Source organism: Peteryoungia wuzhouensis (assembly GCF_003205195.1).
Taxonomy (GTDB): Bacteria; Pseudomonadota; Alphaproteobacteria; order Rhizobiales; family Rhizobiaceae; genus Allorhizobium; species Allorhizobium wuzhouense.
This window is the reverse complement of record NZ_QJRY01000001.1, coordinates 438,377-494,115: the sequence shown is the minus strand read 5'-3', so window position 1 is coordinate 494,115 and position 55,739 is coordinate 438,377. Positions and strand designations below refer to the sequence as shown.

54 protein-coding genes and 1 riboswitch (2 of these 55 running past the window's edge) are annotated in these 55,739 nt (G+C 62.2%); of the genes, 33 read left to right on the top strand and 21 right to left on the bottom strand.

Annotated elements, in window-relative coordinates:
* The 3 genes from DMY87_RS02610 to purD all read right to left on the bottom strand — a co-directional run.
* Positions 1-1,456 carry the 5' portion of a methyl-accepting chemotaxis protein gene (locus tag DMY87_RS02610; protein ID WP_110789712.1) on the bottom strand. It extends 365 nt beyond the left edge of the window, so only the first 1,456 of its 1,821 coding nucleotides appear in the window; its start codon is at positions 1,454-1,456; its stop codon lies beyond the left edge, outside the window.
* Between the two features lie 270 nt (positions 1,457-1,726).
* Positions 1,727-2,179: a plant virulence effector HPE1-like domain-containing protein gene (locus DMY87_RS02605; protein ID WP_110789711.1), complete on the bottom strand. Its 453-nt coding sequence runs from the start codon at positions 2,177-2,179 to the stop codon at positions 1,727-1,729.
* Between the two features lie 115 nt (positions 2,180-2,294).
* The gene (gene purD, locus DMY87_RS02600; protein ID WP_110789710.1) at positions 2,295-3,566 is read right to left on the bottom strand and encodes a phosphoribosylamine--glycine ligase; all 1,272 of its coding nucleotides are present in this window, start codon (positions 3,564-3,566) and stop codon (positions 2,295-2,297) included.
* A gap of 144 nt (positions 3,567-3,710) precedes the next feature.
* Here purD and DMY87_RS02595 point away from each other — a divergent pair, with 144 nt between their 5' ends.
* Together DMY87_RS02595 and DMY87_RS02590 are read left to right on the top strand one after the other, a co-directional pair.
* On the top strand, positions 3,711-4,121 hold the full coding sequence (locus tag DMY87_RS02595) for a hypothetical protein (RefSeq protein WP_110789709.1): 411 nt from the start codon (positions 3,711-3,713) through the stop codon (positions 4,119-4,121).
* Between the two features lie 89 nt (positions 4,122-4,210).
* The gene (locus DMY87_RS02590) at positions 4,211-6,529 is read left to right on the top strand and encodes a Tex family protein (protein WP_110789708.1); all 2,319 of its coding nucleotides are present in this window, start codon (positions 4,211-4,213) and stop codon (positions 6,527-6,529) included.
* Positions 6,530-6,618: 89 nt separating this feature from the next.
* Here DMY87_RS02590 and DMY87_RS02585 read toward each other — a convergent pair whose 3' ends face one another.
* Positions 6,619-6,939, bottom strand: a complete 321-nt coding sequence (locus DMY87_RS02585) for a TraR/DksA family transcriptional regulator (RefSeq protein ID WP_110789707.1) — start codon at positions 6,937-6,939, stop codon at positions 6,619-6,621.
* 32 nt (positions 6,940-6,971) lie between these two features.
* Entirely contained in the window at positions 6,972-7,382 is a 411-nt protein-coding gene (locus DMY87_RS02580) for a universal stress protein (RefSeq protein ID WP_110789706.1), read from the bottom strand.
* Between the two features lie 220 nt (positions 7,383-7,602).
* On the opposite strand from DMY87_RS02580, the gene DMY87_RS02575 reads away from it, so the two are divergent.
* The 6 genes from DMY87_RS02575 (at position 7,603) to DMY87_RS02545 (ending at position 12,729) form a co-directional block, all read left to right on the top strand.
* Positions 7,603-8,487 (top strand): VOC family protein, encoded by an 885-nt coding sequence (locus DMY87_RS02575; protein WP_110789705.1) that lies wholly within the window; start codon positions 7,603-7,605, stop codon positions 8,485-8,487.
* A gap of 248 nt (positions 8,488-8,735) precedes the next feature.
* Positions 8,736-9,812, top strand: a complete 1,077-nt coding sequence (locus DMY87_RS02565) for an AI-2E family transporter (RefSeq protein WP_110789703.1) — start codon at positions 8,736-8,738, stop codon at positions 9,810-9,812.
* 100 nt (positions 9,813-9,912) lie between these two features.
* Entirely contained in the window at positions 9,913-10,758 is an 846-nt protein-coding gene (locus DMY87_RS02560; RefSeq protein WP_110790347.1) for a metallophosphoesterase, read from the top strand.
* 220 nt (positions 10,759-10,978) lie between these two features.
* Entirely contained in the window at positions 10,979-11,425 is a 447-nt protein-coding gene (locus DMY87_RS02555) for a c-type cytochrome (protein WP_110789702.1), read from the top strand.
* Between the two features lie 83 nt (positions 11,426-11,508).
* Positions 11,509-12,426, top strand: coding sequence for a cytochrome c (locus DMY87_RS02550; protein ID WP_110789701.1), 918 nt, complete (start codon positions 11,509-11,511; stop codon positions 12,424-12,426).
* A 78-nt stretch (positions 12,427-12,504) separates the two neighbouring features.
* The gene (locus tag DMY87_RS02545; protein WP_062275898.1) at positions 12,505-12,729 is read left to right on the top strand and encodes a hypothetical protein; all 225 of its coding nucleotides are present in this window, start codon (positions 12,505-12,507) and stop codon (positions 12,727-12,729) included.
* A 30-nt stretch (positions 12,730-12,759) separates the two neighbouring features.
* Here the strand turns inward: DMY87_RS02545 and DMY87_RS02540 are convergent, their stop codons facing one another.
* Both DMY87_RS02540 and DMY87_RS02535 read right to left on the bottom strand, forming a co-directional pair.
* Entirely contained in the window at positions 12,760-13,329 is a 570-nt protein-coding gene (locus tag DMY87_RS02540; protein WP_110789700.1) for a DJ-1/PfpI family protein, read from the bottom strand.
* 32 nt (positions 13,330-13,361) lie between these two features.
* Entirely contained in the window at positions 13,362-13,850 is a 489-nt protein-coding gene (locus DMY87_RS02535; RefSeq protein ID WP_110789699.1) for a GNAT family N-acetyltransferase, read from the bottom strand.
* Positions 13,851-14,108: 258 nt separating this feature from the next.
* Here DMY87_RS02535 and DMY87_RS02530 point away from each other — a divergent pair, with 258 nt between their 5' ends.
* Together DMY87_RS02530 and DMY87_RS02525 are read left to right on the top strand one after the other, a co-directional pair.
* Entirely contained in the window at positions 14,109-14,447 is a 339-nt protein-coding gene (locus DMY87_RS02530) for a toxin-antitoxin system TumE family protein (RefSeq protein ID WP_110789698.1), read from the top strand.
* Positions 14,389-14,751: an HVO_A0114 family putative DNA-binding protein gene (locus DMY87_RS02525; RefSeq protein ID WP_110789697.1), complete on the top strand. Its 363-nt coding sequence runs from the start codon at positions 14,389-14,391 to the stop codon at positions 14,749-14,751. The genes DMY87_RS02530 and DMY87_RS02525 overlap by 59 nt, the downstream gene beginning before the upstream one ends.
* Positions 14,752-14,759: 8 nt before the next feature.
* Here the strand turns inward: DMY87_RS02525 and DMY87_RS02520 are convergent, their stop codons facing one another.
* Together DMY87_RS02520 and DMY87_RS02515 are read right to left on the bottom strand one after the other, a co-directional pair.
* Positions 14,760-15,218 carry a cupin domain-containing protein gene (locus DMY87_RS02520; protein WP_110789696.1) on the bottom strand — a complete coding sequence of 153 codons (459 nt, stop codon included), beginning with the start codon at positions 15,216-15,218 and terminating at the stop codon, positions 14,760-14,762.
* A gap of 14 nt (positions 15,219-15,232) precedes the next feature.
* Positions 15,233-15,646, bottom strand: a complete 414-nt coding sequence (locus tag DMY87_RS02515) for a MerR family transcriptional regulator (RefSeq protein WP_110789695.1) — start codon at positions 15,644-15,646, stop codon at positions 15,233-15,235.
* Between the two features lie 84 nt (positions 15,647-15,730).
* On the opposite strand from DMY87_RS02515, the gene DMY87_RS02510 reads away from it, so the two are divergent.
* On the top strand, positions 15,731-16,465 hold the full coding sequence (locus DMY87_RS02510) for a cation efflux transmembrane domain-containing protein (RefSeq protein ID WP_110789694.1): 735 nt from the start codon (positions 15,731-15,733) through the stop codon (positions 16,463-16,465).
* Between the two features lie 72 nt (positions 16,466-16,537).
* Here DMY87_RS02510 and DMY87_RS02505 read toward each other — a convergent pair whose 3' ends face one another.
* Complete coding sequence (locus DMY87_RS02505; protein ID WP_110789693.1) at positions 16,538-16,858, bottom strand: hypothetical protein; 321 nt, start codon at positions 16,856-16,858, stop codon at positions 16,538-16,540.
* 206 nt (positions 16,859-17,064) lie between these two features.
* Complete coding sequence (locus DMY87_RS02500) at positions 17,065-19,173, bottom strand: S9 family peptidase (protein WP_110789692.1); 2,109 nt, start codon at positions 19,171-19,173, stop codon at positions 17,065-17,067.
* A gap of 136 nt (positions 19,174-19,309) precedes the next feature.
* Between DMY87_RS02500 and DMY87_RS02495 the strand changes: the two genes are divergently transcribed.
* Entirely contained in the window at positions 19,310-20,086 is a 777-nt protein-coding gene (locus tag DMY87_RS02495) for a polysaccharide deacetylase family protein (protein ID WP_110789691.1), read from the top strand.
* A 5-nt stretch (positions 20,087-20,091) separates the two neighbouring features.
* Here DMY87_RS02495 and DMY87_RS02490 read toward each other — a convergent pair whose 3' ends face one another.
* Positions 20,092-20,979 carry a branched-chain amino acid aminotransferase gene (locus DMY87_RS02490; RefSeq protein WP_110789690.1) on the bottom strand — a complete coding sequence of 296 codons (888 nt, stop codon included), beginning with the start codon at positions 20,977-20,979 and terminating at the stop codon, positions 20,092-20,094.
* 289 nt (positions 20,980-21,268) lie between these two features.
* Here DMY87_RS02490 and DMY87_RS02480 point away from each other — a divergent pair, with 289 nt between their 5' ends.
* Complete coding sequence (locus tag DMY87_RS02480; protein ID WP_483428578.1) at positions 21,269-22,069, top strand: MipA/OmpV family protein; 801 nt, start codon at positions 21,269-21,271, stop codon at positions 22,067-22,069.
* Between the two features lie 80 nt (positions 22,070-22,149).
* Positions 22,150-23,103, top strand: a complete 954-nt coding sequence (gene ubiA / locus DMY87_RS02475; RefSeq protein ID WP_110789687.1) for a 4-hydroxybenzoate octaprenyltransferase — start codon at positions 22,150-22,152, stop codon at positions 23,101-23,103.
* 132 nt (positions 23,104-23,235) lie between these two features.
* Here ubiA and DMY87_RS02470 read toward each other — a convergent pair whose 3' ends face one another.
* Positions 23,236-23,802 carry a DUF6101 family protein gene (locus tag DMY87_RS02470; RefSeq protein ID WP_110790346.1) on the bottom strand — a complete coding sequence of 189 codons (567 nt, stop codon included), beginning with the start codon at positions 23,800-23,802 and terminating at the stop codon, positions 23,236-23,238.
* Positions 23,803-24,167: 365 nt separating this feature from the next.
* Between DMY87_RS02470 and DMY87_RS02465 the strand changes: the two genes are divergently transcribed.
* The 4 genes from DMY87_RS02465 (at position 24,168) to modC (ending at position 29,064) form a co-directional block, all read left to right on the top strand.
* Entirely contained in the window at positions 24,168-26,351 is a 2,184-nt protein-coding gene (locus DMY87_RS02465) for a DUF1217 domain-containing protein (protein ID WP_110789686.1), read from the top strand.
* A gap of 90 nt (positions 26,352-26,441) precedes the next feature.
* Positions 26,442-27,239, top strand: a complete 798-nt coding sequence (gene modA, locus DMY87_RS02460) for a molybdate ABC transporter substrate-binding protein (RefSeq protein WP_110789685.1) — start codon at positions 26,442-26,444, stop codon at positions 27,237-27,239.
* A gap of 38 nt (positions 27,240-27,277) precedes the next feature.
* Positions 27,278-27,979 (top strand): molybdate ABC transporter permease subunit, encoded by a 702-nt coding sequence (gene modB / locus DMY87_RS02455; RefSeq protein WP_110789684.1) that lies wholly within the window; start codon positions 27,278-27,280, stop codon positions 27,977-27,979.
* The gene (gene modC, locus DMY87_RS02450) at positions 27,979-29,064 is read left to right on the top strand and encodes a molybdenum ABC transporter ATP-binding protein (protein ID WP_110789683.1); all 1,086 of its coding nucleotides are present in this window, start codon (positions 27,979-27,981) and stop codon (positions 29,062-29,064) included. The genes modB and modC overlap by 1 nt, the downstream gene beginning before the upstream one ends.
* 16 nt (positions 29,065-29,080) lie before the next feature.
* On the opposite strand, the gene DMY87_RS02445 is transcribed toward modC, so the two are convergent.
* From DMY87_RS02445 to DMY87_RS02435, 3 genes are read right to left on the bottom strand one after another with little or no spacing between them, the layout of a single operon-like run.
* A complete protein-coding gene (locus DMY87_RS02445) occupies positions 29,081-29,467 on the bottom strand; it encodes a winged helix-turn-helix domain-containing protein (protein ID WP_110789682.1) in 387 nt (128 codons plus the stop codon).
* Positions 29,468-29,471: 4 nt separating this feature from the next.
* Positions 29,472-30,899, bottom strand: a complete 1,428-nt coding sequence (locus tag DMY87_RS02440) for an FAD-binding oxidoreductase (RefSeq protein WP_110789681.1) — start codon at positions 30,897-30,899, stop codon at positions 29,472-29,474.
* Between the two features lie 5 nt (positions 30,900-30,904).
* Positions 30,905-31,897: an L-threonylcarbamoyladenylate synthase gene (locus DMY87_RS02435; RefSeq protein WP_110789680.1), complete on the bottom strand. Its 993-nt coding sequence runs from the start codon at positions 31,895-31,897 to the stop codon at positions 30,905-30,907.
* Between the two features lie 227 nt (positions 31,898-32,124).
* On the opposite strand from DMY87_RS02435, the gene DMY87_RS02430 reads away from it, so the two are divergent.
* A complete protein-coding gene (locus tag DMY87_RS02430) occupies positions 32,125-33,195 on the top strand; it encodes a GGDEF domain-containing protein (protein ID WP_245408807.1) in 1,071 nt (356 codons plus the stop codon).
* 6 nt (positions 33,196-33,201) lie between these two features.
* Here DMY87_RS02430 and DMY87_RS02425 read toward each other — a convergent pair whose 3' ends face one another.
* Positions 33,202-33,804 carry a DUF6656 family protein gene (locus DMY87_RS02425; RefSeq protein WP_110789678.1) on the bottom strand — a complete coding sequence of 201 codons (603 nt, stop codon included), beginning with the start codon at positions 33,802-33,804 and terminating at the stop codon, positions 33,202-33,204.
* A 303-nt stretch (positions 33,805-34,107) separates the two neighbouring features.
* Positions 34,108-34,310, top strand: a riboswitch (cobalamin riboswitch).
* Positions 34,311-34,411: 101 nt separating this feature from the next.
* On the opposite strand from DMY87_RS02425, the gene DMY87_RS02420 reads away from it, so the two are divergent.
* From DMY87_RS02420 to minE, 7 genes are all read left to right on the top strand, one after another.
* Positions 34,412-35,656, top strand: a complete 1,245-nt coding sequence (locus DMY87_RS02420; protein ID WP_110789677.1) for an aromatic ring-hydroxylating oxygenase subunit alpha — start codon at positions 34,412-34,414, stop codon at positions 35,654-35,656.
* A 2-nt stretch (positions 35,657-35,658) separates the two neighbouring features.
* Positions 35,659-36,744 (top strand): FAD-binding oxidoreductase, encoded by a 1,086-nt coding sequence (locus tag DMY87_RS02415; RefSeq protein WP_110789676.1) that lies wholly within the window; start codon positions 35,659-35,661, stop codon positions 36,742-36,744.
* A gap of 225 nt (positions 36,745-36,969) precedes the next feature.
* On the top strand, positions 36,970-37,389 hold the full coding sequence (locus DMY87_RS02410) for a BA14K family protein (RefSeq protein WP_110789675.1): 420 nt from the start codon (positions 36,970-36,972) through the stop codon (positions 37,387-37,389).
* A gap of 207 nt (positions 37,390-37,596) precedes the next feature.
* Positions 37,597-38,100: a BA14K family protein gene (locus tag DMY87_RS02405; RefSeq protein WP_110789674.1), complete on the top strand. Its 504-nt coding sequence runs from the start codon at positions 37,597-37,599 to the stop codon at positions 38,098-38,100.
* Between the two features lie 177 nt (positions 38,101-38,277).
* The gene (gene minC / locus DMY87_RS02400) at positions 38,278-39,048 is read left to right on the top strand and encodes a septum site-determining protein MinC (RefSeq protein ID WP_110789673.1); all 771 of its coding nucleotides are present in this window, start codon (positions 38,278-38,280) and stop codon (positions 39,046-39,048) included.
* 29 nt (positions 39,049-39,077) lie between these two features.
* Positions 39,078-39,893, top strand: coding sequence for a septum site-determining protein MinD (gene minD, locus DMY87_RS02395; RefSeq protein WP_110789672.1), 816 nt, complete (start codon positions 39,078-39,080; stop codon positions 39,891-39,893).
* Positions 39,890-40,150 carry a cell division topological specificity factor MinE gene (minE, locus tag DMY87_RS02390; RefSeq protein WP_062275848.1) on the top strand — a complete coding sequence of 87 codons (261 nt, stop codon included), beginning with the start codon at positions 39,890-39,892 and terminating at the stop codon, positions 40,148-40,150. Before minD ends, minE begins: the two co-directional genes overlap by 4 nt.
* A 129-nt stretch (positions 40,151-40,279) precedes the next feature.
* Here minE and DMY87_RS02385 read toward each other — a convergent pair whose 3' ends face one another.
* Positions 40,280-42,193, bottom strand: a complete 1,914-nt coding sequence (locus tag DMY87_RS02385) for a PhoX family protein (protein WP_110789671.1) — start codon at positions 42,191-42,193, stop codon at positions 40,280-40,282.
* 401 nt (positions 42,194-42,594) lie between these two features.
* Here DMY87_RS02385 and DMY87_RS02380 point away from each other — a divergent pair, with 401 nt between their 5' ends.
* The 3 genes from DMY87_RS02380 (at position 42,595) to DMY87_RS02370 (ending at position 45,743) form a co-directional block, all read left to right on the top strand.
* Positions 42,595-44,373 (top strand): acyl-CoA dehydrogenase family protein, encoded by a 1,779-nt coding sequence (locus DMY87_RS02380; protein ID WP_110789670.1) that lies wholly within the window; start codon positions 42,595-42,597, stop codon positions 44,371-44,373.
* Positions 44,374-44,528: 155 nt separating this feature from the next.
* Positions 44,529-45,287: a crotonase/enoyl-CoA hydratase family protein gene (locus tag DMY87_RS02375; protein ID WP_110789669.1), complete on the top strand. Its 759-nt coding sequence runs from the start codon at positions 44,529-44,531 to the stop codon at positions 45,285-45,287.
* Positions 45,288-45,419: 132 nt separating this feature from the next.
* The gene (locus DMY87_RS02370; RefSeq protein ID WP_110789668.1) at positions 45,420-45,743 is read left to right on the top strand and encodes a hypothetical protein; all 324 of its coding nucleotides are present in this window, start codon (positions 45,420-45,422) and stop codon (positions 45,741-45,743) included.
* Positions 45,744-45,747: 4 nt separating this feature from the next.
* Here the strand turns inward: DMY87_RS02370 and DMY87_RS02365 are convergent, their stop codons facing one another.
* The 3 genes from DMY87_RS02365 to DMY87_RS24005 all read right to left on the bottom strand — a co-directional run bounded on the left by DMY87_RS02365 (position 45,748) and on the right by DMY87_RS24005 (position 48,350).
* Positions 45,748-46,998 (bottom strand): class I SAM-dependent RNA methyltransferase, encoded by a 1,251-nt coding sequence (locus DMY87_RS02365; RefSeq protein WP_110789667.1) that lies wholly within the window; start codon positions 46,996-46,998, stop codon positions 45,748-45,750.
* Positions 46,995-47,822, bottom strand: coding sequence for a TlyA family RNA methyltransferase (locus tag DMY87_RS02360; protein WP_110789666.1), 828 nt, complete (start codon positions 47,820-47,822; stop codon positions 46,995-46,997). The genes DMY87_RS02365 and DMY87_RS02360 overlap by 4 nt, the downstream gene beginning before the upstream one ends.
* 324 nt (positions 47,823-48,146) lie before the next feature.
* A complete protein-coding gene (locus DMY87_RS24005; RefSeq protein WP_133252993.1) occupies positions 48,147-48,350 on the bottom strand; it encodes a hypothetical protein in 204 nt (67 codons plus the stop codon).
* Positions 48,351-48,448: 98 nt separating this feature from the next.
* On the opposite strand from DMY87_RS24005, the gene DMY87_RS02355 reads away from it, so the two are divergent.
* From DMY87_RS02355 to DMY87_RS02340, 4 genes are all read left to right on the top strand, one after another.
* Entirely contained in the window at positions 48,449-50,350 is a 1,902-nt protein-coding gene (locus DMY87_RS02355; RefSeq protein ID WP_110789665.1) for a methyl-accepting chemotaxis protein, read from the top strand.
* Positions 50,351-50,571: 221 nt separating this feature from the next.
* Positions 50,572-51,597 (top strand): DUF4424 domain-containing protein, encoded by a 1,026-nt coding sequence (locus DMY87_RS02350; RefSeq protein ID WP_110789664.1) that lies wholly within the window; start codon positions 50,572-50,574, stop codon positions 51,595-51,597.
* A 208-nt stretch (positions 51,598-51,805) separates the two neighbouring features.
* On the top strand, positions 51,806-53,842 hold the full coding sequence (locus DMY87_RS02345) for a methyl-accepting chemotaxis protein (RefSeq protein ID WP_110789663.1): 2,037 nt from the start codon (positions 51,806-51,808) through the stop codon (positions 53,840-53,842).
* Between the two features lie 185 nt (positions 53,843-54,027).
* Positions 54,028-55,739, top strand: the 5' portion of a protein-coding gene (locus tag DMY87_RS02340) for a methyl-accepting chemotaxis protein (RefSeq protein ID WP_110789662.1). The gene runs 133 nt beyond the window's last position; the window shows 1,712 of its 1,845 coding nt (coding positions 1-1,712); its start codon is at positions 54,028-54,030; its stop codon lies beyond the right edge, outside the window.

Below are 55,739 nucleotides of genomic sequence, written 5' to 3'. Positions count from 1 at the left end.
CAGACCGCTGGGCGAGTTCGCGCACTTCCTGGGCGACGACGGCAAAGCCCTTGCCGCTTTCGCCGGCACGCGCCGCTTCGACGCCCGCGTTCAGCGCCAGAAGGTTCGTCTGGAAGGCGATTTCGTCGATCACGCCGATGATCTTGGTGATCTCTGCCGACGACTGCTCGATACCGCTCATCGCATTGATGGCGCGGGTGACGATCTCGTCGCTCTGGCGGGCTTCGGCGCTGACCGAACCCACGCGGTTTGCCGCCTCACGTGCACCGTCGGCCGTCTGGCGAACGGCAACCGTGAGCTCGTCGAGCGCGGCGGATGTCTCTTCGAGATTGGCAGCCTGGCGTTCCGTGCGGGTGGCAAGTTCGCCGGAGGCGCGGCGGATCTCTTCCTTGGAAACGGCGATGTCGTTGCCCTTGAGGTTGACGCGGGCCATGGCTTCTTCGAGACGGGCCAGCGCATCGTTGAAATTGTCACGCAGGGCTGCATATTTCGGTCCGAGATCGGCGCAGCGGACGGTCAGGTCGCCATCGGCCAGCTTTTCCAGCGACTGACCGATGGTGGAAACCACATGCGCCTGCTGGCGTGCTTCGGCGACCTGTGCTTCGGCATTCTGGCTGCGTTCGTTGTCCAATTCGCGCTTCTGCTCTTCCTGGCGGGCGGCCAGTGCATGGCGTTCGCGGATCTTCTCCTGCAGGCTCTGCGTCGCCTTGGCCATCATGCCCACTTCGTTGCCCATGTCGGTATGCGGAATGGCAATGGTGACATTCTCGTCGGCAACCGCTTCCAGCGCGTCATGGATGGCATTGAGCGGGCGGGTGATGCCGCGCACCACCAGATAGGCGGCCAGAAGCGCCAGGAGGAAGATGCCGGCCGAAAGGCTGACGGTCTTGATGATGCCGGCGCGGACTTCCGCCTTCAGGTCGTCGGTGTAGAGACCGGTGATGATCACGATCTTCCAGGGTTCGAAGGCCTTGCCGTAGGAAGCCTTGGGGTAGCTGCGGTCTTCCGGATCCTTGCCCGGCTTCGGGCCGATGAACTCGACGAAACCGCCGCCGGTCTGGCCGAGGCGCACCAGCTCGTCGCGATAGGCAAAGCCGTTTGCATCCGGCTTGCCCTTGTTGCTCTTGCCCACATCCTTCGAGGTCGGGTGGAAGACCATGACCACGTCATAGTCGTAGCCGAAGAAATAGCCGTCCGGCTCGAACTTCATCTTGTTGAGCAGCGCATAGGCCCGCGTCTTCGCTTCATCGACCGAAAATTCGCCTGCGACGGCACGATCGTTGAAATCCTTGAGGATTGACAGGGCCGATTCCACCTGGGTCCGCAGCAGTTCGTAGCGCTGTTGATAGATGGTTGCCGTCGCCGAGCGCACTTCGAAATAGGTGGCGGTGGCGAAGGCCGCCATCAGGCCGCCAATCAGCACGAAGAGTTGGAGGGAGATGCGGAAATTTTTCATGGCCGGACAAGCTTTCGTCGAACCGAACTGGTCGGGTGATGGCGGGAATGGAGAGCGCATCAGCCATCATGGCCGTCGGAATATCTCCGCCCTAACCTCTGTTCCAAAAGTTGATATCGCTTTAAGTAGCTGCGAATATTCGGCCTTGATAAGTTACCCGTGAAAAATGAGGGTAAACGACATAACGCCCGGGACTGGGCCGGGCGCTACATCCGTGTGTCACCACGATGTGCCGCAGAGCCCGGATCGTAAGGCGCTGCGGGAAGGGGATCACTTCAACCGCAGCTCGAAGCTGGCCTGGTTGATCGGCACGGGGCCAGACGGAACGGACACCTGGGCAACGGCGGCCGTCGTGGCGTCCAGATCGACCCCGTCGGATACAGGTGCACTGGCGACGATGGTCGAACCCTTGGTGGCCCAGCCCTCGGCCGAGGTCATGAACACGACGGGCGAGCCGCCCAGCCAGCTTTCGACGCGCTTCAGCTTCTTCTGGCCGTCCACGTCCACGATCTCGGCGGACTGGGCCCCTGGCGCGACGTTTGGAACGACATACTGTCTTTTGGATATCTGCGGAGCCAGAGGCGGGCAGTGCGCGCAGGTCATCTGCACCACGCTCGATCCGTCAGCCGTAAATTTGCTGGCGAAGTCGATGGAGGAAGCAAAGGCCGGCGATTGCGCGGCGGATGCAGCAAGGATCATGGATGTCAGAACGAAGCGGCGCATGATGTCTTATCCCCGATTGTTGGGAAGACGGTAGCGCAGCTTTCTTTCGATCCGGTCAGGAGCTTTGGTAAAATTTGAACGAAAAGGCGGGTTTTCGCCCGAGATGCCCTGATTTTTAGCGCTTTTCGCGCGCAATCGCCCGCCAGCCGATGTCACGTCGGCAAAAGCCATTCTCCCAATGCACCGCATCGACGAGGCGATAGGCTTCGGCCTGCGCTTCCGCGACGGTCGCTCCGCGCGCCGTGGCGTTCAGCACACGCCCGCCGGTCGCGACCAGTTGGCCGTCCTTCAGCGCCGTGCCCGCATGAAACACCTTTGCGCCATCGCCTGCATTCGGCAGGGCGGCGATCGGCGTGGCCTTGTCGTAAGAGCCGGGATAGCCCTTGGAGGCCAGCACCACAGTCAGCGCCGGGTCCTCGCTCCACTCGGCCGTCACCTGATCGAGCGTGCCGGTGGCAGAGGCGTAGAGGATCGGCAACAGATCGCTCTTCAGCCGCATCATCAGCACCTGGCATTCCGGATCGCCGAAGCGGACATTGTATTCGATCAGTTCCGGACCCTTGGCCGTGATCATCAGCCCGGCGAAGAACACGCCCTGGAAGGAATGGCCCATCTCGGCCATGCCGCGCATGGTCGGCTCGATGATCTCCTTCATCGTCCGCTCGACCATATCGGGGGTCATGACAGGTGCCGGCGAATAGGCGCCCATGCCGCCGGTGTTCGGCCCTGTATCGCCGTCGCCGACGCGCTTGTGATCCTGGGCGGTCGCAAGCGGCAGCAGCGATTTGCCGTCGGAAAGGCAGAAGAAGCTCGCTTCTTCGCCATCAAGGAAAGCCTCGACCACGACTTCCGCACCGGCCGCACCAAACGCACCCTCGAAGCAGTCATCGATCGCAGCCAGCGCCTCGTCCATTGTCATCGCGACCGTGACGCCCTTGCCGGCGGCAAGCCCATCGGCCTTGATGACAATCGGCGCGCCCTGTTCACGCACATAGGCCTTGGCCTTCGGCGCATTGTTGAAGCGCTGATAGGCGCCGGTCGGAATGTTGAACCGGGCGCAGACATCCTTGGTAAAGCCCTTGGAGCCCTCAAGCTGGGCGGCCGCCGCCGAAGGCCCGAAGACGGCAATGCCGGCCTCGCGCAGCTTGTCGGCGATCCCGGCCACCAGCGGCGCCTCCGGCCCGACCACGACGAAGTCGATGTCCTTCTCCTTGCAGAAGGCAATGACAGCCGGATGATCGTCCGTATCGAGCGAAACCAGCTCCGCCTCTTCGGCAATGCCTGGATTGCCGGGGGCTGCATAGAGCTTGGTCAGAAGCGGCGACTGGGCGATCTTCCAGGCCAGCGCATGTTCGCGTCCACCCGACCCGATCAACAATACCTTCATCACCAGCCTCCAGCGCCATAGGGGAATGCCCGGCGGTTAAGGGGGAAGGGGGCAAAGGTCAAGGTGCAGAGGCCTCTTACGCTGCGGTTTATATGGTTGTATGATGCCATCATGCGCCCATCGCGTGTTCTCTTGGAGGGCAAGATGAAGAAATGGACTTTGACGGAGGCGTTTGCGGAATTTGGCGTCGTCAGGAAGAATCCGCGATGGAGTTGGTCTGCGGTAAGTGCCGACGGAAAGACCGTTGTACTCACGATATGGGAAGATCGCCTTGATCGTTCATCGGATCCACCGATTTATGACACTCTCGACTGGCCGCCGGAGACTTGGCAGTCCTCTCACAGCAATAAGGAGCGGCTTGCACATCTGAAGATCGCGCGAGACAACTGTGATGGTCTCTTCCGTGTTGTCATTACCGTAGCCAAGGATGTGAGCAGCCGCCCCCGGAAAATTGTCGGATGCTACCCGCAGAAAAACCTGATCATGCGGCTCGTCGCACTGCAAGAAAGCACTGGGCGTTTTCGGGCTGTCGGCATTGCTCCGAATGCGAGCTAGGCTGCTTTCCTGTGAGTCGCTCTCGGTAAACGTTGCCTTGCCGCAATCGCCCGCTATGGTCCGCGTCCAAACGACAAGACGGATGACCCATGGCCGACGACATCAAGAGCATTGCCGCCCTTATCGCCACCGAGATCAATGCAAGGCCCGACCAGGTCATATCGGCCGTCGGTCTCCTTGATGAAGGCGCAACCGTGCCCTTCATCGCCCGCTACCGCAAGGAAGTGACCGGCGGTCTCGACGATACGCAGCTGCGCAATCTCGCCGAACGGCTGATCTATCTGCGCGAGCTTGCCGCCCGCCGCAAATCGATCTTCGAAAGCATCGACGGCCAGGGCAAGATGACCGACGATCTCGCCCGCAAGATCGCCCAGGTCACGACGAAGGCCGAGCTCGAAGACCTATATCTGCCCTACAAGCCGAAGCGCCGCACCCGCGCCGAGATTGCCCGCGAAAAGGGGCTCCAGCCGTTGGCCGACGCCATCCTCGCCGACCGCGCGAGCGATCCGCAGAAGCTCGCCGCAGCCTATATCACCGAAGAAGTCCTCGACGTGAAGGCAGCACTCGAAGGCGCCCGCGACATCATCGCCGAGCAGATCTCGGAAAACGCCGATCTCATTGGTCGCCTGCGCAACGACATGAAGGATCGGGCGATCCTCTATTCGAAGCTCGTCGACGGCAAGGCCGAGGCGGGCGCCAAGTTCTCCGACTATTTCGACCATTTCGAACGCTGGGCAACCGTGCCCGGCCATCGCGCGCTCGCCATGCTGCGCGGCTGGAACGAGGAATTCCTGTCGCTCTCCATCGAAGTCGACCGCGACGACACCTCCCCGGTCAAGACCAGCCAGCGCATGATTGCTAGTGCCTATCAGGTCGCCGGCAAGGGCCCCGCCGACCAATGGCTCCTCGAGGTCGCCGGCTGGACCTGGCGCGTCAAGCTCTCCGTGTCGCTGTCGCTGGACCTGATGCGCGAACTGCGCGAGCGGGCCGAGGAAGAAGCCATCCATGTCTTCGCCCGCAACCTCAAGGACCTGCTGCTCGCAGCCCCCGCCGGTTCCCGTCCGACGATGGGCCTCGACCCGGGCATCCGCACCGGCGTCAAGGTTGCGGTGGTCGATGGCACCGGCAAGGTGGTCGAGACGACGACCGTCTATCCCTTCCCGCCGAAGAACGACATCCGCGGCACCCAGGCCGAGCTCGCAAGCCTCATCCGCAAGCACAATGTCGAGCTGATCTCGATCGGCAACGGCACCGGCAGCCGCGAGACGGAAAAGCTGGTGGCCGACATGCTCGCCCAGTTCCCGGCGACGGCGCCGAAGCCGACCAAGGTCATCGTCTCGGAAGCTGGCGCCTCGGTCTATTCGGCCTCGGAAACGGCCGCGAAGGAATTCCCCAATCTCGACGTCTCCTTGCGCGGTGCCGTCTCGATTGCGCGGCGCCTGCAGGATCCGCTCGCCGAACTCGTCAAGATCGAACCGAAGTCGATCGGCGTTGGCCAGTATCAGCATGACGTCGACCAGGGCCGTCTCGGACGCTCGCTGGATGCCGTCGTCGAGGACGCGGTGAATGCCGTCGGCGTCGATGTCAACACCGCGTCCGCCCCGTTGCTGGCCCGCGTCTCCGGCCTCGGCAAGACGACAGCGGAAGCCATCGTTGCCCATCGCGACGAGACCGGCCCCTTCGGCAGCCGCAAGGATCTCTTGAAAGTCCCGCGCCTCGGCGCCCGCACCTTTGAGCAATGCGCCGGCTTCCTGCGCATCCCCAACGGCAAGGAGCCGCTCGACGCCTCCTCGGTCCACCCGGAAGCTTACGGCGTGGCGAAGAAGATCGTCGCCGCCTGTGGCCGCGACCTGCGTTCGCTGATGGGCGACAGTGCGACGCTGAAAAGCCTAGACCCGATGCGCTTCATCGACGAGCAGTTCGGCCTGCCGACGGTCAAGGACATTCTGTCAGAACTCGAAAAGCCCGGCCGCGACCCGCGCCCGTCCTTCAAAACGGCGACCTTTGCCGAAGGCGTTGACGAGATCACCGATCTCAAGATCGGCATGACGCTGGAAGGGACCGTGACCAATGTCGCCGCCTTCGGCGCCTTCGTCGATATCGGCGTGCACCAGGATGGCCTCGTCCACGTCTCCCAGCTTGCCGATCGTTTCGTCAAGGATCCGCATGAGGTGGTGAAAGCCGGTGATGTCGTGAAGGTTCGCGTCGTCGAGGTCGACGTCAAGCGCAAGCGCATCGCGCTCACCATGCGCAAGGATGGCGGTGAGGCGCAGCAGCCCTCCATGCGCGGCGATGCACGTGGAAATGCGAGCGCGATGAAACATTCGAACGCCCGTCCGCCAAAGCCGGAACAGCCCGCCATGGGCGGCCTCGGCGCGGCATTGGCCGAAGCCATGCGCAAGAAGTGAGCGCAGCTCGGTCGCTTACGGCCTCACGAAAAAAGACGGGCCGGCGCCTGCGCTCCGACCCGTCCCATTGCCCCTCGTAGGCAAAGGCTTCAATGCGCCGCCGCGCAGGCCTGGCAGAAGGGTGTGTGCGGCACCGCGTTCAGCCGCTCGATGGCAATCGGCTCGCCGCATTTGACGCAGGTTCCGAAGGTTCCGGCATGGATCCGGTCGAGCGCGGCGTCGATGCCGCGCAGCTCGCCTTCGCCCACCTGACCGAATTCCTCCAGCACCTCGTCGTTTTCGCGTTCGACGGCCCGTTCCGCGCTGTCAGCGCTTTTGAGACGACCAAGATCCGTATCGATCTTTGCCAGGCGATTTTCGATTTCGGCCTTGCGGGCCGTCAGGATGCGTTCGAAATGGGCCGTGTCCATCGCCTGTACTGGTTGTTCCATGACATCCTCCCTCAACGATCGACCAGAACCGAAATCTTCGAGTGACGCACCACGCGATCCGCAGTGGCGCCGATGAAATAGTTGGAAAGGTCGGGCACGTGCGAACCGACGATGACGAGATCGGCGCCATGCTCCTCGGCCGAGGCGAGGATTTCGCGGGCAGGCGCACCGGAGCGGATTTCCACCCGTGCCGTGACCGCCGCCTTTTCCTTCAGCCCGACCAACTTGCCCTTGGCGTCCTGGATTGCACCCTCAATGATGTCCACCGGCACGTCGATGGCGAGATAGCCGGGAAGGTCCTCGACGACGCTGAGCAGAATGATTTCGCCGCCAGCATCCAGCAGCGAACTGGCCTTGGCCAGGATCTTCTCCCCTTTGTCGAGCGCGGCGGGATCGACGGGTACGACGATCTTCTTGTACATCTGGCTCTCCATGTTTTTGCCCCCCGGAGGGGTGTTTCCTCGTTATGGGGAGATCATGCGGCCGCCATGCATCGGGTGCATTGATCAGGATCAAAGGTGGATACGCTGGCTCGTCGTCAACAATTGTCGAACGAGCTTTCGACGAAACGGCATCTACTGTGAACGAAATTCCTGATCCATATTGCTGGAAAGGCAGACCACTGCCGTCAGGAGATTTGCCATGAACGCCGCCATCGAATCCAATGCCGAAAGCTTCGCCCTCAGCCGCCCCGTGCATGTCGGCCAGGCCCATCTCGTTGCCGCCGATCTCGATCTGCTCACCCGCTATTATCAGCAGGTCCTGGGTCTTGAGCGGCTGGAAGACAGCGCCAGTGGTGTCGTGCTTGGCGCCGGCGGCAAGCCGCTCCTGACGCTCACCACAAGCGGTGATGCCGCCCGCGCACCGCGCAATGCCGCCGGTCTCTTTCACAATGCCTTCCTGATGCCGAACCGCGAGGAACTGGCCCATTGGCTGGCCCATGCCGCCCATCTCGGTGTGCAGTTTGATGGTGCCAGCGACCATCTGGTCAGCGAAGCGATTTATCTCACCGACCCCGAAGGCAATGGCATCGAAGTCTATCGGGACCGCAGCCCGGACGAATGGCGCTACCATGCGGATGGGACGGTGGAAATGGCGACGAACCGGCTCGACCTGCAGGCACTTTATGAGACGGCGCCGAAAACCGCTTGGGCCGGCCTAGCACCCAATGCCGCGATAGGCCACATCCATCTCCAGGTCGGCAATGTGCCGGAGGCGGAACGCTTCTACGAAGGCATTCTCGGCCTGAAGAAGATGGCGAGTTATCCGGGCGCCAGCTTCTTCGCCTCCGGTGCCTATCACCACCACGTCGCCGCCAATGTCTGGAACAGCCGCAATGCGACCGCCCGCACCGGCGCCATGACCGGGCTGAACGACTACGCCCTCGTTTTCAACGACCAGCAGATGCTGGCGGGCATTCTCGCCACGCTGGATGCCCAGGAGATCAGGGTCGACCGTTTGGGCGAAGGCCACCGCCTGCTCGATCCCTGGGGCATCGGCATCACCCTCGTGCCCGGCAACGCCTGATCCATCTGGTCTGGCGCCACCCGCGCCGGGCGGCCAAGCGCTTTCGGAACGGAAACTGTTCCATCGGCGTTGTGCGAGAGCAATTCCAGCAAAGTGCGCAGCGGTTTTGCGTCCGGAATTGCGTGAAAACAAAGACATAGAGCATTGAAGGCGACTCCGTTTTCGCCGGAAATGCTCTATGCCACGACGGGGTCCATCGCCATGCCAGAAACAGAACAGTCAGTCGCTCCAGCCACAAGGAGCGGCCCGTGAATCTCCAGGTGCAACCGAAGCGGCCGGCCCAGCGGCGTGTGCGTTTTCAAAAGACGGGTCTCGATTATACCGTCTCCTGGTCGGTGATAGGGCTCTTCGCCATTTTCGCCCTGATCTCGCTGCATCTCGCCTCCTTCGTGTTGATCCCGCTCACGATGGCGATCGTCGTTGGCCTGATCCTCGGCCTTGCGGCAGATCGCATGGGCAAGCTGGGCATTCCGCCGATGTTGACGGCGGTCATTCTATCGACGCTCTTTCTCGGGGTCTTGGGCCTGCTCGTCTTCACCATTGCCGGTCCGATCAACATGCTGATCGAAAACGGGCCGAAGATGGTGGAACGGGCCATCGATTACCTCGAAGGCGTGTCCTGGCTGCGTCGCCCGATCGAGGCCCTGTCCAGCAGCCCTGTTTCCCCTGAGGCCATGCTGCAGAATTCCGGGACCATTCTGTCGACGCTTGCAACCGGCGTGACGCCGGCCCTGTTGCAGATCTTCATCTTCGTGGTGGCCCTGCTGCTCTTCCTCGCCTCGCGGCTGACGATGCGCCGGGCGCTGATCCGGGCCTTTTCCCACCGGGACCGGCGGCTGAAAGCCATCCACCTGTTGAACGAGGTGGAGGCTGCCCTCGGCCATTATTTTGCGACCGCCGTGGTGGTGTATGCCCTCTTCGGCGCGGTTGCCGGCATCATTGCCTGGGTCGGTGGCCTCGGCAGTCCGCTGCTCTGGGCCGTTGGCGCATTCCTGCTGAGCTTTATCCCGTTTCTCGGCATCGCCTCCGTCACCATCGCGATGATGGTCGGCGGCGTTCTGGCGCATGAGTCCCTTCTGATCGGGCTTCTCCCGGCGATCGTCTTTTTCGCCGTCGACGGTCTGCTGGAAAACCTCCTCCTTCCCGCGGCCATGGGCCGCCGCCTGGAGATGAATACCTTCATGCTCTTCGTGGCGATTGTTTTCTGGACGTGGCTCTGGGGTGCTGTCGGTGCCATGCTTGCCGTGCCGCTCACCTTGATCGGCATGACGCTCTTCGGCGGGATCTTGCCGCAGGCAAGGCCGCAGCCCAATCTGCCCGACTAGGGGCCTGTTGATCGGCTTCCGTCATCTGATCGTCATGGCCGGGATCTAGACGGCCTCAGAGATGCGCCGGAACGTCTCCGGTGCGATCAGGGGCAACGTCATGCGGCACGAAGAACCACGCCTGCGACTCGGCATCATCGCCGATCCGCAATATGCCGACCGCGATCCGGATACCGACCTCAACCGGTATTTTCGAGAGGTCCCGGCGAGGCTTGAACAGGCCATCACGCATTTCGAGCCTCTGCCGCTCGACGCCATCATCGTGCTCGGTGATCTCATTGACCGGGACTTCGAGAATTTCTCCACCGTCCTCGGCATTCTGGAGCGCAGCCGCCATCCGCGCATTCTGTTGCCGGGCAATCACGACTTCCTCGTCTCGGCGGACAGGCTGCATGACATCCATGCGACGCTTGGAATGCCGGCCCCCTATTACCAGCACAGGCTAAACGGCGTTCGCCTGCTGGTGACGGAGGGCAATGAGATCTCGCTTTTCTCCAGCCCGAAGGGTGATCCGCGTCATGTCGAGGCGGAAGCGCGCCTTGCCGCGCTGAAGGCTGAAGGTGTCGCCAATGCACAGACCTGGAATGCGGGCATCAGTCAGACGCAGGAGGATTGGATCCGCGCGCGCCTGACCGAAGCCGAGGCCGCCTGCGAGCCTGTCCTGCTGCTCGGCCACTACCCCATCCATCCGCCATCCGACCACAATCTGTGGGATGGCGAACGGCTGGCCGATCTGGTCGCCACCTCGCCCGCCTCCGTCGCCTATCTCTGCGGTCACCAGCACGCCGGCAACTACGCCAGGCTGGGCAACACCCACTTCGTCAATTTCTGCGGCATGGTCGATACGCCGGAGACGAGTGCATTCGCCGTATTGTCTTTGTTTGACGATCGGATCGAGATTGAGGGATTTGGCCGGGAACCGAGCCGGATCCTGTCTCTGACGTGAACCTTGAAGCGCTCGACAACCTGCGGTGAAATCGGCGATTCAGTCATCGCTCTGACATCGTTCTGTCAGCGATTTGTCAGGTTTACCAGAATGTTGCGCCGGAATGCCCGGCTCACTCCATTGTGATTTTTGTCTCTGCCTCCCACGCGGCAAACATCATCCGTTACGTCAATCCAATGATCGCCCGGTATGCCGGCCGACCTCCAGGGAGAGCAGCCTCATGAAGATGAACACCGTCCTGTCCGCCATTGTGGCGATCTGTCTTGGCACCACCGCTGCGATTGCGGCGGGGGAACCCCAGACGGTGCGCCAGGAATTGATGAAGAAGGCCGGCGGTTCGGCCGGTACGCTGGCCGGCATCGCGAAGGGTGAGAAGCCCTATGACGCCGAAGCCGTGAAAGCTGCGCTGACGACGCTCGTCGAAGTCGGCAAGACCTTCCCCGATCATTTCCCTGCAGGCAGCGAAACCGGCCTCGATACGGAAGCGAGCCCGAAGATCTGGGAGAACATGGACGACTTCAAGGCGAAGGCAGCCAAGCTGGCGACCGTGGCCGAAGCACAGCTGGCCGCGATGCCGGCAGATCAGGCCGCAGTCGGGGCAGCACTTGAAGCCGTCGGTGCCACCTGCGGTGACTGTCACCAGAGCTACCGCCTGAAGAAGAACTGACCCCTCCTGGTCGGGCGCTCTTTCGGGCGCCCGCCTCTCATCAGGGCTTCATCGAAAGCCCATCCATTCGCAAGGAGGGCCTGATGGCATCGACATGGCTCAAAGGTCTGGGCGGGCTCGCCATCCTGGGTGTTGCCGGCTTCGGCGCATTTCTCTGGATCACCGCGCCTCAAAGGCAGGATCCGTCCATCTGGGCCGATCTCGGAGATCCCGATATCGCCCATGGCCGCGACCTCTTCTTTGCCGGTGGCTGCACGAGCTGTCACGCGCCGGCCGGTGCAACAGGCGATGACCGTCTGGTTCTGTCAGGGGGCGCCCCGATCAAAAGCGATTTCGGTACCTTCCATGCACCGAACATTTCCAGCGATCCCAATGTCGGCATCGGTGGCTGGACGCTGGCTGAGTTCGGCGATGCCATGACCCGCGGTGTCGGCCGGGACGGCGAACATCTCTATCCATCCTTTCCTTACGGCTCCTACGCGCGGATGACGCCGAAGGACGTCAACGACCTCTACGGTTTCTTGAAGACTTTGCCGGCAAGCGACAAGGTGGCGCCGGCGCATGAACTCGGCTTCCCGTTCAACCAGCGCATTGCCCTTGGCGGCTGGAAATTCCTCTATTTCACCGCAGCCCCCCGTGTCGAACTGGCCGATGCCTCCGACATGGTGAAGCGCGGCCAGTATCTGGTCGAAGGTCCCGGCCATTGCGGCGAATGCCACACCCCGCGCGATGCGCTGGGTGGCTTTAAGTCTGGCCAATGGTTGGCAGGCGGACCGAACCCGGAAGGCGAGGGGACGATCCCGAACATCACGCCCGGCTCAAAGAGCATCGGCTCCTGGAGCGAGAGCGACATCGCGACCTATCTCGAATCCGGCTTCACCCCGGACTTCGACAGCGTCGGCGGCACCATGGTCGAGGTGCAGAAGAACATGGCCCAGCTTCCGGCCTCCGACCGCGAGGCGATCGCCGCCTATCTGAAGGCCGTGCCGGCGGTGCAATAAGCACCGCCTTCTCTTTCGCCAGCATCGCGCAAGGCTCATCCTGCATCCTGCCCACCTCGAAATGCCTTCGGAGGGGCCATGAGCATTGAACGCCGGCGGATGGAGAGTGCGCTACGCTCGCTGCTCGACAATTATCCCGATCCCGCCTTGCACCAATGGGTGGACCAGACGGTCCGCGCCTTCGAAAAGCGGTTGTCGGCCATCGTCGATCCACGCGAGCGCGACCATGCCCAGCAGGCAGCGCTCATCCTGATCAAGACGACCTTGCAGAAATGGTCGGAAAATCCGCCGGTTCGCCACTGACATGTCATGCGACGGTTGGCGGGATCGCGGTCAGCCGCGATGCTCGGCCGCAAAGGTGGAAAGCTCGGCTTCGGCCTCGGGTCCGTAGAGGTCGAGCGCCTTCAGCACTTCGATGGCAAACGTATCCGGCGACGATCCTGCAGCCGTGACAATGCCGCCGTCACGAACGGCAGGCGCCTGGTCGACGTAATGAGCCGCACCCTGATAGGTCGGGTATCGCTGGTGCGAGGCCAGCGCATTGCCGGTATGGGCGACAGTATTGAGCACGCCGGTTGCGGCGAGCGCACTCGCCGCCGCACAGATCCCGCCCAGCACCTTGCCCTGGTCGCGAAACGCGGTCGCGAGCGCGGTGAAATCATAAGCCACGCCCTTCTCCCAGGCATAGCCGCCGGGAATGACGAGCGCGTCGAAGGCATCTGCACTGATTGCGTCATAGCCGATATCCGGCGTGACCTTCAGTCCGCCCATCGAGACGACGGGTGCGCCGTCCGGCGAGGCGGTCACGACATCGCAATCAAGATAATAGCGGGCCGCAGCCATCAGAAGCGCGGGCTCCCAGTCTGCGAAGTCGTTCTGCAGGGCAATGGCAATGCGTGTCATGTCCAGTCTCCGTCCCGAATGCGAAAGAGCGATTAGTTCAACGCGTGCAGGTAGCGCATGCCGGTCACCGGGCGCGGCACGAAATCCATGTTTTCATAGAAGCGGTGCGCAGCGACATTGCCGGTGGCGGCCGAGACCGACAGGAAGTCGCATCCAGCCTGGCGAGCAATCTCACGGACCCGGTCGACCAGATGCTGGCCGATGCCATTGCCGCGCTGGCCGTCGCGCACGAAGAGATGGTGCAGATCCATGCCGCGCTTGCCTTCCTGCGCCCTGTAGAGCGGCACCAGAATGGCATAGCCGATCAGGCCCTGACCGTCATCGGCGACCAGAGCCTGTATCCAGGGCATGGGGCCGAACAGGTCGCGTTCCAGCTTTTCCGGCGTCATGGCGGATGCATCGCCGTGGTGCAGGGCCAGTGCGGCGATCATGGCATTGAGGTCCGGCAGGTCGCGCGGTTTCGCGTGACGGATGGCGATCACGGGCGGGCGGGGCAGGGTGATGTCGGTGTCTTCGGTCATGCTACTTTCCCTTTTGCTTATTCTGCGCCGTCAGGGGAAAGTCGTCTGCAAAACAACAAGGCCGCCTGACGGCGGCCTGTTGACAAAGTGATCTGTCAGGCCGCCGGTTACCGGTAGGCCCAAAAATACGTGCAGGAGATGGTTGCGCGGATATCGATCATGGCGGGTTAGATGCGCCCGTTTTAATCGATTGTCAACGGGTGATCTTTTCCTGTTGCTCCTGATGGACTATAGTCCATCAATTGCTGTGAGGAGGCGATGGCGAAGGCGACATTGATCCGCAGGCTGCGCAGCTTTTTACGATCCGACGTCTTCGTTGAGATCGTGATTTGGCAGGTGCTGGCATCGGTTCGTGGAAGCCAACACGCCTTCAAATACAGCCTGGCATTGATCGCGACCGGCGAATGCGTTCTGCGCTATGATAACGAGGCCGGTAAGGGAGACCATAGACACCTCGGATCAACTGAGGCGGCCTATGCATTCACCGGCATAGACGCTCTGACCGAAGATTTTCTGAGCGATGTGAAAGGATGGTTGGATGACAACCCTGAAAGTGAAGATCGAGAGCCTCGACCAGACAATGGCGACCGTCGCTGATCTCCTGAAGGCAGCGAAAGCGGGGGATGCCACGGGCGGTGAGTTTAGCCTCAGCTTTCCGTCTTGGGAGACGATGCACAAGGTGTTGACCCCCAAGCGGTTGGAGATCGTGACGGCAATGACGGGGCAGGGGGCGATGCCGATGCGTGAGGTGGCGCGTCGGGTAGGGCGAGATTTCAAAGCCATTCATGCCGATCTCGAAACTCTGTTGAAAAGCGGCGTCATCGACAAGGCGGAGGAGGGGGGAGTGATCTTCCCGTATGACCGTATTCACTTCGAATTCGAGATAAAATCGGCAGCCTGATCATACGGCTACCGCTCGACCTTCACGCCCGCCTTCGTCGTCAGCCGCTTCTCAAACCCCACCTTGGTCAAGAGCAGATCCGTGTCCGTATAATGCACCACATCATCCGGCGAGCGCGTCCCGACGACGAGATAGGTGGCCGGCTGATCCGATCGGTTCTCCAACCGGTGCCCGACGGCAACGCCCGCCTTGAAGGTGGCGGCATCGCCCGGCAACATCTCTGTCAGATCGTCGCCCTCGTTCAGCGTCACGCGGCCTGACAGCACATAGACGAACTCGTCCTCCTGCTCGTGCCAGTGTTTGTGCGAGGAGAAGGAACCCGGCGGGAGCGTCTCCACGATGGCGCCGAACTGCGTCAGGCCGCCGGCCTCGGAGAGAAGACGAGCGGAATAGGGCCCGAGTTCGGCATTGATGCCGGTGCCGCTCCAGGTTTCGAGCGGCGCCTCGTTCTGTCGGATCACCGGCATGATGCACCCTACCTTCAGTGTTCGTGGCCGCACAGGCTGTGGTCAGCCAAGGCCTGGATTACATAGCATTCGCCGATCGTGTGCTCTCCGCCATGCGAGACGATCCGCGACAATTCCTCCTCCAGCTTCTTGAGCCTGGCGATCTTCTCGCGAACCTCGTCCAGCTGCTCCCGGGCGATTCGGTCTGCAGCCCCGCAGGGCTCCTCCGGATGCCGGCTCAGTGTCAAAAGCTCGCGGATCGCCTCGATCGGAAAGCCGAGGTCGCGCGCATGGCGGATGAAGGTCAGCCGTTCGAGATCCGCCCTTTCGTAACGCCTTTGATTTCCTTCCGTCCGGTCGGGCGCGGAAATCAGCCCCATCTGCTCGTAATAGCGAATGGTGGGCACCTTCACTCCGGTCCGCCGGGACAGGTCACCGATCGCATACATCGTGAAATTTCCTCTTGAACCTCTAGTCACTAGAGATTGTAAGACGGCTGGGTGACCAGATCAAGACGTGAAGGAATTTGACGAATGAGTGCTTCCTGCGGCCATGACCATGCCCCTTTCGACGGCATGTCGGACACCTACAAACGGCGTCTGTGGATGGTGATCGCCATCAATGCAGCGATGTTTTTCGTCGAAATGACCGCCGGCCAGCTCGCCCGCTCCCAGGCGCTGCAAGCCGACGCGCTGGATTTCTTCGCTGATGCCGTCACCTATGGCATCTCGCTCGCCGTCATCGGCGCGTCCTTAAAGACCCGCAGCCTCGCGGCGGCCGCGAAGGGCGGAAGTCTCTTCCTGATGGGCCTCTGGGTCTTCGGCTCGACGCTCTACCGCGTGTTCTACCAAGGCGTGCCGGAAGCGCCGATCATGGGCGTCATCGGCTTCATGGCGCTCGCAGCCAACCTCGCAAGTGTCCTGCTTCTGATGAACTACAAGGACGGCGATGCCAATGTCCGCTCGGTCTGGCTCTGCTCGCGCAATGATGCGATCGGCAATATCATCGTCATGATCGCAGCTCTTGGCGTCTGGGGCACGGCGACCGCCTGGCCGGACCTCACCGTGGCGGGCGTCATGGCCGGCCTCTTCCTCTATTCATCTGTCCAGATCCTGTCGCAGAGCTATGCGGAGTGGAAAGAGGGTGAGCCGGTCACGCTGGCATCGAGCTGCTGCGCGCCCGCAGTAAACCCTGGCCACTCCCATGCCGATCACGACGATGCGCATGACCATCACGCACATCCTCACCCAGGTCATGCCCATCACTGAACCTGCCATTGGAGCACAAAAAAAGGCCGGCGCGGCATCATGCCGGCCGACCTTTTTCTCCGCATCGTAAGCTTAGAATTCGTCGTAAACCGTCGGCACTTCGTATTCGCGGTAAGCAGCCTCAACCATCTGCAGCCGGGCGCTTTCGCCAAGATCGTCTCGATTGTTGCTTGAGCCGCTCAGCTGAATGGACGGTTTCCTGGAACCTTCAACGGTCCAGAGTGCCGACGCGAGCTGGTTGGACAGGAGCGTGCTCGAAAACGTGCTCGCGCCACCGGTCGCACGCCCGGAGGTCGTGGATGCGGCCTCGTTGGACGCATCGTCGGCCACGGCCGCGCCCGGCACGTAACGGCTTTGATAGGAGTTGCTGCTGAGACCGCTCTCGATCCTCATGGCGGAGACCTCGGTTGAAGAATTAACCTTTTGTTAACCTTTCAACCTTGCGCGAAGCTTGCGTCACGTCTCGATCTATAAGATTTGGCCCTTGCGAAACGGGCGCCGTGAAAGTACGCGCGCCGAATCACGATGAAAAAAGGCCCGTTTCCCTGCCGACGAGGCAGTGGAAACGAGCCCGTTTTTACGACAGATGACAGCCTGAGTTACATCTTGCCTGCCACCTTGATCGCATAGGCATATTCAAACGCGATCTCTTCCAACCGCTGGAAACGTCCCGACTTGCCGCCATGGCCGGCCGCCATGTTGGTCTTCAAGAGGAACGGACCAGCTTCCGGTGCAGTATCCCGAAGCCGCGCGATCCACTTGGTCGGTTCCCAATAGGTCACGCGTGGGTCGGTCAGGCCGGAGAGTGCGATGATCGGCGGGTAGGGCTTCGTCTCGACATTGTCGTAAGGGCTATAGGCCGCGATCCAGCGATATTCCTCTTCCGACTCGATCGGATTGCCCCATTCCGGCCATTCCGGCGGGGTGAGCGGCAGGGTGTCGTCGAGCATGGTGTTCAAGACATCGACAAACGGTACGGCGGCGATGATGCCGGCGAACTTTTCCGGTGCCATGTTGGCGATCGCCCCCATCAGCATGCCGCCGGCCGATCCGCCTTCGGCGATGATCCGGTCGTAGGCGGTGAAGCCTTCCTTCACCAGGTGATCGGCAGCCGAGATGAAGTCCTTGAAGGTGTTGACCTTCTTTTCCATCTTGCCGTCTTCGTACCAGGAGAAACCCTTGTCCTTGCCGCCACGGATATGGGCGATGGCATAGACGAAGCCGCGATCGGCGAGCGACAGGCAATTGGTGTTGAAGCCGGCGGGGATGGTGATGCCATAGGCGCCATAGCCATAAAGCAGGCAGGGGGCCGAGCCGTCGAGCTTGATATCCTTTCGATAGAGCAGCGTGACCGGCACGGTCTCGCCATCATGCGCTTCGGCAAAGACCCGGCGGGTGACATAGTCCTCAGGGTTATGGCCCGACGGCACTTCCTGGGTCTTTAAGAGCGTGCGCTCGCGCGTCGCCATGTTGTAGTCGAAGAGCTGCGAGGGCGTCGTCATCGACGAATAGGAGAAGCGGATGACGTCGGTGTCGTATTCGGCAGCCCCCTGCAGCCCCAGCGAATAGGCTTCCTCGGCAAAGGCGATCGAATGCTCCTCGCCGCTCTTGCGGTCGCGGATCATGATGACGGGCAGACCTTCGCGGCGCTCCAGCCAGACGAGATGGCGGGCAAAGGCCATGTGGTTGAGGATCAGCCGGCCCGGTTCATGCGGCACGAGCTCTTTCCAGTTGGCCTTGCCCGGTGCCAAGACTGGTGCCTCGACGATCTTGAAATCCTTTGCATCGTCGGCATTGGTGAGGATGTAGAAGACGTCGCCGCCCTCGGTCATCGAATATTCGACACCCTCTTCGCGCTCGGCAACCAGTTGCGGCTCGGCGGTGAGGTCCTTGGTCGAGAGCAGGCGGTATTCTGAGGTCTCGTGATCGTGGATGTCGATATAGATGACATCGTCCAGCAGTGAGCCGCCGACGCCCATGAAGAAGCCGGGATCCGTTTCCTCATAGACGAGGCGATCTTCGGACTGCGGCTGGCCGACGATATGGTGAAATACCTTGGACGGCCGATGGTTCTCGTCCTGCAGCGTGTAGAAGAAGCTCTTGCCGTCAGGCGCCCAGACCCCTCCGCCGGCGGTGTTTTCCAAGACATCGTCGAGATCCTGCTTGGTGGCGAGATCACGCACGCGAAGGGTGAAATATTCCGAGCCCTTGTCGTCATACCCCCAGATACCGAAGGCATGATCGGTGGTGTGGTCGATACCCGACAGACGGAAATAGTCCTTGCCCTTCGCTTCCTTGTCGCCATCGAGCAGCAGGTCGCGCAGGCCCTCGTTCTTCGGATCGCCATCGCGCGGGATGCGGAAGTAGCGCGGCTGCTCGCCGCCAGTGACGAAGGCCGATCCATAGGCGAAAGGCCCATCCTTCATCGGGATCGACGAATCGTCTTCCTTGATGCGTCCCTTCATCTCGGCAAAGAGCTGTGCCTGCAGCGCCTTGGTATCGCCCATCGCGGCGTCCATATAGGCGTTCTCGGCTTCCAGATAGGTCCGGATCTCCGGGTCGAGGATCGAGGTGTCCTTGAACATCTGCTGCCAGTTGTCGGCGCGCAGCCAGGCATAATCGTCCGTCCTGACAATCCCGTGGCGGGTATCGGAGACGGGCTTCTTGGCGACGGTGGGGGCTGCGGGCAGGTTTCTAAAAACGGACAAGGTTTTCTCGCTTTATCATGTCGAGGCAGATTGCCTGCCTGTGTGGTTCAGAGATAAAGCCGCCCCGGCGGGACTTCAAGCCGAGTGTTCCGTGCAGCTTGCTGCAGACGGCAGGACAGACAACAGGCAGACGAGAATGACGATTGTGACCACCTTGAGGTTTTCGAGCCTCGCTCTCTTCTGCGCGGCATCGATCGGTGCGGCAGCCCCGACCCCGGCCAAGCCTTCGACCGCCGCATCCAAGCCGCGCCTGACCGAGCCCAAATTGACGATCGCCCAGGTAAAAGAGGAGGGGCCGGCCGTTGCCCTCACTTTCGATGCCTGCATGGGCAAGGTCGACGACCGCATCCTCGACACGCTGATCGACAACCGCATCCCCTCGACCATCTTCGTCACCGCCCGCTGGCTGAAACACAACGCCGCCGCCTTCGCCGTCATGCGCGCCAATCCCGATCTGTTCGAGATCGAGGATCACGGCGAAAACCATGTGCCTGCCATCGACGTGCCGATGACCGTCTTCGGCATCAAGACGGCCGGTTCTCCCGAGGCTGTCGCGGCCGAGGTCGAGGGCGGGGCTGAGGCGATCGTGGCCGCCGGTGGCGAGCGTCCGGTCTGGTTTCGCGGTGCGACAGCCAAGTATACGCCGAGCGCGATTGCTCAGATCCAGTCGCTCGGCTATCGGGTGGCCGGCTATTCCATCAACGGCGACAGCGGCTCGCTCTTGGGGGCTTCAGGTGTTGAGCGCCAGTATCACCGTGCCAAGGATGGCGACGTGATCATCTCGCACATCAACCAGCCGACCCACGAGGCCGGCGAGGGCGTGGTCAAGGGCATCCTCGACCTCAAGGCGCGCGGCTTCCGCTTCGTCCGGTTGAAAGACCGGACCGAGCCGGCCTCGAGCAAGAGTTTCTGAACCGATCAGCCATCCGTTCCATGGCTGGATTTCGCCCAGTCCATGTAGAGGTCGAGCGCCTTGCGCGTCACCGGCCCCTCCTGCAGCTGCACATCGTCCAGCCGCGTCACCGGCACCACCTTCGAGTAGTTTCCGGTCTGGAAGATCTCGTCGGCATTCATGAAATCCTCGACCGAGAGCGTCGTCTCGCGCACGTCGAAACCGGCCTGGCGCAGAAGCCCGATGATGCGGGCGCGGGTGATGCCGGCAAGGAAGGTGCGGTTGGCGGCGGGCGTCAAGACCACGCCGTCCTTGACCATGAACACGTTGGAAGACGCCGTCTCCACGACGTTTCCGTTCATGTCGCGCACCAGCGCATTGTCGAAGCCGCGTTTGCGGGCATCGATGATCATGCGACCGGAATTGGGATAGAGGCTGCCGGTTTTGGCGTCCGTCATGGCGCATTCCGGTGTCGGCCGACGGAACGGCGAAACGGTGAGCGAGGAGGGCTTCGCCGTGTGCATCGGCGCTTCGAACAGGCAGAGTGCAAACCGCGTCGAGTCCGGATCGGCGGCGACGACGGAGCCCATCTGACCGTGTTCGGCCCAATACATCGGCTTGATGTAGATGGCCGTCTTGCCGTCGAATTTCTGGACGCCTTCCCAGGCCAGCCGCTCGATCTCCTTCGCCTCCATCGTGGCCTTCATGCCCATGTTCTCGGCCGAGCGGTTGACCCGCTCGCAATGCAGGTCGAGATCGGGCGCGATGCCGTCGAACCAGCGCGACCCGTCAAACACCGTCGAGCCCAGCCACATCGCATGCGAAACCGGCCCGATCAGCGGCGGATTGCCGGAGAACCAGTCGCCATCGACATAGGTGAAGGTGGGGGTGCGGGCGGATGTATCGACGGCCATCGGGAGCTCCTTCTTTTCGTTGCTTTGCAGCAAAGGCGCAGCAATCGGAGAGGTCAAGGATAAACTCGCGCTCGTGACGGGAAATCCCGGTGTCATGCCCTCATCTCGGCCCGTGGTCGTTTTTTCGAGGCGCTTCAGCAGCTTGGTCGATCGAAATGTCGGGAGCACTGATGGTCTGCGCGGCGTGTTGGTCGTCGTGGTTAAAGGTGTCGTAACGGATTTCCGCGATATTGAACGAAAGCAAGGCTTTTGCCCTGCCGGTCTGTTGTTCTGCGTAACTCTGGGGGTCATCATGCACAAGGCGCGTTTCGCCTCTCTTCTTGCCGCGTCTGTCGCGCTCGTCGCGCCGCCGGCATGGGCCGATGGCTTCTTCTCCGGCAACTGGTATGTGACCCTCGGCGGCGCCGGCATTTCCGCGCCCACCTTCGAAGGCTCGAAGAATCGCAAGCTCTTCTTCCAGCCGATCATCTCGGTCGGACGCGGTGGCGCACCCCGTTTCTCGTCCCGCAACGACAATCCGAGCTTCGCGATCTATGACACCGATGTGCTGCGCGCAGGTGTGGTCGGCAAGTTCCTCCCCGGTCGCGATGCCGGCACAGACAGTGCCCTGACGGGCCTTTCCGAGATCAAATGGGGTGGTGAACTCGGCGGATTTGCCGATCTCTATGTCACCGACTACCTGCGTGCCCGCGCCGAACTGCGTCAGGGCTTCCGCAGCCATGATGGTCTCGTGGCCGACGTCGCGCTGGATGCCTTCACCGATGTCGCACCGGGCCTGCGCGTCTCGGCCGGCCCGCGCCTGACCTATGCCACGAGCGGCTATACACAAGCCTATTACGGCGTGGACGCCACGGAATCCGCGGCCTCGGGGCTGAGTCAGTACAATCCGGAAGGGGGCATCACCTCTTACGGCGCGGGTGGCGCCATCACCTGGGATGCCACCGACAAGCTCTCGATGAGCGCCTTTACCGAATACAAGCGCCTTGCCGGCCCCGCTGCCGATTCGAGCCTCGTGAAGGAAGAAGGCAGCCGCAACCAGCTGATGTTCGGCGTTTCCGCCAGCTACAAGTTCGGCGTCAGCTTCGACTGACGAAAGGCCGCAGTCGATTTTGAGAGGAGGAGGGCAGGGGAGAGTTTTCTTGGCCCCGCCCATGCTCTATCAAATGCGATATGAGCACAGCCAATCCCGATATCGACCGCGTCGTCGACGCGCCCTCCGACAATTTCGTCTATCGCGTCCTGCCGCGATGGCTCTGGCCGCATGCCCAGCTTGCGCGCTGGGATCGCCCGATCGGCTGGCAATTGCTGATGTGGCCGTGTTTCTGGTCCTCGGCTCTGGCTGCCAATGCGCTCGCCGCAGAAGGCCGGTTGAACGTTGGCCTGTTCGTCTTCCACTTGGTGCTCTTTTTCGTCGGTTCGGTCGCCATGCGCGGCGCCGGCTGCACCTATAACGACCTCGTCGACCACGAAATCGACGACAAGGTGGCCCGCACCCGTTCGCGGCCGCTGCCGTCAGGCCGGATCTCGCGGAAAAATGCCAAGATCTTCATGGTGCTGCAGGCGCTGGTCGGCCTCGTCGTGCTGCTCTGCTTCAACACCTTTTCGATCGTGCTCGGCATCCTGTCGCTCGCCATCGTTGCGATCTATCCCTTTGCCAAGCGCTTCACCGATTGGCCGCAATTCTTCCTCGGGCTTGCCTTTTCGTGGGGCGGGCTGATGGGCTGGGCAGGGCTTCACGGCAATCTGTCGCTCGCCGCGATCCTCGTCTATGCGGGGGCTGTGGCCTGGACCATCGGCTACGACACCATCTATGCCCACCAGGACAAGGAAGACGACGCGCTGGTCGGCGTGCGTTCCACCGCGCGCCTGTTTGGCGACGACACCAAGATCTGGCTGGTCGGTCTCTACGGCCTGACGCTCTTCCTTCTGCTCATCGCCTTCATCGTGGCGGGGGCGGCCTGGCCGGCTCTGCTGGGTCTCTTGGCGGCGGGCGCCCTGCTTGGCTGGCAGATCAAGGTGCTCAACATTGATGACGGCGCGCAGTGCCTCAAGCTGTTCAAATCCAACAACCGCGTCGGCCTCATCATCTTTTCCGGCCTCATCCTGGCACTGCCCTTTGCCTGAGGGAGTTGAAGGCGGATTTCCGGTGGTGTCCGATCTGTCCCCCGATGGCACGCTTCATCGGGTAAAACCCTGAAATGCAAGAGGCCCGGATGTTGCCATCCGGGCCTCTGTTTGTCCCAGGTCGGGACAGGATCAGTTGCGGGCGATGATTTCCTTTCCGGAAATCTTCATCGTTACACCCAGCTTGCCGGTCGTGCGGCGCACGAGGAAGCGCGGACGACGCTCGGCGAAATAGGAATGGCGGCGGCGCGGCTGCGTGTCCTTGGCGCGCACTTCACCAATATGTTCTTCCAACGGCCGGGCAATGCCGTCGGCTTCGACCATCAGCATCGGAATGCGGAAGGCGTCTGCCCATCCACGCCAGTCGGCGGCGATGTCGCAGAGGTCGTGTGCGACCAAGAGCGGGATGCACAGTTCCGGATCGTCGTGATGCAGCTCCAGCGTCACGGTGACTTCGCCGTCACCATGGTCGATGGCGCGTGCCGCCACGCCCTTGAAGGCGCGGGCGGGCAGGGCGAAGGAGAGTGGAAGTCCGCTGCCGGCCAGGATCTTGCGCAGCACGGCGCCGCGTTCGTCGATGGTGATCGTCACGTCTCCAGAGGCGCCGCGCAGAGCGTAGGTGACCTGCTGGGGGAACCGCGAGGGATCCAGTCGCAAGGTGGCGCCGGCCCATGCAGGCTTCAAAACGGTGTTCGTCATCTTCATGCTACCCTTGTTTTACCCGAGAGCGCGTCATGTGCTCGTCTGTTCGGGACTTTGCGTCCTCTATGACGCCAAGATAGCCGCGCCTCCTGAGAGACAGCTTAAAAATTGCGGTAAAAAAAACCTTGCGGTCTCAAATGGTTAGTTTTGTCATATCGGGCAGGGTTTCGAAAAAGTGAACTTTCGGCCGCGCTGTTTCAGCCAGAGACAGAAGACGGGGAGGACGGCCGGGATGCCGCCATGCGCGCGATCTGCGAATTCTGCATTTCGATGCGCTTCTTCAGGAATCTATAAAGCTACAGGCAAGGATTGGCGCGCATAATGCGATTTGCGCTCTCTATGTGTCCGTCGAGGAATGCCCCATGGTATCCACTTATCTCAGCTACAATCTGGTCACGCGTGACCTGAAGGGAAGCCTCGACCGGGTTGCCGCGGACAGTACGGTCACGCGTCAGACCCAGCATTTCAAAGACAACATCGGCAAGGTCAAAACCGTCGACGAGTTTCTCGACGACTATCAGCTTTATTCCTATGCGATGAAGGCCCATGGTCTCGAAGAGATGACCTATGCCAAGGCCTTTATGAAGAAGGTTCTTGAGAGTGACCTCAACGATGAGAAGAGTTTTGCCAACAAGCTGAGCGACGACCGCTATCGCAATTTTGCCGCCGCCTTCCAGTTTACCGCGCCAAAGGCGGACGGCCAGACGGATGCCCAGCAGACGAAGCTGCTCGCCCGTTACGACCAGGCTCTGGCCGCCGAGAGCGACAAGCTTGAGACGGAAACCAAATATTACGAAAAGCAAATCGACACGATTTCGAGCGCGCAGGGCCTGATGGGGAATTCCCGGCTGCTCAACTATGCCTTGAGCGCCTATGGCATCGATGGTCCGTATTACAGCAAGGAGCACATCCTCAAGGTGCTGACCAGCGACGTCAGCGACCCGGACAGCTATGTCAACCAGCTGGTGGCCAACAAGGGCAAGGACGCCGCCGGCTTCCTCAGAATGGCGTCTGCCTTCAACTTCAACGCCGACGGCAGCCTGTCGGCCGCGACGGCCCAGACCGCCGCGCAGAAAGAAAACACGGTCGCGCTCTATATCGACGAAGAGCAGACCTATGTGAGCAACTATTACCTTGAGCGCGAGAAGGCCTACTACACCTCGAAGATTGCAAGCGTCACCTCTGTCGCTGACATCACCTCAGACAGCCGCCTGTTCAATTATGTGAAGACGGCTTTCCAGCTTGAGGGCACGGTCACCTCGACCGTCTTCAAGAATATCGTCACCAGCGATCTGTCCGTGGACGGCAATTTTGCCTCCACCGGCGGCGATGCGTGGGTGGCCGTCGCGCAGAAGTTCAACTTCGACACCAATGGTGATGTGAAGGCCGGCCAGCCGGCCCAGGGCAGCACACAGCTCGCCTCGACCAATGCCGGTTTTGCCACCTTTTATGATGATGTCGATCAGACGAAGAAGAACGCTCTGACCAGTGCCTACAAGTCCGGCATGGCCAAGGTCACCAAAGTCGATGAGCTGCTGAACAATGCCTCGATGAAGCTGCTCCTGCAGCGGGCCTTCGGCATCGAAGCCGGCGAGTTTAGCAATGCGGATCTGCGAAAGGCGCTGACCAGCGACTTCACCGATCCCGCAAGTTTTGCCAACAAGTCCCGCGACGAGCGGTTGATCGCAATGTCCAAGCTCTTCAATTTCGATAGCAAGGGAAATGTCGACGACCCGTTGCAGGCCCACAGCGCCTTTGCAGCCACTTTGATTTCCAAGGAATATATCGTCAACAAGGCGCGTTTCCTGGAAGGCAACCAGCTGAAGGCTGCCAAGGAGGCTGCCGGCAAGGAAGCGGCTTACTATCAGGACAAGATCCAGGGCGTGGAGACCGTGCAGGATCTCTTGGCCGACCGCCGTATCATCGATGTCGTCCTGGGCGCCTATGGCTTCGATCCGAAGAAGGTCACGGACGACTTCCTCAAGAAGGCCTTTGCCTCCGACCTCAGCGACCGCAAGAGCTTCGTCAATCAGCAGGCGGACAAGAAATGGGCAGAGCTGGTCGGATCCTTCAACTTCGATGGTGACGGCAAGCTGACACGCAAAACCCTGGGAACCGTCCAGCAGCGCGGCGAAACGCTTGAAACCATCAATCTCTTCATGCGCCAGACGCTGGAAGAGAATGAAGGCCAGAGCAGCGAGGCGGTGCGTCTCGCCCTGTATTTCCAGCGCACGGCTCCCACAATCACCAGTGCCTACGACATTGTTGCCGACACGGCGCTTGCGGAAGTTTTCCGCACGACCTTCGGCTTCTCGGAGGACTTCACCAAGATGAAGGTCGAATCCCAGGCGAAGGTGATCAAATCCAAACTCGATCTGGCGGATCTGCAGGATCCGAAGAAACTGCAGCGCCTGATCGAGCGCTACACAGCCATGTACGACTCGGCAAACGCGAAAATCGATTCACCAGCTGTCAGCATCCTCTCCGGCGGAAACGGGACAATCTCCGGAGACCTGCTGCTTAGTATCGCGCAGTTAAAGGCTTGAAGGTTTAGAGAAGCCCGCCTCGCATCTTGAAGGCGGGTTTCTTTTTGGCTATCGATATATCCGAAAGAATATATCGAAATGGAGCCTGCCATGCGCACCCTGCTGAAATCCGCCGCTCTCGCCCTCCTGGTCTTTGCGTCAACAAGCCTTTCCGGGCCGAATCTGGGCATCGTAACCGCCGCCGAGCCGGTAACGGTCTTTGCCGCCGCGAGCCTCAAGGAAAGCGCCGAAAAGATCGCCGCCGACTGGAAGGCCGAAACCGGCAACGAGGTGCGGCTCTCCTTTGCCGGAAGCTCGGCGCTCGCCAAGCAGATCGAGGAAGGGGCGCCGGCAGATGTGTTCATTTCGGCCGATCTCAAATGGATGGATCACCTCGAAAAGGCCGGCAAGATCAAAGCCGACACCCGGATCAACCTGCTCGGCAACCGTATCGTGCTTGTTGCACCGAAGGATTCGGCGGCAACCACGACCATCGGCGACAATTTCCCGCTGGCAACGCTTCTGGGCGATGGCCGCCTCGCCATGGCCAATGTCGAGGCGGTGCCCGCCGGCACCTATGGCAAGGCGGCCCTGGAAAAGCTCGGCGTCTGGGCAAGCGTCAAGGATAAGGTCGCCCAGGCTGAGAATGTCCGTGCGGCTCTTCTCCTCGTTTCGCGCGGCGAAGCCCCGCTCGGCATCGTTTACGAGACGGATGCCAAGGTCGATCCGGGCGTGAAAATTCTCGACCGTTTCCCCGAAGCGAGCCATCCGGCCATCGTCTATCCGGCAGCCCTGACCACCGATGGCAGCAACCCCGAGTCTGCGGCCTTCCTCGCTTACTTGCAGGGCGCCAAGGCCCATGCCATCTTCACCGCCGCCGGTTTCACGGTGCTTGCCAAGACCAACTGAAGCCAGACGGACCGACCGCAACTGATCCAGCATCCGGGATGCCCCTTTTGACCCTGACGGCCGAAGAATGGACCGCGATGCTCCTGAGCCTGAAGGTCGCGGCCTTTGCCGTGGTCTTCTCTCTGCCCTTGGGGCTGCTCGTCGCCTGGTTGCTCTCGCGCAAGCAGTTCTGGGGCAAGGCGCTGCTCAACGGCCTCGTCCATCTGCCGCTGATCCTGCCGCCGGTTGTGACCGGTTATCTGCTGCTGACCACCTTCGGCCGCAAGGGGACAGTCGGTGCCTTCCTTGAGCAGGCTTTCGGCTTGGTCTTCTCCTTCCGCTGGACGGGGGCCGCCCTTGCCGCCGCCGTCATGGGCTTTCCGCTGCTGGTCCGGTCGATCCGCCTGTCGCTCGACGCCGTCGACCGAAGGCTGGAAGCGGCCGCCGCAACGCTTGGCGCGCCGCCGCATTACGTCTTCTGCACCGTCACCCTGCCTCTCGTCCTGCCCGGTATCGCCGCCGGAGCCATTCTCGCCTTTGCCAAATCCATGGGCGAGTTCGGCGCGACGATTACCTTCGTCTCGAACATTCCCGGCGAAACACAGACTCTGGCCTCGGCCATCTACACCTATACCCAGGTGCCCGGTGGTGACGTCGCGGCCATGCGCCTGACCCTGATCTCGATCGTGCTGTCGCTCGGCGCGCTCATCGCGTCCGAGTTCCTGTCGCGCCGCATCGCCGCCCGCGTCGGAGCCGCCTGATGCTGGAACTTGCCATTCGCCACCGCCAGGGAGACTTCACGCTGGAGACCGATCTGACACTGGGCGAGGGCTTGACGGCCTTCTTCGGTGCCTCCGGCTCCGGCAAGACGACGCTGATCAATATCGTGGCGGGATTGGTCCGCCCGCAGGAGGGACGCATCGTCTTCCATGGCGAAACCTGGAGCGACGGGTCCATCTTCCTGCCACCGCATCGCCGCCGCATCGGTTACGTTTTCCAGGAAGGCCGGCTCTTCCCGCATATGACCGTGCTGCAGAACCTGCGTTACGGCGAACGTCTGCTGCCGCAAGCCGAGCGCCGCGAGGATCTCGATCGCATCGCCGCACTCCTTGGCATCGCCGACCTTCTCGCCCGTCGACCGGCCCACCTTTCCGGTGGAGAAAAGCAGCGCGTGGCCCTTGGCCGTGCATTGATGGCAAGCCCCAAGCTTCTGCTGATGGATGAGCCGCTGTCAGCGCTGGACACAAGCCTGAAGGCGCAGATCCTGCCCTATATCGAACGCATCCGTGACGAATTCGGCGTGCCGATCCTTTATGTCAGTCATTCCGTCGAGGAAGTGGCAAGGCTCGCGACAGCGGTCGTGACTTTCGACAAGGGCAGGGTAACGCCCGTTGGTCGACCCGACCAGGCGCTGGCAACCGTGCCGCGAGCCTCCGGCGAGCTTCCTGCAGGGAATTTCATCGAGGCGGTGATTACCGCACACCACGAAGAGGATGGCCTCACCGAAGCCCTCTCGGCCGCCGGGCCGCTATTCCTGCGCCGCGCCCCTTTGAGGTTTGGCAGCCGCGTCCGGCTCTTTGTGCCGGTGTCCGACATCGTCGTCTCCATCGAGCCGGTTAGCGGGCTCTCCGCCCTCAATCGGCTCTCTGGTCGTATCCGGCAGGTGGGGGAAGCGACTGGCGCGAGCGCCACGCTCACCGTTGACTGCAATGGTCTCACAGTGGTTGCGGAAGTCACCCGGCGCTCCCTGCGCCAGCTGGAGCTGCAGCCTGGAAAGCCGGTGCATCTGCTGTTCAAGACGGTATCGATCGCGTCCGAAGCTCTGTTTCGTCAGGCCCACGCCTGAGGACTGCGGCCCAATCTCATCCTTCGTCCTTGGCCTTGCCGTCCCCAGCGATGAAATCGGTCGATTGCATGCTTTCAAGCCAATCCAGATCCGCCGCCAATGCTTTGCGGCTCTCCCCATCCATCCGCCGGCAGGCAGCCAGCAAGGTTTCGCCGAACGGTGTCAGCCCCGCGCCGCCGCCGCTTTTTCCCCCATGTCGGGTGAAGATTGACGGCTCGCGGAACATCCGGTTGATCTCGTCCGCCAACAACCAGGCCCGCCGATAGGACATGCCCATCGCAGCGCCTGCCGCCCGGATCGACCCATGCTCGACGATCAGAGCCAGCAGCTGCGCCTTGCCCGGCCCCAGCCGTGCGCCGTTGGCGAGATCGATCCGGAGCGAAAGGTGCGGGGCGCCGGTCATGCTGTCAGCCGATCACCTTGCCGGGGTTCATGATGCCGGCCGGGTCGAAGGCCTGCTTGATCCGCCGCATCAGGTCGGTTTCGATCGCCGGGCGGCTTGCCGCAAGCTCGTCCCGCTTCAGCTGGCCGACGCCGTGCTCGGCCGAGATCGAGCCGGTGTGCTTGTGAACGACGGCATGCACCACGGCATTCACCTCGCGCCAGCGGGCGATGAACGCCGCCTTGTCGGCGCCGACGGGCTGGCTGATGTTGTAATGGATATTGCCGTCGCCGAGATGGCCGAAAGCGCAGATGCGCGCATCCGGCATCAGCGCATGCACAGCCGCATCCGCTTCCGCCAGAAACGCGGGAATGCGCGAGACCGGAACGGAGACATCATGCTTGATCGAGCCGCCCTCGGGCTTCTGCGCATCCGACATGCTCTCGCGCAGATGCCAGAAGGCATCCTGCTGGGCGATCGAACTGGCAATCGCCGCATCCGCAATCAGGCCGGCCTCGAAGGCATCCGCCAGCAGTTCCTGCATCATCGCCCCGGCGGTTTCTTCCGAGTCCGAGGTCGAGATGTCGACGAGGGCGTACCAGGGATGCGCTGAGGCCAGCGGATCGCGCACACCGGGAATGTGTTTCGTGGTGAACTCGATACCGATGCGCGGCATCAGTTCGAAGCCGGTCAGAGCCGTCCCGCAGCGCTGCGAAGCCTTTTCGAACAACTTGAGCGCGGCCTCAGGCGAGGCAAGCCCGACATAGGCCACCTGCCGCCCGCGCGGCCGTGGCACCATCTTCAGCACCGCCCCGGTGATCACCCCCAGCGTGCCTTCCGCGCCGATAAAGAGATCGCGCAGGTCATAGCCGCTGTTATCCTTCTTGAGCCTGCGCAAGCCATCCCAGATTTCCCCTGAAGGCAGCACCACTTCCAGCCCGAGGCAGAGCTGGCGCATGTTCCCATAGGCGAGCACCGCCGTTCCGCCCGCATTCGTCGCCAGATTGCCGCCGATCCGGCAGGATCCTTCGGAGCCGAGCGACAGCGGGAAGAGCCTGCCATGAGCCTCCGCCGCCTTCTGCACATCGGCAAGGATGGCACCGCCATCGGCAACGATCACGTCGGCAACGGGATCGACCTCGCGGATCTTGTTCATCCGCTCCAGCGACAGCAGCACGTCCTGGCTGTCTTCGCGCGGCACCTGGCCGCCAACGAGACCCGTTCGACCGCTGACAGGCACGATCGCCGTGCCCGTTTCGGAGGCGAGCTTGAGGATGGCTGAGACCTCGGCCGTCGATCCGGGCTTCAGCACAAGCGGCGAGGCGCCGTGGTAAAGCCCGCGATTTTCGGTGAGGTACGGCCGGATGTCATCGGGGGCAGTCAGCGCATTGGCTTCGCCGACGATGTCGACAAAGGCCCGCAGGCGCTCGGCAAGGCTCATGGTCACGGTCATGTCTGTTATTCCTCCGTGCCGCGCGGCGCAGCCGCCCGCGTCAGCCGGTCATTGATCGCTTCCCCGAGACCGTCATCCGGGATCGGTGCCACCGCGATACCCGTGGCGCCGCTCGCATCTGCGCGCTTGAGAAAGTCGAAGAGGTTGCTGGCGGCTTCGGCAAGGTCGCCACGCGGGCTGAGGTTGAACACCGCCTTCGCATCCGCTGCGCCGGCAATATCGCCGTTGCCGAAGGCGATCAAAGCCTCGCCCGGTGCCACCGCTGCCGCATTCAGCCGAACGGAGGCATTGGGGGCATAATGCGAGGCGAGCATGCCCGGCGCTTCGATCGCGGCCGTCCCGGTTGCCTTCGGGCGAATGACCTTCCGGCCGATCACCGCCTCGATTACCTCGACGGCAACGCCACCCGGCCGCAGCAGGCGGGCTTCACCGTCCTCGACCTTGACGATGGTCGATTCCACGCCGACAGGGCAGGCGCCGCCATCGACGATGACCTCGATCTTCGCGCCGAGATCGGCCTCCACATGCTGAGCGGTCGTCGGGCTGACCCGCCCGGAGGAATTGGCGCTGGGGGCTGCAAGCGGTCGCCCGAAACTGCGGATGAGCGCTGACGTGAAGCCGACGGGCACACGGATCCCGACCGTGTCGAGCCCGGCCGTCGCCAGCGGATGAATGCCTGAATCCTCCTTCAGCGGCAGCACCAGCGTCAGGGGCCCGGGCCAGAAAGCCTCGGCAAGCCTTCGCGAAATCGGATCGAACACCGCATGGCGCTCCGCCATGGGAAGATCCGCCATATGGCAGATCAGCGGGTTGAAGCGCGGCCGTCCCTTGGTCTCATAGATCGAGGTGATCGCTGCCGGATTGGTCGCGTCTGCGGCGAGGCCGTAAACGGTCTCGGTGGGTATGGCGACCGGGCGGCCCGCGCCAAGCACCGCAATGCTGGCCGCAATCGCCGCCTCCGCTCCGCCGTCGTCACCTGTCGAGATCACCCGCGCCATCGCGCCCGCCCTGCCAGTTTCAAAACCCGTGCATAGCCCGGACGGGGTTGCGTGATCAAACCTCTTTTTGTGATCGGAACCACGGAAAATCACACCCTTTAATTCAAGGGGGTATTTGAATGGTTCAAATTTTAAATAGCGGCGTAACCGAAAGAAAGAAGTCTTCTGCTTATTCTAATCTCAGCGACAAGATTGCCTCCAGATCCGGGACGTATGAGATGCAGCAAATGAAGAACCCAGCGGCCAGCATCGCGCTTCGCGTGGCGACCGCCATGCACCAGATGGGCATTGATGGCCTTCCGCGCAATTACGAGCTCGTCTATGAGGCCTATTCGGGCAGCAATCCGGAGCTGGTTCGCGACTTCATCGCGCTTGGCAAGGTCAAGACCCAGGAAGCGCTTGACGAGCTTGGCCGCAAATATCTGCCCCACCAGCATGAAGACGGGTTGCTGAGCCGCCAGAACGGTCAGGTTCGCGCCGAAATGAGCAATTTCATCTCGCTTCTCAACGAGGAGAAGATCTCCCTCACCGATTACGGCCGCGTCATTGGCCACGCCTCCCGCACCATCCTGACAGAGGCGGATCTCGAAGGCACCCCGCTTGGCCAGTCGATCAAGATGCTGAAGGCGGCAACCGAGAAGCGCGCGCACCAGAACAGCAATGTCGTGCGCGCCGTCGTCGACAAGACCGCTGCCCTTGCCGATCTCCAGCGCGAGGCGGAAGAGGCCGAAGCAGCCAAATTCGTCGATCCGTTGACCGGGCTCGCAAGCCGCCGCGCCTTCAACAAGGCGGTCGCGAAGATCTATTCCAATCCCGAAATGCCCGTCCTCTGCGGCGTCGCCGTCGGCGAGATCGACGAGTATGCGCGAATCCAGGAACAGATGGGTCCGACCGTCGCCGAACGCCTGCTGATGCAGGTTGGCAAGGTTCTCGAAGCCGTCTCCGGCGGTGGCGACCTCGCCTGCCGCTTCGATGGCGGTCGCTTCGGCCTGCTGCTCTACACCTCGGATCAGGATGAGATCAGCCGCGTCGTGGACCTCGTGCGCGGCAAGCTGAAGGCCAGCGCCCTCGTCGGTTCGAATGGCGGCCGCAGCTTGGGTCAGCTGTCGATGTCCTTCGGCATCTGCTTCTCCGAGCAGGCCCCGAATGCCTTCGACTTTACCAACTTTGCGGAAAAGGCGCTCGCCACATCCAAGGCGGCCGGCGGCGATACCGTCACCGTCTACGGCGCATCGGATTACGTCTCGAAGGATTGGCTGCTCTACAAGAAGAAGCCGGTTGGCGGCTTCGGGGCGTGATCGCGCTCAAAGCTTCCTGATGATCTTGCGAAGCTCGGCGTCCCGTGCGCCGAGCAGCAGCACGTTGCGGAGCGCTTCCTTGGGGTCATGGGTGCGAAACAGCAAGCCGTTGTCGCGGATCGAACGGTCGATCGACATGCTCTTCGCCTCCGCTTCCGGCTTCATCGCCACCGCGAAATACATCCGCGAATAGTTCTGCCGGATACGCTCGAAGAAGGCTTCGTTCTCGCCGATCTCGGCGAAGAAGTTCGCGATGTAAAAGGCCCAGCGCACATCGGCATAGTGCGCAAAGTTCGTTCGCGCCGCCGTCACATGACAGTAACCCAGATGCGGGCTGTCGGCCAATGTACGGTGGAAGATGATCTTGGGAAACTGGATCGAGCGATGGAAGGAATTGATCCTCGTATGGGTCGTGTCGGCGGCTGCTTCCAGCCGTTTGCCGGTCCGCTCGGCCACTTCCTCGTAGGTCAGATAGCGTTTCTGCTCCGGCACCCAGTCGTCGCGATGGCGCGAGATCCGTCCGGTTCGCAGGAATTCGGTATGCGCCGCCTTGCCGGGAAGCCCTGTCTTGTCGGTCTTGGATGCCGCGAAATATCTCAGTTTCTGCATGGTAACGCTCTGACGGTGCCCGGCTTCATGTCTTGAGCTTACCGCAGCATGGTTAATCATCATTTGCCGGTATTCTGCAGCACAGAGGTTTCCCGAGGCTTGCCGCAACGCAAATCTTCGGAACTTCCTTGGATCGCTTGTTTGCGCCATTGCCGAGATCGGAAATTCTTCCCCGTTGCTGCAGTTTTCGGAAATATAAAGAGAATTCGCCTTTCTTCTGTGTGTGGTGGCAAACGCGTCGATGTCGCAAACGATTTCTGTCGTGTCGTTTCGCAGTGCAGCGCCGCCTTCGCCCTTGTGATTAGATGATCGGACGCTCGAGGTGCTGCCCAGCTAGGGAGGGCAGGAAATCGGGAAGCCGGTCGAAATCCGGCGCTGCCCCCGCAACGGTGGTGGAGAATGCGTTTCGGCACAAAGCCACTGGGGGAAACCCTGGGAAGGCGCCAGCGCGGTCCGTCAATGGACCACTCCTCAGCCCGGAAACCAGCCTCGGGAAATGTACATCAGGGTCGCGGCGGGCGGCCGGAGATAGTTGTGTTCTGCCCCATCCCGATGGGCGGATCCCTGCTGCGCTCCTCGTCTGCCGATTTAGGAAAACGAGGACGACATGGACCTGCAGACCAAGGCATTGCGCCAGCTGAAGAACCGCCGCGAGGGCTTCAGCCTCGAACAGCCCTTCTATATCGATCAGGATTACTTCAAGCTCGACATGGAGACGATCTGGTATCGCGACTGGCTGTTCATGGGCCATGACTGCGAGATCCCGCGTGCCGGCAACTACTTCACCGTCCAGGTCGGCGATTATCCCGTCGTCATCGTGCGCGGCAAGGACCAGGTCATCCGCGCCTTCCACAACACCTGCCGCCATCGCGGCCACCGTGTCTGCACCCAGGACAAGGGCGCATCTGCCAAGCTCGTCTGTCCCTATCACCAGTGGACCTATGATCTCGACGGCTCCCTGGTCTTCGCCCGCCAGATGGGCGAGAATTTCGACAAGGCCGATTTCGGCCTGAAGACGGTCCATTGCGAAACCGTGGCCGGCTACATCTTCATCTGCCTCGCCAACGAAGCCCCGGATTTCGCCCCCGTCCGCGCCTCGATCGAACCCTACATGGCGCCGCATCGCCTGTCGGAAGCCAAGGTCGCGCACAAGACCACGATCATCGAAAAGGGCAACTGGAAGCTCGTCTGGGAAAACAACCGCGAATGCTACCACTGCGCCGGCAACCATCCGGAACTCTGCCGCACCTATCCGGAAGCCCCGACGGCAACCGGCGTGCAGGGCGCCAAGGATGACCCCTTCATCGCCGAACACTGGGCGCGCTGCGAGGCCGCCGGCCTGCCCTCCGAATTCAAGATGGACCCGTCAGGCCAGTTCCGCGTCGCCCGCATGCCGCTGATCCAGGATGCCGAAAGCTATACCATGTCGGGCAAGCGCGCGGTGAAGAAGCCGCTCTCCGGCGACGTGCAGATCAGCCATATCGGCACCATGCTGCTCTTCCATTACCCGACCACCTGGAACCATATCCTCGGCGACCACGCGATCTCCTTCCGCGTGCTGCCGATCTCGGCCGAGGAAACGGCTGTGACCACCACCTGGCTGGTTCACAAGGATGCGGTTGAAGGCGTCGATTACGACCTCGACGAACTCACCCATGTCTGGACCATGACCAACGACCAGGACCGCTCTATCGTCGAGGAAAATGCCTTCGGCATTCGCTCGCCAGCCTATGAGCCCGGTCCCTATTCGGTCGATCACGAAGGCGGCGTCATGCAGTTCGTCGAATGGTATTCGAACTTCATGATCGAGCGTCTGCAGGGCGACAAGGCCCGCCTGTCGGCGGTGGCGTAAAGATGAACATCGCGGTCAATCCCTACCGTCACGTCGATGAGATGCATCCCTGGTCCGACCGGGAGCATCTGCTCGAATGTGTTGCCGTCACGCCGGAAGCCCCCGACGTGATGACCTTCACCTTCAAGCCGAACAAGCCGGGTCTCTGGTTCCGTTACCAGCCCGGCCAGTTCGTCACGCTGGAGATCCCGGCCGAGCCTGAGCCGGTGATGCGCACCTATACGCTCTCCTCCAGCCCCTCGCGCCCTTATACGGTTGCGGTCACGGTGAAGGCGCAGGCCGAAAGCATCGGCACGCGCTGGATGTTCGACAACCTGAAGCCTGGCATGGCGCTGAAGGCGTTTGGCCCGCTCGGCGATTTTTCCTATGCCCGCCATCCGGGCAAGAAATACCTCTTCGTCTCGGCCGGGTCCGGCATTACGCCGATGATGTCGATGACCCGTGACCTCAGCGACCGGGCCCCGGACAGCGACATCACGTTCCTGAACTGCGCCCGTTCGCCTGACGACATCATCTTCCGCTGGGAGCTGGAAGCCAAGGCGCGCGACATGCCGAACTTCCAGCTCGGCTTCATCATCGAGCAGCTCGGCCGCGGTCAGCTCTGGTCGGGCCTGAAGGGCCGCATCGACAAGGCCAAGATCGCGCTGCTGGCGCCAGACTTCCTCGAACGCACCGTCTTCTGCTGCGGCCCGGCCCCCTTCATGGCAACCGTGCGCGAGGCGCTTGAGGGCGCTGGCTTCGACATGAGGAATTATCATGAAGAGGCCTTCCAGCCGGTCAAGCCTGAGCCGCTGGTGGTGGTCGCCGATCATGCCGATGGCGAGCAGCCGACCAAGGTCAAGTTCGCCATGTCCGGCAAGGACGGCCTCTGCGCCCCCGGCCACACGGTTCTCCAGGCGGCCCGCGCCGCCGGCGTGCGCATTGGTGCGGCCTGCGAATCCGGCCTCTGCGGCACCTGCAAGGTGATGAAGATCTCCGGCGAGGTCGAGATGGACCACAATGGCGGCATCCTCGACGACGAGATCGACGAAGGTTACATCCTCGCCTGCTGCTCACGGCCGAAGGGCGACATCGAGATTGAGGCCTGAGCGCTCAGTCCCGACATCGTGTGTGTGTGAAAAGGGGGCAAGTCCGGATCGGATTTGCCCTCTTTTCGTTGCAGACATGCCCCGCGCAGTCACACCCGCTTGCGGGCGCTTCAGAGCCCGATTAGCCTTGCCTCAAGGAGACTGCCCGGCCGCTGATCGCGGTCAGGCCAGCCCCAGCCATGAAGGTGGGGGGCTTGTGGGGCATTGCCAAAGGGGGGATCACGCATGAAGCTTGTTTCTGTTCTCGCGGCCTTGTGCCTGTCATTCACCGGTCTGGCGGAGTCCGGCAGCAAGGCTGAGGCCGGCGGCATCGAAATCCGCATCTACGAGCGCCATACCAGCTACCGCCAATATGAGCGTTTCACGGTCATGTCGCGCCCATATGGTATCAGGCCTTATGGCCACAGGCTCCACCGACCAGGTTATGTCTATCATAACGGGCTCTGGTTTTCGCCCGGCTCCATGCGCGCCGGGGTCATCATTGATGTGCCGATCCCGCGCCGTCACATCGTCGGCTATGGCGGCGGTCTCAACCCGCGCCACTACAGCTGGTGCGCCGATCGTTACCGCTCCTATCATTGGCGCAGCAACAGCTTCCAGCCGTATCACGGCCCGCGCCAGCAGTGTTACTCGCCCTATGGCTGAGGCCTCTCAGGGAACAAAACACGCCTCCCGTCGTTAACCGGCACTTGCGCGTCGGAGCGGTCACAGAACCGTTGCGCGCGAAGCGCGAGCCATGAACGGCATGTTAATTCTGAGTTCAGGCTGGCCCCGTTAACCTTTCTTTCACGGTCGAGGACCGGGGCATGCCCCGCTCCCGACGACCAGAAGAAACATGCAGGGAGAAACATCATGAAGCGTGCATTGAAGACGACGGCCGTCGCGGCTCTCGCATCGATCCTTGCTGTGACCAGCATGATCCCCGCCCAGGCGCAGGTCATCCGCCCGGCAGCACCGATCACCACGACGACGGATGCCAGCAATGTCCAGTACATCGATGGCGGCATCCGCATCTACCGAGATCGCCGTTATGATCGTCGTGACCGCTACGAGCGTTATGAGCGCTATAACCGCTACGAAAGTTCACGCTATTGGAACGGCCATCGTGGCTATCGTGAGCGCCGCTCGGGTTACCGTTATCACAATGGCTATTGGTACCCGCTCGCAGCCTTCGCGGCTGGCGCTATCATCGGCGGTGCGATTGCCAACCAGCCGCGCGCCGTGCCGCGGGCCGGCAATATCAACCCGCAGCACTATCAGTGGTGCCAGAACCGCTATCGTTCGTACGACAGCTATTCGAACACCTTCCAGCCGTATAACGGCCCGCGCCAGCAGTGCCTGTCGCCTTATTATTGATCGTCTCGGGCGGCAAAATCCGCCCGGTTCGCCCCTCTTGAAAGCCGTCCGCAGCCTCACGCTGCGGGCGGCTTTTTCTATGGCATTTCCGCGACTTTCCTAACGCCGCCGGAGCCGCATTAACCATTTGTTAACCAAATCGGCGCTACTCCTTTCATCAACGATTTGTTTACGTAGATGACCAAAGTGCTAACCGAACCACGCTCCATCCGCATCAAGGGTAGATCCTTCCTGGCCGTCGTCCTGACGCCGGATCTGCCGTTCGACGATTGGCTCGTCCGGCTCGATGATCTTGCGGCCCGCTCGGCCGGCTTCTTTCTCGGTCGTCCCGTCGTCCTCGACGTGTCGGACCTGGAAATCGACCGGCCGCAGCTGAAGGCGCTGATCGCAGGGCTCGCCAGCCGCAATGTCTCGATCATGGGCGTCGAGGGCGGTCGCCCGTCGCTGGTCGAGCCGGGCATGCCGCCGATGCTGAAGGGTGGCAAGCCGGCCGCCGATTACGAAGTGCCGCGATCCGAGACACCGGAACCGGCGAGCGGAAACAGCGCCGAAGCGGCGGCGAACCCGCCGGTGGAACAGGCCCCGCCGCAGGTGGTGGTCCAGCAGAGCCAGATCTCGGCGCCCTCGCTGATCGTGCGGGAAACGGTGCGGTCCGGTCAGTCGGTGATCTACACCCAGGGCGACGTGACCGTCATCGGTTCGGTGCAGTCAGGTGCCGAAGTGATCGCCGGAGGCTCGGTGCATATTTATGGCGCATTGCGTGGCAGAGCGCTCGCCGGATGCGTTGGCAATGCCGACGCAAGGATCTTCTGTCGTAAGTTCGAATCCGAACTGGTGGCAATCGACGGTGTCTACGCGATGACCGACGATATGGATCCGGAACTGAAAGGGCATCCAGTTCAGCTTTGGCTGGAGGGGGATGCAATCATGACAGAAAGAATGACGTGAACGTGAGCGGGGATAGACAGGAGAACCACATGGGCAAGGTGATAGTCGTGACATCCGGCAAGGGCGGGGTCGGCAAGACCACGTCGACGGCCGCTCTCGGTGCAGCGCTGGCGCAGCGCAATGAAAAGGTCGTCGTCGTCGATTTTGACGTGGGCCTTCGCAATCTCGATCTGGTGATGGGCGCCGAGCGCCGCGTCGTCTACGATCTGGTCAATGTCATCCAGGGCGATGCCAAGCTGCCCCAGGCGCTGATCCGCGACAAGCGGCTGGAAACGCTCTTCCTGCTGCCCGCCTCGCAGACCCGCGACAAGGACAACCTGACCGCCGAAGGCGTCGAGCAGGTCATCACCGAGCTGAAGAAGTATTTCGACTGGATCATCTGCGACAGCCCGGCCGGCATCGAACGCGGCGCGACGCTTGCCATGCGCCATGCCGACATGGCCGTTGTCGTCACCAACCCGGAAGTCTCCTCGGTGCGTGACTCGGACCGCATCATCGGTCTGCTGGATTCCAAGACGCTGAAGGCCGAGCGCGGCGAGCGTATGGAAAAGCACCTGCTGCTGACCCGTTACGACGCCAACCGCGCCCAGCGTGGCGACATGCTGAAGGTCGATGACGTGCTGGAGATCCTCTCGATCCCGCTGCTCGGCATCATCCCGGAAAGCATGGACGTTCTGCGCGCCTCCAACATCGGCGCTCCGGTGACGCTGGCTGACGCCCGCAGTGCGCCGGCTCTCGCCTACTTCGACGCCGCCCGCCGTCTGGCTGGCGAAAACGTCCCGATCACCATCCCTGGCGAGAAGCGTGGCCTCCTCGACAAGATCTTCGCGCGGAGGGCCGCATGAGCATTTTCTCCCTGTTCCGCAAGCAGCGTTCCGCCCCGATGGCGCGCGAGCGACTGCAGGTCCTGCTCGCCCATGAACGGGCGTCGCTGGAAAGCGATCTGGTGGCCGTCCTGCGTGAGGAAATCCTCGCTGTGATCGCCAAACATGTCGAATTCGACCGCGACAAGGTCGAGATCAAGATGGACCGCGACGGCGACGTCTCGATCCTTGAGATCGACGTCGAAATCCCGCTCAACGCCCAGCGCCTCGCCGCCTGAGCGGAGACCGAAACGCCCACCCATAGAAAAGGCCGCCACCGGAACTCCGGTTGGCGGCCTTCTCGTTTGCTGTGCTGTCGTTAAACGCGTGGGGCAGGGCGGCAGTGCCGCCTTGCCTCTGACCCGGTATCAGCCGATCCGGGCGTTGTCGTTCTTCTTGATCGCAACGATCGTCGAGCGCGGCAGCTTGCCTTCACCATCCGGGAACGGCGCATCGGGATGCTGGATGCCGACGAAATGCGTGCGCTTGTCGGCCGACCAGGTCTGGCCGGTGACTTCGGCACCCTTCGGTGCCGTGAGGAAGCGCTCGATGCGGCCGGTGACCGGGTCGCCCGCCAGCATCTGGTTGTTGCCCTGGCCGGCAAAGTCGCCTTCGTTCGAATCTTCGCCATCGGTCTGGATCCACAGCAGACCGGTCGAATCGAACATCATGCCGTCAGGCGAGTTGAACATGTTGCCTTCGTTGATGTTCGACGAACCGGCATAGGGCCCGTCCTTGTGCACGGCGGGATTGCCCGCCATCAGGAACAGGTCCCACTTGAACTTGCCATCGGCATGGTCGTCATTCTCCGGATACCAGCGTACGATCTGGCCGTATTCATTGGCCTCGCGCGGGTTGACGGCATTGAGTGCCATCACGTCACCGCCGGCATTGGTCTTCATCTTGCCGTCTTTGAGAACAGCGCGATTGCTGTTGTTGGTCAGGCAGCAATAGGCTTCGATGGCAACCGGGTTGGTGGCGACCCATTCCGGGCGGTCCATGGTGGTTGCGCCGACCTTGGAAGCGGCCTGGCGGGTGAAGACGCAGATCTCGTCCATCTTCATGCCGGTCGTCTCTTCCGTCAGCGCCAGCCATTCGCCGGTGCCCTCGTCGGAGAACTTCGCAACGAAAAGCGTGCCTTCGTCGAGCAGCTTGGAGGTGTCTCCGCCCGGGACGTAGATGCCGTTGGAGACATATTTGTAGAGGAACTCGCCGCGCTCGTCGTCACCCATATAGACGACGACGCGACCGTCACGGGCAACCACCACTGCGGCGTTCTCATGCTTGATGCGGCCAAGCGCCGTGCGCTTGATCGGCGTCGAGGAGGCGTCCGACGGATCGATCTCGACAACGTAACCGGCGCGACGCGGCTCGTTCGGGTTCTTCGATACGTCGAAACGCTCGTCGAACAGTTCATAGCCGTAGCGGGTCTCGGCCACGATGCCGTAGCGCTTGTAGTCGTCGGGCAGCTTGAAGTCGGCTGTGATGGTGCCGAAATAGCCGTTGAAATTCTCTTCGCAGGTCAGATAGGTGCCCCACGGCGTCTTGCCGGCGCCGCAATTGTTGAAGGTCCCGAGACAGTCGACGCCATTGGGATCGGCAGCCGTTTTCACAAGATCAGAACCTGCAGCCGGGCCAGAGAGCTTCATTGGCGTATTGTGGTGAATACGGCGATTGAACTTGCTGTCGACGACGATCTGCCAGCCCTTTTCGCCTTCGGCCACTTCCATGACGGTCACGCCCTGCATGTGCTGCAGGATCTTTACGTCGTCGAGGCTCTTCGGCATGCCCTTTTCATTGTGGGGCAGGTTGGTCTCGTTGTTCACATATTCATGGTTGACGGCGATCACCTGGGCGCTGCCAATCACGAACAGCTCCATGCCGTCGGTGTTTTCGCCGAACACCTTGTCGGAATTCTCCAGCGACACACCATTCATCGGGTCGATGTCGGAGGCGGTCGAGAACAGCGGCTGGCCCCACTTGGCGAGCGGCTCCCAGCGATAGCCTTCCGGCACATGCACGGTGTTGTCGGTGGAGACAGGCACCGGCTTGAACGGGAAGCGCGAGCCGGCGTCCTGCGCCTGGGCCGAGGTCGAGCTCATCAGGTTGCCGAGCGTGCCCATGGCGGCAGCGGCAGATCCAAGTGCCAGCACACCGCCGAGGAAACCACGGCGGGAAACGGCGCGCTCGACGACGCGGTCGAAATCGGTGACGGCCGGCGGCGGATTGTGCAGCTCGTCCCATTCGTCCCAGGAGAGATGATTGGTGTTGGTCTCGGTCATGGCAGTGCCTCCTTTGGGTTGAAGTCCACCCCCGACTAGCCAGCCTGGGTAACAGTCATGTGACGAATCTCCGTCCGAAAACGCCCTGTGCGACGTGCGCGGGGGCGGGCGGTCGCCCGGGTTTGCCGGAATTGTCCCGACAAATGCTTGGACTGCCTTGCCTTTGCCATTCACTCCGGAGCCGTCAAGAATGGTGCGGCGGTGGTCGCTCACGCAAGTTTGTCTATGCCTTGACCCGCCTTCATCCGGAGGCGCAGGCCGGCAGCGGATGGGGCGAGCTGGCGCTTCCAAAAGATTTGACGTTTACGTAAAAATCAATTAGCCATTTGAGAGAATGAGCCGCGCCTCCTGGGTGGAGAATTGGCGCGGCCACGAGCATACGCCAGTTGGAGGAGCACGTCATGTACAAGGCGCCCGTAGAAGAGATCGCGTTCACCCTCAAGCATGTCGCAGGCCTCTCGAAAGCCATCGACGACGGCAGACTGGGTGACCTGAGCGACGATCTCGTCGACGCGATCCTGACGGAAGCCGGCCGCTTTGCCTCGGACGAGGTCGCTCCGCTCGCCGAGATCGGCGACAAGCAGGGCGCCCGCATGGTCGACGGCAAGGTCGTCGTGCCCGAGGGTTGGGACACGCTTTACCGTGCCTGGGCCGAAGGTGGCTGGAACTCGCTGACGGCATCGGAGGATTTCGGCGGGCAGGGGCTTCCGCATATGCTGAATGTCGCAGCACTCGAGATGTGGAATTCTGGCTCCATGGGCTTTGCCCTTGGTCCGACGCTGACCATGGGGGCCGTCGATGCCGTCACCGCCCACGGCTCGGAAGAGCTGAAGGCAAAATACCTGCCCAAGATGGTCTCCGGCGAGTGGACCGGCACGATGAACCTCACCGAGCCTCATGCCGGCTCGGATCTCGGCGTGATGAAATCCCGCGCAGAACGCCGCGATGACGGCACCTACCGCATCTTCGGCCAGAAGATCTTCATCACCTGGGGCGAACACGAGATCACCGAGAACATCATCCATCTCGTCCTCGCCCGTCTCCCCGATGCCCCCGCCGGAACCCGCGGCATCTCGCTCTTCCTCGTGCCGAAATATCTCGTCAACGATGACGGCTCGATCGGCGCCCGCAACGATCTTCACTGCCATTCCCTGGAGCACAAGCTCGGCATCCACGGCTCGCCGACCTGCACCATGATCTATGGCGACGGCAAGTATGGTGATGAAGCCGGTGCCATCGGCTGGCTGATCGGCGAGGAGAACAAGGGCCTCGCCTGCATGTTCACCATGATGAACAATGCCCGACTCGCCGTCGGCATGCAGGGCGTCGCCATCTGCGAGGCCGCCACCCAGAAGGCCGTGCAATACGCCAAGGACCGCACGCAAGGGAAGGCTCCGGGCTGGATCGGCTCCGGCATGTCGCCGATCATTGAGCATCCGGACGTCGCCCGCATGCTTGTGACGATGAAGGCGCTGACCCAAGGCTCGCGCGCCATCTGCTATGTCTGCGCCCACGCCACCGACATGAGCCATCATGCAGACGGCGATGAGGCCCGCCACTGGGCCGAACGCGCCGCCCTGCTCACCCCGATTGCCAAGTCCTTCGCCACCGATGCCGGCGTCGATGTCGCCTCGCTCGGCATCCAGACCCATGGCGGCATGGGCTTCATCGAGGAAACCGGCGCTGCCCGCTACTGGCGCGACAGCCGCATCGCGCCGATCTATGAGGGCACCAACGGCATCCAGGCCGCCGACCTCGTGACCCGCAAGCTGCCGCTGTCGAACGGCAATCATGTGCGTGGCTACATCACCGAGCTGAAGCAGGTGGTAAACGCCGTGCGCGCCTCCAATCTCGAAGGGTTCGGCGAGACTGCCGCCCGTCTGGACGCCAGCCTCTCCGACCTCGAAGACGCCACCGAATGGCTGCTCTCGCAGCTGGCGAGCGGCAATGCCTCCGCCGCACTCGCAGGTGCCACGCCCTACCAGCGCCTCTTCGGCCTTGCCTTGACGGGTGTCTACCTCGCCAAGGGCGCATTGGCGGATGAGGACCACGGCCGCGACAACCGCCTGGCGCTCTGCCGCTTCGCCGCCGAAAACCTGATCGCCGAGACTGCGGCGCTCAAGGACCGCGTCGTCAATGGCGCCGCGAGCCTGGAAGCGGCGCGCGCACTGTTTGCATAAGCTCCCACCTCCCCCTTGAGGGGGGAGGTCGCCGCAAAGCGGCGGGTGGGGGTGACCCTGCCAAAACCAGCATATGTCGTTGTTCACCCCACCCCGGAGCTGCGCTCCGACCCTCCCCCTCAAGGGGAGGGTGGGGACCACCCGAGGAAGCTGAGATGACCGACCACATTGAGATCACCCGCCCAGAAGCCCATCCCGGCGTCCTCGTCCTGCGCTTCAACCGCCCGGACAAGAAGAACGCCATCACGCAGTCCATGTACCAGAAGCTGACCGCAGGCCTGCTGGAGGGCGAGCAGGACGATACGATCCGCGCCATCGCCTTCCTCGGCACCGAAGGCTGTTTCTCCGCCGGCAATGACATGGCCGATTTCTTAGGCTTCGCCATGGCCGGCGCCGTCGGCGAACCCGCCGCCTTCGGCCTCTTGAAGGCGCTCACCGAAGTCACCAAGCCGCTTGTGTCAGGCGTCGATGGTCTGGCGATCGGCATCGGCACGACGCTGCACATGCATTGCGACCTGACGGTTGCCTCCGACCGCAGTCTGTTCAAGACGCCCTTCGTCGATCTGGCGCTGGTCCCGGAAGCCGCCTCCAGCCTGATCGCACCGCGCATCATGGGCCACCAGCGCGCCTTTGCCATGCTCGCCGCCAGCGAAGGTTTCTCCGCCGAACAGGCCCGCGAGGCCGGTCTCATCTGGAAGGTCGTGTCGCCGGGAGAGGTTGAGGCCGAGACGCTGAAGATCGCCTCCTCGCTCGCGTCCAAGCCGCCGGCCGCGATGAAGATCGCCCGCGCCCTCATCAAGGGCAGCGCCGATGAGGTGCGCACGCGCATGCAGGAAGAGCTCGTCCATTTCGTCGCCCAGCTGAAAAGCGCCGAAGCCCGCGCCGCCTTCGAAGCCTTCATGAAGGGGCGGTAAGGGCCGGGTTCAGGTCGCGACGGTCATCTCGAGCCGGCAATTCAGCCTCTGTTCAGGCTTTTCGGCCTAGGGTCGGCAACCATTGCCCGCATCGGGCGTTCCTTGCCCAATCTGTTGCTATTCGAGGTTCCCATGTTGCGTGTGTTTTGTGTCGCAATCGGCCTGATGATGGCCACTCTCTCCGCCCATGCCGGCCCCGTTCCGGCGGTGTCCGGACCGACGGCCAAGGCCGCCGTGGTCTTCGTTGACAGCAACGACGACAACGACATCCTCCAGAGTGAATCAAAGCGTCCGCGTCAGCCCTATGTCCGGCCGCAGCGTTACGTCTGCGTCGTCGACCAGTCCGATATGATCGGTGGCACCGGCCAGGCGCAGTGCCCGGCAAGGCCCGGTCGCGTTGGCGGTAGCTGCCGCTGCGCCAACGTCACCGGCTCGGGAACGCTCTATACCTATTGAGCAGTCAGCCCTTGGTAAGCGTGGCCACCGCTTCGACATGCGGTGACCAGAGGAACTGGTCGATCGGGGTGACCTTATCGATCCGATAGCCGCCAGCGGTCAGGATTGCGAGGTCGCGCGCCAGCGTCAGCGGGTTGCAGCTGATCGCGACAATCTTCTTCACCTGCGACTTCGCCAGTTCCAGACACTGCGCCTCAGCACCCGCACGTGGCGGGTCGAAGACGACGGCGTCGAAGGTCTTGAACTCGGAGGTCATTAGCGGCCGGCGGAAGAGGTCGCGTCGCTCGATGCTAACGGGCTTCAGCCCCTGTGTTGTCCGTGCGCCCTGATCGAGCGCCTTGATCGCCTTCTCGTCGGATTCGACCGCGAACACGCTCGCCTTGCGGGCGATCCTGAGCGCAAAGGTGCCAACCCCGGCAAAGAGATCCGCGACCTTCTTCGCCTTGCCGATATGGGCAATGGCGAGCTCGGCCATATGCGCCTCGGCCTCCAGCGTCGCCTGGGTAAACCCGCCCGGCGGCAGCGCCACGCGCGCACCGTCGAAATCGAGCAGCGGCTTGTTCGGCTCGATGACGATCTCGCCATTGGCCGACACGCGGGCAATGCCCTTGAGCTTGATGACAGCATTGGTCACCGCCCGCCGCTCCTGGTCGCCAAGCCCGCCACGCAAACCGTCGAGCGAGATGTCGAGACCCGTCAGCGTCTCGGTGACCGTGATGCGGAAGGCATCCGAGCCGGCGGCGCGGGCGATGGTGTAGATCGCATCCATCCGGGAAAGGATCCCGTTGGACGCGATGGGACACTCCTCGATCTTCACGACATGATGCGTCTCGGCCTGGTTGATGCCGATGACGATGCCGCTCTCGCGCCGGCGCACGGTGAAGACGAGACGGCGGCGCTGATGCGGGGCCGCTTCGAAGATATCGCCGACGGGTGCTTCAAGACCCTTGGACTTCAGAGCATCGATCAGGATCTGCCGCTTGAATTCATTGTAGGGTGCCTTGGCGAGATGCTGCAGAGAACAGCCGCCACAGGTGCCGCCGACGCCATCTGGCCCGAAATGCCGGCAGGGCGGCTGGACACGGTCGGGTGAGGTGGTGGCGAAGGACATGATCGTGCCCTCGCTCTTCACCCGCGCGATCGAGACGGTTTCGCCCGGAAGGGCAAAGGGCACGAAGATCGGACCGTTGCTGTCATGGGCAACGCCGTCGCCCTTGGCGCCGAGGCTTGATATGGTGACGGTCTCGGCGCTCATTCTGCGTCCTCGCCGTTCATGTCGTCGCCATCGATGTCGTCTTCGTCTTCTTCATCGGCGCCCTCGGCATCATCAGGCTTGACGCCGGCTAGCAGGAATTCCTCGTTGCCATCACCGCCTGATATCGGGGAGGGGATCAGCCCGAGGCTTGTCCAGCCCATGTCTTCCACCAGCCAGCGTTCCAGTTCGGCGGCCACCAGCGGTGCCGTTTCCGGCTCCTTGAGGAGACCCGCCTTACTGATTGCCTCGCGACCCGCCTCGAACTGCGGCTTGACCAGCAGCAGGCAATGCGCGCCGGGCTCGGCCAATTCCAGCGCCGGCACCAGAGCCAGCTTCAGCGAGATGAAGGAGACATCGGAGACGACGAAATCGATCGGCCTGTCGTCGATATCCTCCGGTTCCATATAGCGGGCATTCAGCCCTTCGATATTGGTGACGCGCGGATCATCGGCAAGCCGGGGATGAAACTGGCCATGGCCGACATCCACGGAGACGACATGTGCCGCGCCGCGCTTCAAGAGGACCTCCGTGAAGCCGCCGGTCGAGGCGCCAACATCGAGACATTCGCAGCCCTCGGGCGAAAGGCCGAAATGGTCAAGCCCGGCCACCAGCTTCAGTGCGGCGCGCGAGACATAATCCTGCGCCGGGTCGTCAATGGTGAACTCGTGGGTCGCAGCAAAAACGAGGCTGGGTTTGGTGACGACTTTACCATCGACCTTCACGGTGCCGCGCTGGATCGCGTCGCGCGCACGCGAGCGGCTGGCAAAGAGGTCGAGGGCGACCAGAAGCTGGTCGAGGCGCTGGGGTTCGGGCAAATGTCTCATCCCCCGTCAATGATCGGTGCGGCGCTGCGGCGCAAGTGTTTTTCTGCCGGCGCCGCCGCTTCGAACCCTCTGCAGCGACGCTGGCGCCATGCGCCGCGTCCGCCATGCGTTTTTTGGCTTCATTAGGGAAGCTTTAATCGATGAACGCTAATATTCGGATGTCGGCCGATGCAGATCTCCTCCTCCCAAGCGATCGTCGACCGGCCGATCCCTGCGCGCCCCGTTCCCCTCCCGGCCGCAGTCAAACTGAAGCCCTCCGGATTCGGGCCCGGAGGGCTTCGCTTTTTCTGCCCTATATCGAAACCTCGGACCATTTTTGGGCTGTCATGCAATCGTCAAATTTTGCGTGCCAAAAGTTGTATTTACACAACAAAATTTAGTGATGTTTTTACCGGTGCTGCCTAATTTGACAGTATCAGCCCCTCGATATTGAGGGGATTCAGTCGCCACAGAACTCATGATGAAAGTGGGTGGCCCTCCCTTACGGCGGTCAGAGCCAAGTAATTCCTCACCGCTGGCATCAACCATCGCAGCGTTCGCGTTGCCGATGTTCCCCCATTACACAGTTGTCGACGGCGTCGATCGGCTGGGTTCTGCCACAGACTTGAACTCCCCGGAGAGTGACTATGCATTTAATCAACAATATGCGCACCATTGCCAAGATGATCTGCGCATTCGCCTTGGTCATCGTGATCAGCGTCATCGTGAACGCCCTAAGCTGGTCTTCCCTGTCGTTTCAGCAAACGGCAAATGGTTGGACTGTCCACACCTATGAAGTGTTGCAGGGCGTCGATGATATCGTGTCGGCAATGGTCGATCGGGAAACAGGCGTTCGCGGCTATCTCCTGGCCGGCGACGAAGGCTTTCTGGCGCCGTACAACGCCGGTTCCGAGAACTACGAGAAGGCCTTCAACGAGGTCGTTCGGCTGACCTCTGACAATGCCACCCAGCAGAAGCGGTTGAGCGAGCTCGCCGCATTGGTGAAGGGTTGGACCGAGGAAGTCGCGGCCAAGGAAATCGCCCTCATGAAGGACCCCGCGACCGTCGAACAGGCGCGCGCCATGGAAATCAATGGCGCCGGCAAGAAGTGGATGGACGGCATTCGTGCCAAGGCGGCTGAAATTGCCGGCGATGAAGCGTCCCTTCTGACCCAGCGCGCAACGGCTGCCGTCGAAGCGGCCGATAGCGCCCGCATGACGATCCTGAAGGGGGCAGCCGTGATGATTGCCTCTGTCATCGGCCTTCTCGTGCTGCTGCAGAAAAGCCTTGTTGCCCCGCTCGTCCGCATCGCCGGCTCGATGCGTGTGCTGGCTGACGGCGATACCAGCATCGGCGTCCCCGGTGTCGGCCGCACGGATGAAGTTGGTCAGATGGCCGCTGCCGTGGAAGTGTTCCGCCAGAACGCGATTGCCAACCGCAAGCTCGAAGAGGAAGCAGTCGCTGCCCGGGGCCAGACTGAGGAGACGCGCCTTGCCAACCAGCGGCGTATCCAGGAAGAAGCCGAAAAGCTGCGCTTTGCCACCGAAACGCTTGGCAATGGTCTGCAGCGGCTGGCCGAAGGCGATATCTCCTTCCAGCTGACGGAAGCCTTTGCGGAGGATTACGAACCCCTTCGCCGGAACTTCAACGCCTCGCTGCAGCAGCTCGCCATGACCATCGGCTCGGTCCTCGACAGCGTGACCAGCATGGACAGCGGCACCCGCGAAATCTCCGCCGGTGCGACCGATCTGTCGAAGCGTACGGAACAGCAGGCCGCCGCTCTTGAGGAGACCGCAGCTGCGCTCGACGAGATCACCGTCAACGTGCGCAACTCGTCTCAGCGCACCGACGAGGCCCGCAGCGTTGCCGTCCTGGCAAACGAGAACGCAGCCCGCTCGGCCCAGGTCGTCTCCCAGGCGGTCGAAGCCATGCGGCGGATCGAAGACAGCTCGCAGCAGATCTCCAACATCATCGGCGTCATCGACGAGATCGCCTTCCAGACGAACCTTCTGGCGCTCAATGCCGGTGTCGAAGCAGCACGCGCCGGTGAAGCCGGCAAGGGCTTCGCCGTCGTTGCCCAGGAAGTGCGTGAACTGGCACAGCGTTCCGCCCAGGCCGCCAAGGAGATCAAGGCCCTGATCACGGCCTCCGGCACCCAGGTTAGCTCCGGCGTGGCACTGGTTGGCGAAACTGGCACGGCCCTGAAGGCCATCGGTGACTACGTCGTGCAGATCAACACGCTGATGGATGCGATTGCCGGATCCGCCCGCGAACAGTCGACCGGCCTTGCAGAAGTCAATTCGGCCGTCAATCAGATGGACCAGACGACGCAGCAGAACGCCGCCATGGTCGAGCAGTCGACCGCAGCCTCGGCCGCTCTGGCCCAGGAAGCAACCCGTCTGCGCTCCCTGGTCGCCCAGTTCAAGCTGGCCGGTGCGCCAAGCGAAAGCCGCCAGGTGGCCTCGCGTGCTGCAGCCGACCAGACACGCCGCGCCCCGGCCGCTGTGAGCGGCAATCTGGCCCTGAAACACGACTGGAACGAATTCTGATCGCAGGAAGCGGTTTGAACGGTTTCTCGACAGCGCTCCCGATCGAAAGGTCGGGAGCGCTTTTCTGTCTGCCATAACCGCAGATTGACCGGCGTGTTCAAAGCCCGGACGAGCGGCCGCTTTTACCCAGCCATGGTCGCAGTCCGGCATTGACCGCCCACAAATCCGATCTCTAGTCTGGGACAATGTTCCATGGTTCGGATCAAGCGAGGAAGACGGGCATGAAGGCAAGGGTGATCGCCGCTGCATGGGCGCTGACATTGCAGGGACTGGCGGCAACAGGGGCTTGCGCCAATGACACCATGGCCGTGCTCGGCGCCGGCGGCCTGACATTCACCCGCACCGATCAGATCACCATGGCGCGGGAGGATCTCTACATCTCCCCCGAACGCGTGGATGTGAAATACACCTATCGCAACACCGGCGACACGGACGTGACAACCATCGTCGCCTTCCCCATGCCGAAGATCGGTGGCCCGGTCGAAACCATGGCAGCCGTCCCTGACGAGCAGAGCGACAATTTCATGGGCTTCTCGGTCATGCAGGACGGCGAAACGATCGAGCCCAGGCTGCAGCAGCGCGTCCTCGTCCAGGGGATCGACTTTACCGAGGAAGTGACGGCACAAGGGGTCCCGTTGCAACCGCTGTCGGACAAGACACGTGCGGCGGTCGCCCGGCTCGACGAGACGGTTCTTCAGGACTGGCTGGTCAAGGGCCTCGTCGCCGCCATGGACTACGGTGCCGAGAAACCGGAATACGTGCCGGTCTGGCAGCTCGATTCGATCTACTGGTGGGAGACGACATTCCCGGCCGGCGAGGAGGTGAATGTCGAGCACTCCTACCGCCCCAGTCTTGGCGGCACGACGGGAATGGCCTTTCTCTACGAGGGCAAGCCGAACGACCAGTTCGAAGACTACAAGCGGCGCTATTGCATCGACGACGATTTCATGAAGACGGCGATCAGGCTTGAGAAGTCGCAGGATTTCAACACGGGTCTCTACTATTTCGAGCATTGGCTGTCCTATATCCTGACCACAGGCAACAACTGGTTCGGGCCTATCGGCGACTTCCACCTGACGGTGGACAAGGGCAATCACAACCACGTCGTCAGCTTCTGCGGCCAGGATATCAAGAAGACCGGAGACACGACCTTCGAGATGCGCGCCAAGGAATTCGTTCCCGAACGGGATCTCGACATTCTGTTGCTGGTTTCCAGCAAGGACTGGAACCCCGGCAATCAGCCATAATTTGGTAACGGGTTGTAAAATCGTTTTCGACACTATCGCGACGATCGGATGTGTCCGGCTTCCCCCTGAGTGCGCCATGACGGCTGCGCAAACCCCGGATTGATCATGCATTTGCCCCCTTCGGCGATGCCATAGGCATCGTTTGCCGCCATGCGTCCCGAACAGACGGGTGCGCAGGCCCGAAAGTCATGTCCGAAAGTCGAGGCCCATGTCGCTCAACAACCTGTCCCTCAGCAAGAAGCTCATCCTGACCTTCTGCACCATCATGGCCGGATGCTTCCTGGCATCCGTCGTCGTCTTCCTGCAGGCTTACACAGCCAAGATGGCGGTCGTCGACCAGGATCGTGCACAGCGCATCGTCAACCTCGTCGATTCTGCAATGACGGCAATGGCGGAGCAGGCCTCCAATGAGCGCGGTTATCTTCTGACGGGCACCGACACGACCCTGGCGGCCGTGGAAACCGAGCGAAGGGCCGTGGACACGGCGCTGGTCGATGCATCGACACTCGCGTCCGGAGACAAGGCTCTGCTGGGTATTCTGGAGACGATGCGCACAGCCGCGCATGCCTATGGTGCCAATGTCGCTGATCCCCAGATTGCCGCCCGCAAGGCCGGCACGCTCGGAATTGCGGAAGTCGCCGCCATCGGCAAGCGTGACGGCATTGGCGAACTCGACCAGTTCCGCGCCGCCGCAGCAGAGATCAAAACCCTTCTGGCCGAGCGGACAAGCGCCATTCGCACCCAGCTCGACAATGCGCATCATGCCCTCGAGCTTGCACTTATCCTCGGCGCAGCCGTCGCCGGTGTCTTCGCCGTCGGCCTCATCTGGCTTCTCGCCCGCTCCATCGTCACGCCGATTACCGGCATGACCGACGCCATGGGACGGCTTGCCGCAGGCGACCACAAGGTCGAGGTGCCCGCCATCGACCGTGGCGACGAAGTGGGCCGGATGGCCAAGGCCGTGCTGGTTTTCAAGGACGCCGCGATCGAAACCGCCCGTATGGCCGAGGAGCGCCGCGTGATGCGCGAACAGGCCGAGACGGAACGGCAGAAGACGGAAGCCGAGAAGGCGAGCGAAGCCGAGGAAATCCGGTTTGCCATGGCCGAGCTGGAACAGGGCCTGACCGCGCTGGCCAATGGCGATGTCGCCTTCCGGCTTGAGCGTGCGTTTGCACCGAGGCTCGACCGGCTGCGCGGCAATTTCAACGATTCCGTCGACAAGCTGCAGGCAGCGCTGCGCACGGTGGGCGCCAATGCCGAGGCGATCAATGCTGGCGCTGCCGAAATTCGCGCTTCGGCCGACGATCTCGCCAAACGCACCGAACAGCAGGCCGCCTCCGTTGAACAGACGGCAGCCGCCGTCGAGGAAGTGACGACCACCGTCAAGGACACGGCCCAGCGCGCAGAAGATGTCGGCCAGCTCGTCGAACGCACCCGGGCCGGCGCCGAACGCTCCGGCGAAGTCGTCCGCTCCGCAGTGGCCGCCATGTCGGGCATCGAGCAGTCCTCGCAGTCGATCTCCAACATCATCGGCGTCATCGAGGACATCGCCTTTCAGACCAACCTTCTGGCGCTCAATGCCGGCGTCGAAGCCGCCCGTGCCGGTGAAGCCGGCAAGGGCTTTGCCGTCGTTGCCCAGGAGGTGCGCGAACTCGCCCAGCGCTCGGCCAATGCCGCCCGCGAGATCAAGTCGCTGATCGCCAATTCCACCGCCCAGGTCGGCAATGGCGTGGCGCTGGTCGGCGAGACCGGCACCGAACTTGAGAAGATCGTCGCCGCCGTTCAGGAAATCAGCCATCACGTGCAGGCGATCGTCACGGCCGCCCGCGAACAGTCGACCGGCCTGCAGGAAATCAACCTCGCGGTGACCGCCATGGATCAGGGCACGCAGCAGAATGCCGCCATGGTCGAACAGCAGACGGCCGCCTCCCACACCCTGGCGGCAGAGGCGGATTCGCTCAACATGCTGCTCGCCCAGTTCCGTCTGGGGCAGGGCGGCCCTGCGTCAGTCACGGCATCGCCGCGCACAAGCCAGGTGGCACCGCAACGCTCTGCGCCACCGGCTCCGGCAAGCCCGGCCAGACCTCCGGTGAAGGCAGCCTCAGCCGGCCATGCAGGCACACCATCGCCCGCCCGTGCGCTGGCAAACAAGCTCGGCCGCGCCTTTGGCACCAGCCAGGCCACGGCTCAGAAACCCAGCGAAACCGCCCCAGTGCCGGCCCAGCAGGACTGGACGGAGTTCTGATCCCTCAACCGGACATTGGATCCTCTTCGGCATCCAATGTCCGGTCGCACGCTCGAAAGTACTATTCAACAATAACACTCGATTTCAGGGCCAGACCTTGCAGTCAGGAACGGAAAATTAACAGCATTTCGGGAATTTGTTACCGTTAACACAGCCGCGGAGAGCGGCCTATAAACGGAAACCCCATGCTTAGTTCCTTCAAGAAACTGCCGCTCTCGCTCCAGATGGTCCTGGGCATCGGCATCGCAGTCGTGGCCATTCAGGCGAGCACCGCTGCCTACGAAATTTCCGCCGAACGCCTGACCCTGACCGACAAGGCCGCCAAGCGCGGTGATGCGGCACTGGACATGCTGGAATCCGTCCACACCCAGGCCATGCTCAATCGCAAAGAAGTCGGTGAGGACGATCCGGCCATCGCAACGCTCGACGGCACCATGGACCAGTTTTCCAACTCCGGGGGCAGCGTCAAGCTCTGGCTGGTCATGGGACCGAAGGTCATCGACTTCCAGAAATCCCAGGGGGAAACCGAATTCGAGGGACCGCGCGATACGATCGATCAGCAGGCGATCTCGGCTCTTGCGCGGCTGAACAGCCTCGAGGGTGAGCGCTTTCGCATGACCCGCCCGGTTATCCTTGGCCAGGGCAGTGCGAGCGACGAGAAATGCGCGAGCTGTCATACCGCCAAGATGAACATCCAGCCGGGTGAGGTGATCGGTGTCTACAGTGCCGAGGTCGACCTCGCGCCGGAACTTGCGGCCTGGCGGACCAATGCCTGGAAGCGCGTCGGCATCGGCGCGGGCGCCCTTGCCGTGATGATCGCACTTGTGATCCTGATGCTGCGCATGACGGCCGTCAATCCGCTGCGCAAGCTCGCCCGCGCAACGCAGGGGCTGGCTGAAGGCAATCTTGATGTCGACGTCGGAACCCAGGATCGACGCGATGAACTCGGCGTCATGGGCCGCGCGCTGGAGATCTTCCGCGACAATCTGCGCCGCACCCGCGCGCTCGAAGCCGAGACGGAGCAGTCCCGCCACAAGGCCGAGGAGCACCGGCGTCATGTCGAGCGCCGCGCCGAGGAGGAAGCGGCGGAAAAGCTGCGGATCGCCACGGCCGGACTTGCCGGTGGCCTGCGGCGCCTTGCGGCCGGCGATCTCGCTTTCCAGATCGAGGAGCCGTTTGACCCGAGTTTCGAGGCCTTGCGCCATGACTTCAATGCGTCGATCCGCGAACTGGCCAATACCATGTCTGCGATCCAGATCGCGGCCGGGACCATCGATGACGGCAGCGGCACGATCGCGGCTGGCGCCAATGAACTCGCCCGCCGGACCGAAAGCCAGGCGGCCTCGCTGGAGCAGACCGCCGCGTCGCTGAAGGAGATCAACGCCACCGTGCATGCCGCCAACCAGCGTGTGGCCGACGCGCGGGATGTCGCGAAGAAGGCCAATCAGAGCGCGCTCACCTCCGGCCAGGTGGTGAGCGAAGCCGAGCAGGCCATGCGCCGCATTGAGGAAAGTGCGCAGCAGATCTCCAATATCATCGGTGTGATTGACGAGATTGCGTTCCAGACCAACCTCCTCGCCCTCAATGCAGGCGTCGAAGCCGCCCGCGCCGGGGAAGCCGGCAAGGGCTTCGCCGTGGTGGCGCAGGAAGTGCGCGAACTGGCGCAGCGGTCTGCCAACGCCGCCAAGGAGATCAAGGCGCTCATCCAGAATTCCACCGCTCAGGTCGAGAACGGTGTGAAGCTGGTGCATGGAACCGGCGAAACGCTGGTCGAAATCGGCAGCCTGATCCAGACCATCAACGATCACATGGACGCCATTGCCGACTTCTCGCGCGACCAGTCGAGCGGTCTGCGCGACATCGCCGGCGCCGTGGATCAACTCGACACCGCAACCCA

What these genes read in the sequence shown, in the direction of transcription:
- DMY87_RS02535 (WP_110789699.1), bottom strand. Translation starts at nt 13,850, where the DNA reads ATGACCGAAGACACCGACATCACCCTGCCCCGCCCGCCCGTGATCGCC.
- minD (WP_110789672.1), top strand. Translation starts at nt 39,078, where the DNA reads ATGGGCAAGGTGATAGTCGTGACATCCGGCAAGGGCGGGGTCGGCAAG.
- DMY87_RS02575 (WP_110789705.1), top strand. Translation starts at nt 7,603, where the DNA reads ATGAACGCCGCCATCGAATCCAATGCCGAAAGCTTCGCCCTCAGCCGC.
- DMY87_RS02440 (WP_110789681.1), bottom strand. Translation starts at nt 30,899, where the DNA reads ATGACCGTGACCATGAGCCTTGCCGAGCGCCTGCGGGCCTTTGTCGAC.
- DMY87_RS02495 (WP_110789691.1), top strand. Translation starts at nt 19,310, where the DNA reads ATGACGATTGTGACCACCTTGAGGTTTTCGAGCCTCGCTCTCTTCTGC.
- DMY87_RS02375 (WP_110789669.1), top strand. Translation starts at nt 44,529, where the DNA reads ATGACCGACCACATTGAGATCACCCGCCCAGAAGCCCATCCCGGCGTC.
- DMY87_RS02430 (WP_245408807.1), top strand. Translation starts at nt 32,125, where the DNA reads ATGAAGAACCCAGCGGCCAGCATCGCGCTTCGCGTGGCGACCGCCATG.
- DMY87_RS02380 (WP_110789670.1), top strand. Translation starts at nt 42,595, where the DNA reads ATGTACAAGGCGCCCGTAGAAGAGATCGCGTTCACCCTCAAGCATGTC.
- DMY87_RS02530 (WP_110789698.1), top strand. Translation starts at nt 14,109, where the DNA reads ATGGCGAAGGCGACATTGATCCGCAGGCTGCGCAGCTTTTTACGATCC.
- DMY87_RS02520 (WP_110789696.1), bottom strand. Translation starts at nt 15,218, where the DNA reads ATGCCGGTGATCCGACAGAACGAGGCGCCGCTCGAAACCTGGAGCGGC.
- DMY87_RS02370 (WP_110789668.1), top strand. Translation starts at nt 45,420, where the DNA reads ATGTTGCGTGTGTTTTGTGTCGCAATCGGCCTGATGATGGCCACTCTC.
- ubiA (WP_110789687.1), top strand. Translation starts at nt 22,150, where the DNA reads ATGAGCACAGCCAATCCCGATATCGACCGCGTCGTCGACGCGCCCTCC.
- DMY87_RS02580 (WP_110789706.1), bottom strand. Translation starts at nt 7,382, where the DNA reads ATGTACAAGAAGATCGTCGTACCCGTCGATCCCGCCGCGCTCGACAAA.
- DMY87_RS02490 (WP_110789690.1), bottom strand. Translation starts at nt 20,979, where the DNA reads ATGGCCGTCGATACATCCGCCCGCACCCCCACCTTCACCTATGTCGAT.
- DMY87_RS02550 (WP_110789701.1), top strand. Translation starts at nt 11,509, where the DNA reads ATGGCATCGACATGGCTCAAAGGTCTGGGCGGGCTCGCCATCCTGGGT.
- minE (WP_062275848.1), top strand. Translation starts at nt 39,890, where the DNA reads ATGAGCATTTTCTCCCTGTTCCGCAAGCAGCGTTCCGCCCCGATGGCG.
- DMY87_RS02465 (WP_110789686.1), top strand. Translation starts at nt 24,168, where the DNA reads ATGGTATCCACTTATCTCAGCTACAATCTGGTCACGCGTGACCTGAAG.
- DMY87_RS02410 (WP_110789675.1), top strand. Translation starts at nt 36,970, where the DNA reads ATGAAGCTTGTTTCTGTTCTCGCGGCCTTGTGCCTGTCATTCACCGGT.
- DMY87_RS02590 (WP_110789708.1), top strand. Translation starts at nt 4,211, where the DNA reads ATGGCCGACGACATCAAGAGCATTGCCGCCCTTATCGCCACCGAGATC.
- DMY87_RS02505 (WP_110789693.1), bottom strand. Translation starts at nt 16,858, where the DNA reads ATGAGGATCGAGAGCGGTCTCAGCAGCAACTCCTATCAAAGCCGTTAC.
- DMY87_RS02445 (WP_110789682.1), bottom strand. Translation starts at nt 29,467, where the DNA reads ATGACCGGCGCCCCGCACCTTTCGCTCCGGATCGATCTCGCCAACGGC.
- DMY87_RS02515 (WP_110789695.1), bottom strand. Translation starts at nt 15,646, where the DNA reads ATGTATGCGATCGGTGACCTGTCCCGGCGGACCGGAGTGAAGGTGCCC.
- DMY87_RS02385 (WP_110789671.1), bottom strand. Translation starts at nt 42,193, where the DNA reads ATGACCGAGACCAACACCAATCATCTCTCCTGGGACGAATGGGACGAG.
- DMY87_RS02420 (WP_110789677.1), top strand. Translation starts at nt 34,412, where the DNA reads ATGGACCTGCAGACCAAGGCATTGCGCCAGCTGAAGAACCGCCGCGAG.
- DMY87_RS02560 (WP_110790347.1), top strand. Translation starts at nt 9,913, where the DNA reads ATGCGGCACGAAGAACCACGCCTGCGACTCGGCATCATCGCCGATCCG.
- minC (WP_110789673.1), top strand. Translation starts at nt 38,278, where the DNA reads ATGACCAAAGTGCTAACCGAACCACGCTCCATCCGCATCAAGGGTAGA.
- DMY87_RS02365 (WP_110789667.1), bottom strand. Translation starts at nt 46,998, where the DNA reads ATGAGCGCCGAGACCGTCACCATATCAAGCCTCGGCGCCAAGGGCGAC.
- DMY87_RS02585 (WP_110789707.1), bottom strand. Translation starts at nt 6,939, where the DNA reads ATGGACACGGCCCATTTCGAACGCATCCTGACGGCCCGCAAGGCCGAA.
- modC (WP_110789683.1), top strand. Translation starts at nt 27,979, where the DNA reads ATGCTGGAACTTGCCATTCGCCACCGCCAGGGAGACTTCACGCTGGAG.
- DMY87_RS02405 (WP_110789674.1), top strand. Translation starts at nt 37,597, where the DNA reads ATGAAGCGTGCATTGAAGACGACGGCCGTCGCGGCTCTCGCATCGATC.
- DMY87_RS02605 (WP_110789711.1), bottom strand. Translation starts at nt 2,179, where the DNA reads ATGCGCCGCTTCGTTCTGACATCCATGATCCTTGCTGCATCCGCCGCG.
- DMY87_RS02540 (WP_110789700.1), bottom strand. Translation starts at nt 13,329, where the DNA reads ATGACACGCATTGCCATTGCCCTGCAGAACGACTTCGCAGACTGGGAG.
- DMY87_RS02510 (WP_110789694.1), top strand. Translation starts at nt 15,731, where the DNA reads ATGAGTGCTTCCTGCGGCCATGACCATGCCCCTTTCGACGGCATGTCG.
- purD (WP_110789710.1), bottom strand. Translation starts at nt 3,566, where the DNA reads ATGAAGGTATTGTTGATCGGGTCGGGTGGACGCGAACATGCGCTGGCC.
- DMY87_RS02355 (WP_110789665.1), top strand. Translation starts at nt 48,449, where the DNA reads ATGCATTTAATCAACAATATGCGCACCATTGCCAAGATGATCTGCGCA.
- DMY87_RS02595 (WP_110789709.1), top strand. Translation starts at nt 3,711, where the DNA reads ATGAAGAAATGGACTTTGACGGAGGCGTTTGCGGAATTTGGCGTCGTC.
- DMY87_RS02425 (WP_110789678.1), bottom strand. Translation starts at nt 33,804, where the DNA reads ATGCAGAAACTGAGATATTTCGCGGCATCCAAGACCGACAAGACAGGG.
- DMY87_RS02350 (WP_110789664.1), top strand. Translation starts at nt 50,572, where the DNA reads ATGAAGGCAAGGGTGATCGCCGCTGCATGGGCGCTGACATTGCAGGGA.
- DMY87_RS02345 (WP_110789663.1), top strand. Translation starts at nt 51,806, where the DNA reads ATGTCGCTCAACAACCTGTCCCTCAGCAAGAAGCTCATCCTGACCTTC.
- DMY87_RS24005 (WP_133252993.1), bottom strand. Translation starts at nt 48,350, where the DNA reads ATGGTTGATGCCAGCGGTGAGGAATTACTTGGCTCTGACCGCCGTAAG.
- DMY87_RS02555 (WP_110789702.1), top strand. Translation starts at nt 10,979, where the DNA reads ATGAAGATGAACACCGTCCTGTCCGCCATTGTGGCGATCTGTCTTGGC.
- DMY87_RS02545 (WP_062275898.1), top strand. Translation starts at nt 12,505, where the DNA reads ATGAGCATTGAACGCCGGCGGATGGAGAGTGCGCTACGCTCGCTGCTC.
- DMY87_RS02470 (WP_110790346.1), bottom strand. Translation starts at nt 23,802, where the DNA reads ATGACGAACACCGTTTTGAAGCCTGCATGGGCCGGCGCCACCTTGCGA.
- modB (WP_110789684.1), top strand. Translation starts at nt 27,278, where the DNA reads ATGCCCCTTTTGACCCTGACGGCCGAAGAATGGACCGCGATGCTCCTG.
- DMY87_RS02525 (WP_110789697.1), top strand. Translation starts at nt 14,389, where the DNA reads ATGACAACCCTGAAAGTGAAGATCGAGAGCCTCGACCAGACAATGGCG.
- modA (WP_110789685.1), top strand. Translation starts at nt 26,442, where the DNA reads ATGCGCACCCTGCTGAAATCCGCCGCTCTCGCCCTCCTGGTCTTTGCG.
- DMY87_RS02360 (WP_110789666.1), bottom strand. Translation starts at nt 47,822, where the DNA reads ATGAGACATTTGCCCGAACCCCAGCGCCTCGACCAGCTTCTGGTCGCC.
- DMY87_RS02435 (WP_110789680.1), bottom strand. Translation starts at nt 31,897, where the DNA reads ATGGCGCGGGTGATCTCGACAGGTGACGACGGCGGAGCGGAGGCGGCG.
- DMY87_RS02415 (WP_110789676.1), top strand. Translation starts at nt 35,659, where the DNA reads ATGAACATCGCGGTCAATCCCTACCGTCACGTCGATGAGATGCATCCC.